This is a genomic window from Bordetella hinzii LMG 13501 (genome assembly GCF_001548475.1).
In the GTDB taxonomy this organism is placed as follows: domain Bacteria; phylum Pseudomonadota; class Gammaproteobacteria; order Burkholderiales; family Burkholderiaceae_B; genus Bordetella; species Bordetella hinzii.
Genome location: NZ_LRUJ01000011.1, coordinates 55878 through 112061, shown reverse-complemented (window position 1 = coordinate 112061; position 56184 = coordinate 55878). Strand labels below are relative to the sequence as shown.

The window sequence follows — 56184 nt, the reverse complement described above, 5'->3', positions numbered from 1 at the left end:
ACGGCTCATTGGTCCTGCAGATCCAGGGCGACGGCCCGATCGCCCTCCTGGTGGTCGAATGCCGCTCGGACCTCAGCCTGCGCGCCACCGTCAAGGTGCGCGAGGGCCACGAAGTCCCCGCGGACGGCACCATGCAGTCCCTGCTCAACGCGCAGGGCGGCGGCCGCTTCATCGTGGTGCTCGATCCCGAGCGCAAGGTGCCCGGCCAGCAGCCCTACCAGGGCATCGTCCCACTCGAAGGCGAGACCGTGGCCGAGGCCCTGCAGCACTATATGAAGGCTTCCGAGCAGCTCGATACCCGCCTGTGGCTGGCCGCCGACGGCCAGGTCGCGGCCGGCCTGCTGATTCAGCGCCTGCCCGACCAGGGCGGAAACGAGGCCGAGCAGCAAGCCCCGGGCGAAGCCTGGAACCGCGCGCTGCACCTGGCCGGCACGGTCAGCCAGCAAGAGCTGCTGGCCACCGATGTGGATACGCTGATCCACCGCCTGTTCTGGGAAGAAACGCTGATCGCCTTTGAGCCCGCGCCGGTGCGCTGGTTCTGCCCCTGCACGCGCGAGCGCGTGGCCGGCATGCTGCGCACCCTGGGCCAGGCCGAAGTCCAGGACATCCTGGCCGAGCAAGGCCAGGTCGAAGTGCATTGCGACTTCTGCGGCAAGCCCTATCTTTTCGACAGCGTCGATTGCGCGGGCCTGTTCGCCGCCGCGTCCCCCCACCGCGAGCAGGACCCGCCCACGGTCCACTGACGCGCGTAGCTTCCACAATCGACGGCCTGGCCCGGCGGACCCATACTGCGGTCCATGTCGCCAGGCCTTTCTTCCAGCCATAGCCGCTCGCGCGGCCAGGCCGCCATCGAGTTCATCGTGGCGCTGCTGGCCCTGCTGCTGGCCGCCAGCGCACTCTACGAGGCCATGCAATGGCATCGCCAGCGGCAGCTGCTCTACCTCGCCCTCATCGAGGCGGCACGGGCCGGCAGCGTCTCGCACCTGCGCCCCGAAGCCATGGCGCGCGCCTTCGAGGCCGCCCTGGCGCCGCTGTGGCATGCCTCCCATCATCGGGCGGCCCGGGCAGCCGGCCTGCCGCCCTGGCGCCTGGAGGTCCTGCAGCCGACCGAGGCACACTACCGCCGCCACGGCCAGCGCCTGCCCGGCCTGCCCGAGCCGGCCATCAACAACGACCACCAGGCCGAACAGGCCCGCGCCCGCCCGGGCCCGCCCACCATCCACGAGGCCAATACGCTGCGCCTGCGGCTGACCTATGCCAGCGCTCCGGCCACCAGCCTGCTGGCGGCCCTGCTGCCCGGCCTGGCGCCGCTGGCCGGCGATGCGTGCCGGCATGCCCTCCTGGCCGGCGGCTGGCTGGCCCTGAGGCTGGAGTTATCGATGGAAATGCACAGCCATCCTGTGCGCTGGCCCGAAACCACAGGCGTGCACACGCGCAGCCGCCCTTGCGGCTGAGGAGGCAAGGATCAGCGCCGCTGCGTTGTCGCCGCGCCGGCCACGCCCGGCTTGGGCGGCGGCTTGGGCGCCGTAGCCTGCGGGATGGCGTTGGCCGAAGGCAGCGGCGTGCCGGGGGGCAGCACGTGCACGAAGACCTCGCCCTCGCGCATCATGCCCAGGTCGCCGCGGGCGCGCTCCTCGAGCGCGCCCTGGCCGCTATCCAGGTCCCGCACTTCGGCCTCGAGGGCCGCATTGCGGGCGCGCAGGCCCTCGTTGACCTCACGCTGGGCCGCCACCTCGCGCTGGTAATCCCAAACCTTGAACCATCCGCCTTTGCCTAGCCAAAGCGGATACTGGATCAGACCGACCAGCACGAGGAGCACCAGGAACAACAGGCGCATAAAGCGGGCACCCAGGTTTAGCGGAGACGGACGCTAGATAACATGAACCGGGGCTTGCCGCCCCGGCACGGACATCAACGCAGGTTGTAGAACGCTTCGATGCCGGGATACGAGGCGACTTCGGCCAGTTCTTCCTCGATGCGCAGCAACTGGTTGTACTTGGCCATGCGATCCGAACGGGACAGCGAACCGGTCTTGATCTGCATGGCGTTGGTCGCCACGGCAATATCGGCGATGGTCGAATCCTCGGTCTCGCCCGAACGGTGCGACACGACGGCGGTGTAGCCGGCGCGCTTGGCCATTTCGATGGCGGCGAAGGTTTCGGTCAGGGTGCCGATCTGGTTGATCTTGATGAGGATGGAGTTGGCCACCCCTTTCTGGATGCCTTCGCGCAGGATGCGCGTGTTGGTGACGAACAGGTCGTCGCCCACCAGCTGGACCTTCTTGCCCAGCTGCTCGGTCAGCAGCTTCCAGCCATCCCAGTCGTTTTCGGCCATGCCGTCCTCGATCGAGATGATGGGGTACTTGTCGCACCAGGTCGCCAGGAGGTTGGCGAACTCCTGCGAGGACAGCGACACGCCGCCTTCACCGGCCAGGGTGTACTTGCCGTCGCGGAAGAATTCCGAGCTGGCGCAATCCAGGCCCAGGGCGATCTGCGTGCCCGGCTCGTAGCCGGCCTCGGTGATAGCCTTGAGGATCAGCTGGATGGCCGCTTCGTGGTTGGCGACGTTGGGAGCGAAACCGCCCTCGTCGCCCACGGCGGTCGACATGCCCTGGCCATGGATCAGCTTCTTGAGCATGTGGAAGACTTCGGCGCCCCAGCGCAGGGCTTCACGGAAGCTGGCCGCGCCCACCGGCAGGATCATGAACTCCTGCAGGTCGAGCGTGTTGTTGGCGTGCGCGCCGCCGTTGATGACGTTCATCATCGGCACGGGCATGCTCATGGGGCCGCTGCCGCCGAAATAGCGGTAGAGCGACAGGCCGGACTCGTCGGCGGCCGCGCGCGCCACGGCCATGCTGGCGGCCAGGATGGCGTTGGCGCCCAGGCGCTCTTTGCTGTCGGTGCCGTCCAGCTCGATCAGCGTGCGATCCACGAAGGTCTGTTCCTGGGCGTCCAGGCCCATCAGCGCCTCGGAGATTTCGGTATTCAGGTTCTCGACGGCGCGCAGCACGCCCTTGCCGAGGTAGCGGCCCTTGTCGCCGTCGCGCAGCTCGATGGCTTCGCGCGCGCCCGTGGAAGCGCCCGACGGCACGGCGGCGCGGCCCATGGCGCCGGACTCCAGCAGCACGTCACATTCGACGGTGGGGTTGCCGCGCGAATCCAGAATTTCGCGGCCGATGATATCGACGATTGCACTCATTATTTACATTCCCTGAACGATGAACATATTCATGACGGCCGCGCCTTCGCGGGCATTGCGGGCGCGGCGATACTGCCAGGAGTCATAGAAGGCCCGGGCGGCGGCCATGGTCGGAAATTCCAGGACCACGGTGCGGCCCGGCTTGCGGCCCTCAAGGTGCTCGGAATCGCCGCCGCGCACGAGGATCTTGGCGTCGTAGGCCCGGATGGCGAGCGTGGACAGACGCTTGTACTCCTCATACTGCGCTGGTTTGGTCACCGTGACCTCGGCGATCAGATAAGCACTCATGCACTTCCTTTCAGACAATTTTTGGGACGGAGCGGCGGGAAAGCATCCGCCCTGCTCCGCATGATAGCCAGGGAAACCGCCCGGGACACCTCTTGGTTGTATCCGAAAGATGCATCCCGGCGGTAACACGGCTGGCGGGGAGCCCGGAAGCCCCTTTTTTTCAGGCCTTCTGGCCGCGACGAGTCTTGTTCTCGAGCGCCGCGCGGATATAGCTCGAAAAGAGCGGATGGCCGTCGCGGGGCGTGGAGGTGAACTCGGGATGGAACTGCACCCCCACGAACCACGGGTGGTTGGGCAGCTCCATCATCTCGGGCAGGTTTTCCGTCGGCGTGCGGGCGCTGATCACCAGGCCGGCCTCTTCGAGACGAGGCACGTAGACGTTGTTGACCTCGTAGCGATGGCGGTGGCGCTCATTGACCTCATCGCCATAGATGGCCTGAGCCAGCGTGCCGGCCTTGATGGGGCAGCGCTGGGCACCCTTGCGCATGGTGCCGCCCAGGTCGGAGGTGTTGTCACGCTTCTCGACCTTGCCCTCACGGTCCATCCACTCGGTGATCAGCGCCACCACGGGGTGCGGGGCCGAGGGATCGAACTCGGTGCTGTTGGCCCCGCCCAGGCCGGCGACATGGCGCGCGAACTCGATCACAGCCAGTTGCATACCCAGGCAGATGCCCAGATAGGGCACGCCGTTTTCACGGGCGTAGCGGATGGCGGCGATCTTGCCTTCGGTGCCGCGCTTGCCAAAGCCGCCCGGCACCAGGATGGCGTCCAGGTGCTGCAGCTGCTCGGTGCCGCGGGTCTCGATGTCCTCGGAGTCGATGTACTCGATCTTGACCTTGGAGCGCGTATGGATGCCGGCGTGGACCAGGGCCTCGCTCAGCGATTTGTACGACTCGGTCAGATCGACATACTTGCCGACCATGCCGATGGTGACTTCGTGCTGCGGGTGCTCCAGCGCGTCGACCAGGTTGTCCCACATGGCCAGGTCGGCCGGCGGCGGCGTCAGGCCCAGCGCTTCGCAGACAATGTTGTCCACGCCCTGCTGGTGCAGCATGGCCGGAATCTTGTAGATCGAATCCACGTCCCACACCGAGATGACGGCATCCAGCGGCACGTTGGAGAACATGGAGATCTTGGCGCGCTCGTCGTCGGGGATGCGGCGATCGGCGCGGCACAGCAGCACATTGGGGTAGATGCCGATTTCACGCAGCTTCTGCACCGAGTGCTGGGTGGGTTTGGTCTTGAGCTCGCCAGCCGAGGCGATGTAGGGCACCAGCGTCAGGTGCACGAAGGCGGCATTGTTGCGGCCCAGGCGCAAGCTCATCTGGCGCGCGGCCTCCAGGAAGGGCAGCGATTCGATATCGCCCACGGTGCCGCCGATCTCGACGATGGCGACATCGGTGTGGCCCTGCCAGGCGGCGTCGGCGCCGCGTGCCACGAAATCCTGGATCTCATTGGTGATGTGCGGGATCACCTGGACGGTCTTGCCCAGATAATCGCCCCGCCGCTCCTTGCGCAGCACCGATTCATAGATCTGGCCGGTGGTGAAGTTGTTCACCTTGCGCATCTTGGCCGAGATGAAACGCTCGTAGTGGCCCAGATCCAGGTCGGTCTCGGCGCCGTCCTCGGTCACGAACACCTCTCCGTGCTGGAAGGGGCTCATGGTGCCGGGATCGACGTTGATGTAGGGGTCCAGCTTTAGCAGGGTGACTTGCAGACCGCGCGATTCGAGGATCGCGGCGAGAGACGCGGCGGCGATACCCTTGCCCAGGGAGGACACCACACCGCCGGTGACAAATACGTATTTGGTCATCGTTAGTGGCGCCCGGGATGAGCGGGCGCTAGCGGGAAATTTGGATTATACCTGTGTGGCGCCCGATGCTTGGGTTTTCCCTTACATCCGGGAACGGCGGCGGCCGGCGCGCGCCGGTAGCGGCGCGCCGCGCTTGCTCGACTTTACCGCGTAAAGACGACACTTTGTACGCCGCCTGCCTGCCGCCCGGCGCGCGCGGGGCGCTTCCGGGTGTGGCTTGCGGCCAACACCCGGCGTCTCACGCCGCCAGCGGCTCGGTGCGCGCCATGAGCCAGTCCAGGGCCGCGCCCTGCACCAACGGCGCCAGGCGCTCGCGAACCTGGCGGTGGTAGTCGTCCAGCCAGGCGATTTCGTCGGCCCGCATCAGCGACACCTCGATGCAGCGCGTATCGATGGGGCACAGCGTGAGGGTCTCGAAGCACAGGAATTCGCCCAGCTCGCCTTCCAGCCAGCTACGGTTGACCACGAGGTTCTCGATGCGCACGCCCCAGCGGCCGGGACGGTAGATGCCGGGCTCGTTGGAGGTGATCATGCCCGGCTCCATGGCCGTGTGCGCCCCCGGCGCGGCGCGATAGGAAATCACCTGGGGTCCCTCGTGCACATTGAGGAAATAGCCCACGCCGTGGCCGGTGCCATGGCCGTACTCCGCGCCGCCCGCCCAGATGGGCGCGCGCGCCAGCGCATCCAGCATGGGCGAGGCGATTCCGCGCGGGAAGGCGGCCCGCGACAGCGCGATCATGCCCTTGAGCACCAGGGTGAAGTCCGCTTTCTGGTCGGCCGAGGGCTTGCCCACCGCCACCACCCGGGTGATGTCGGTCGTGCCGCCCAGGTACTGGCCGCCCGAGTCGATCAGCAACAGGCCGTCGCCCTCGATCACGGCATGGGAATCCTCGGTGGCGCGGTAATGCGGCATGGCGCCGTTGGCGTTGTAGCCGGCGATGGTGGCAAAGCTCGGGCACACATAGCCAGGGCGGCGCGCACGCGCCTGGGTAATCTGCTCGTCGATGGTCAGCTCGGTGATGGTTTCGCGCCCCTGGGCTGCCTCGAACCAGGCAAAGAATTCGCACAGGGCGGCGCCATCCTGGGCCATGGCCTCGCGCACATTGGCCAGCTCGGCCTCGCTTTTGCGCGACTTCATGAGGGTGGACGGATTGATGGCCTCGACGCGGGCAATCCGCGGATCCATGGCATGGAAGACGCCGCAAGTGACGCGGGCCGGATCGATGAGCAGGGTCTGGTCGCGCTGCAGCGAGCCCAGGGCCTCGGCCACCTGGGCATAGGGGGCCACATCCACGCCGTCGGCGGCCAGCCTGGCGGCCAAGGCGGCGTCTATCTTGCCCTCGGCCACGAACAGCGTGGCGTAATCGGCGCCGATCAGCGCATGCGCCAGGAAAACGGGGTTGTAGCTGACATCGGCGCCGCGCAGATTGAAGATCCAGGCGATGTCGTCCAGGGTGCTGACCAGATGGGTGTCCGCGCCCTTGGCGGCCATGGCCTGGCGCACCAGGGCCAGGCGCTCGGCCCGAGACTGGCAGGCGTAGGGAGCCACATGCTCATAGACCGGCGCCGTGGGCAGGCCGGGACGGTCGGACCAGACCTCGTCGACCAGGTCCGGGCCGATGGCCAGCGAGACCCCGGCCGGCGCCAGCGCGCCCGACAAGGCGCGGAAGGCCGACAGGCCCAGCACATTGCCGTCCACGCCCACCCTGCCGCCGGCCGGCACATGGGCCGCCAGCCAGTCGACATGGCCCGGCGTGGTCGCCAGCGCGATCTTCATGAGCTGCACGCCGGTGCCGGCCAGTTGCGCCTCGGCCTGCACCCAATAGCGGCTGTCGACCCACAGGCCGGCGAAATCCCGGGTCACGACCAGGGTGCCCACCGATCCGGTAAAGCCGCTGAGCCAGCGCCGCGCCTGCCAGCGCTCGGGCAGGTATTCCGACAGATGCGGATCGGCGGACGGCACGACATAGGCATCCAGCTTATGGCGGCGCATGGCCTGGCGCAGCGCGCCAATACGTTGATCGGTGCTTGACATGGTTTCCTCGATACTTAGCGCAGCATGAATGACATCGCGGCCAGGCTGTTGAGCATACGGATGGCGGCCTGCATGGTGGGAGCGGTGAAACCCACGGTGACGCCGTCCACGCGCTCGAGCGCCGGCCACATGCAGAACAGGTCGGCCAACGCCGAGGACTGCGTCTGCAGACGGCATTCTATCGGCCCCGGGATGCGGAAAGGAACCGCCTGAGCCAGATTGCGCGCGGCGGCCTCGGCTCCCTGGGCGATGGCGCGCCGCGCCGCCGCCGGCGCGAGCGTCACGCCGCTGCCCTGCCCGTGGGCGACCTTGGTCTGCACCCATTGCGCCGCCGGAAACAGCGGGCGGGTTTCCTCGATAAAGGCGTCATCGCCCGACGCGAAGATGACGGGCACGCCCAGCTCGCCGGCCAGCGCGCCGTACAGCCCCGCCTCGCCCAGCTCCATGCCATTGATGACCACGCGCGCGAAGGCAAAGCTGTTGATGGTGTGGGCCAGCACGCCCCGGCCTTGCGAGCGGGTGTGGTAGCCCACCATCATGACGCCGTCGCAACCCTCTTCCAGGCCGCCCATCATGCCCAGGTAGCGGGGTTTGCCCAGCACCAGGCGCGCGCGCTCGTCGAGCTGGTCCGGCAGCAGGTTGCGGAAGCCGCCATGCGAATCGTTGACCAGCACCTCGGTCGCGCCGCCCGCGAAGGCGCCGGCCACGGCGGCGTTGGCCTCGCCCGTCATCCAGGCCCGGGCGCGCTCGTACTCGCCGTTGCCCGGACGCACCTGCTCGGCATGGAATACGCCCGCCACCCCTTCGATGTCGGTGGAAATCAGGATCTTCATACAGTTTTTCCTCAGAAATCCCGGTCGGCCAGCCACTGCCGCCAATCGGGAATCACTTCAACCAGGGCCCGGCGCACATGACCATCGCGGCCCTGCACGGTCTGGGCGCGCCACAGCGCGCTGACAATGGCCTGCTCGCAAGCCTCGGCGGCGGCCTCGAAAAGTCGATCGATCCGCGCTTCGTGCAGCATGGGCTGCGCCGGCATGGCGCGCTCGGCCTGGTGCGGCACGGTATAGGCCGTGGAAAAAGCCAGCGAGATATCCCCGCTGCCATGGCCGAACACCGAACCAGTGCGCGCCAGCCCGGCCCCCGCGCGCAAAGACAGCCGGCCCAGCTGGCGCGCGTCCAGCGGCGCATCGGTGGCCAGGATCAGGATGATGGAGCCCTTCTCCGGGCCATGGTCCTGTTGCCGCGCCAGCCTCCGGCCGAAGGGTCGGCCGGCAATGGTCATGAGCGGCAGCCGTCCGAAATTGGATAGCACCAGCGCGCCGACGGTATAGCGCAGTCCCGGCTGGATCTCGGCCAGGCGCGAGGCCGAGCCAATGCCGCCCTTGAGCGAAAAGCTGGACATCCCGCGGCCGGCGCCGACGGACCCCTGGGCGAAATCGGCCGCCGCCGCGTCATAAGCCCGGCGGTAATCGTCCTCGGTGATGGACAGGGCCTGGATATCGTTCAGATAACCATCGTTGCACTCGAAGACCAGCGGATTGACCGTGGCCCACTCGCGCCCGATGGCCGGGTTGGCCGCGATGGCCTGGCGGATCTGCGCGTTGGCGACCGTGCCCACGCCAAAGGTATTGGTCAGCGCGATAGGCGTCTCCAAGACACCCAGCTCCTGCACCTGGACCAGGCCCACGCTCTTGCCGAAGCCATTGATCACACTGGCCGCCGCCGGAACCTTGTCCAGATAGGGATCGCCGGCATGGGGCCGCAGCACGGTCACGCCGGTCTGGCAGGCGCCTTCGGCGCGGGTCGCGTGGCCCACGCTGACACCAGCCACATCGGTGATGGCGTCGCGCGGTCCCGCTTGCAGATGGCCGATGCGCGGCAACTCGGCCTGGGAATCGATCGTCGTCATGGTGTCGCCGCTGGCGCGGCCTCCTTCAAAGCCTTCAGGAAAAAGGGCACGGCTCGCGCCGCGCCCTCTTCGCGTTCAGTCGGCCGCGGGCTCAACGCCGGTCGATCTTGGGATCGAGCGCGTCGCGCAGGCCATCGCCCAGCAGGTTGAAAGCCAGCACCGTCAGGAAGATGGCCAGGGCCGGGAAAACCGCCACATGCGGCGCCAGCACCATATCGGCACGGGCTTCATTGAGCATGGCGCCCCACTCCGGGGTGGGCGGCTGCGCGCCCATGCCCAGAAAGGACAGGCTGGCCGCCGTGATGATGGAGGTGCCGATGCGCATCGTGCCATAGACGACGATGGGCGAGATCGTGCCCGGCAGGATGTGCCGCATGATGATGGTCCAGTCGGAGGCGCCGACGCTGCGCACCGCCTCGACATAGGTCATCTGCTTGATCGCCAGGGTATTGCCGCGCACCAGGCGCGCAAAGGCCGGGACGCTGAACACAGCCACGGCCACGATCACGTTGACCATGCTCGAACCCAGGATGGCCACCACGCCGATGGCCAGCAGCATGCCCGGGAAAGCCAGCAGCACATCCGAGATGCGCATGGTGATGCGTTCCCACCAGCCCTGGTAGTAGCCGGCCATCAGGCCCATGAAGGTGCCGGCGACGGCGCCCATGGCGACCGACAGGAAGCCGGCGGCCAGCGAAATCCGCGCTCCCATGAGGATGCGGCTGAAGATGTCGCGGCCCAGCGAGTCCACGCCCAGCCAATGGGTCAGCGACGGGCCGGCATTCAGGGCGTCATAGTCGAAGAAGTTCTCCGGATCGAAGGGCACGATCCAGGGCGCGAAGATCGCCAGGGCGACCAGGATGAGCACGAAGATGCCCGCGCCCACGGCCAGCTTCTGCTTCTTGAATTTGCGCCAGAACTCGGTGAGCGGGGTGCGCACTTCGTTTTGCTTGGACGCGGCAGCGGCGGTAGTCGTATTGCTCATGGCCGCCTCACTTGTAACGGATGCTGGGATTGATGACGCCATAGAGCACGTCGACAATCAAGTTGATCAAAATGAATTCCAGCGAGAACAGCAGCACCAGCCCTTGGATGACCGGGTAGTCGCGCTGCGTCACCGCATCGACCAGCAAGCGGCCCAGGCCGGGCCAGTTGAATACGGTCTCGACCACGATGGAGCCGCCCAGCAAGAAGCCGAACTGCAGGCCCATCATGGTGACCACCGGGATCAGCGCATTGCGCAGCGCATGCTTGATCACCACGCGGCGTTCGGCCAGGCCCTTGGCGCGGGCCGTGCGCACGAAGTCTTCCTGGATCACCTCGACGAAGGAGGCGCGCGTGAAGCGGGCCATCACCGCGGCCACGGCCGCGCCCAGGGTGATCGAGGGCAATATGTAGTGCTTCCAGCTGGTCGCGCCCACGGTGGGCAGCCAGCCCAGGCCAACCGAGAACACCTGCATCAGCATCATGCCCAGGGCGAAGGCCGGAAAGGAAATCCCCGAGACCGCCAGTGTCATGAACAGGCGGTCGGGCCAGCGGTTGCGCCAGACGGCCGACACGATGCCGAAAATCATCCCGAAGGTGACCGACCAGATCATGCTGGTGATCGTCAACCACAGCGTGGGCATGAAGCGCTCGGCGATCTCCGTGGACACGGGCCGCTTGGTGCGCAGCGAGATGCCGAGGTCGCCTTGCAGCATATGGCCGAAATAACGCACGAATTGCTGCGGCAAGGGCAGGTCCAGCCCGAGTTCTTTGCGCACCAGCTCGACGGTGGCCTGGTCCGCCTCCTGGCCGGCGGCCAAGCGCGCCGGGTCCCCGGGCAGCATGTGCACAAACAGGAACACGACCACCGAGACCAGCAACAGCGTCGGGATCATGCCCAAAAGTCGTTTGACGATATAGGTCAGCATTGAAATTCCTGAGACTCCGGCGGGAGCACCATGCTCCCGCCGAGCCGCGTTTACTGCTTGATTTACCGCTTGGCTTACTGCTTGAGATCGATGTCGCCGAACCAGAACGAGGTATCGGGCTCGACATAGACGCCGGAGAGGTTCTTCGACTTCACGTAGACGTTGTTCTGGGTCACCAGGAAGGCCCACGGCGCGTCATTCCAGATGGTTTCCTGGACCTTGTTGTAGATCTCCGTCTTCTTGGCGCGGTCGGTCGTGGCCAGGGCCTGCTGGATGCCGTCATCCACCGACTTGTTCGAGTAGTAGGAGATGTTGTTGAGCACCGGCGGGAAGGCCGCGGTCGACAACAGCGGACGCAGGCCCCAATCGGCCTCGCCCGTGGAGGACGACCAGCCCGCGTAGTAAAGGCGGACCTTGGCATCTTCGGGCTTCTGGACCTGTTGCACGCGCTGCACGCGCTGGCCCGATTCCAGCACTTCGACCGAGGTCTTGATGCCGACCTGGGCCAGCTGCTGCTGCAGGAACTGCACTACTTTGACCGAGGTGCCATCGTTATAGGCCGACCACAGCGTGGTCTCGAAGCCCTTTTCGTAGCCGGCCTCCTTCAGCAGCTGGCGCGCCTTGGCCGGATCATAGGGCCAGGGACCGGTCTTGTGCGCATAGTCCACGCCCTTGGGTACCACGCCGTCGACCAGGGTGGCGTAGCCATTGAAGGCCACCTTGGCCAGCGCTTCCTTGTTGATGGCGTAGTTGATGGCCTGGCGGACCTTGATGTTGTCAAAGGGCTTGACCTGGGTGTTCATGGACAGATAGCGGGCCATGATCGAGTTCTTGTGATCGACCACGTCCAGCTTGTCGTTCTTGGCCAGGATGGCGGCCTGCTCGAACGGCACCGGGAAGGCGAAGTGCGCCTCGCCGGTCTGCACCACAGCCGCGCGCGTGTTGTTGTCGGTCACGGTGCGGAAGGTGATGCTGTCGACCTTGGGCTTGCCCTGGTTCCAGTAACCGGCGAACTTCTTGACCTTGAGGTATTCGGCCGGTTTCCATTCGACGAACTCGAAAGGACCGGTGCCCACGGGATGGAAACCGATTTCCTTGCCGTACTTCGCCAGGGCGGCCGGCGAGATCATCATCGCGGCCGGGTGGGCCAGCGCATTCAGGAAGGCCGAGAAAGGTTTCTTCAGGGTGATCTTGACGGTCAGCGGGTCCACCACCTCGACCTTGTCGATCACGCTGAACTGGATGTAACGCGACAGGCGGTTGTCCGGATTGGCGGGCCGGTCGAAGTTGATCTTGACGGCTTCGGCATTGAAGTCGGTGCCGTCGTGGAATTTCACGCCGGGACGCAGCTTGAACGTGTAGACCAGGCCGTCTTCGCTGACGCTGTAGTCGGTCGCCAGCACCTTCTGGATCTTCAGGTCCTTGTCGAACTCCAGCAAGCCTTCGTAGTAGGCCTTGCCCACCGCCTGGTTCAGGGTGCTGTTGGTGTTGTACGGGTCGAGCGTTTCCAGGGCGATCGAAACCGCGAAGGTCACGTCCTTGCTGGCATGGGCCAGCGGCGAGGCGAGCACGCCGAAGGCCAGGGCCGCGGCGGCCATCAGTTTGGTGGGGCGCAGTACTTTGTTCATTGCAACTCCTGGGTCAGAAAGGAGATACGGTTTGGTGGACAAGACAGGCCGGCGGCAAGCCGCCGGCCGCGACATCAATAGGCGCCACCGACAGCATGGCGCGCGACAAAGTGCCCCGGGGCGACCTGCACCAGGGGCTGGACGACAGGTTCGTCACCCACCTTGCGGATCGGGCTCGGAATTTCATCGGACAGCAGCGCACGCTTGAGATGACGGCGTGCCGGGTCGGCGATCGGAACCGCCGACATGAGTTTCTTGGTGTAAGGGTGCTGCGGATTCTCGAAGATCGCGCGGCGCGGGCCGATCTCGACGATCTGGCCCAGGTACATCACGGCCACGCGGTGGCTGACGCGCTCGACCACGGCCATGTCGTGCGAGATGAAGAGGAAGGACACGCCCAGGTCACGCTGCAGGTCGATCAGCAGGTTGACGATCTGCGCCTGGATGGACACGTCCAGGGCCGAGACCGATTCATCGGCGATGACCACCTTGGGATTCAGGGCCAGGGCGCGCGCGATGCAGATGCGCTGGCGCTGGCCGCCCGAGAACTCATGCGGATAGCGCTGCGCCATCTCCGGCGCCAGGCCGACGCGCTCGAGCAGCTCGGCTACGCGCGCCTCGGCCGCGCGGCCCGAGGCCACGCCATGCACCAGCAGCGGTTCCATGATGGAAAAGCCCACCGTGACCCGGGGGTCCAGCGAGGCGAAGGGATCCTGGAACACGAACTGGATATCGCGGCGCAGCGACTGCAGCTCGGTATTCTTCAGCTTGACGATGTCGCGCCCGCCGAACAGGATCTGGCCGCTCTGGCTGTCGACCAGACGCAGCAAGGACCGGCCGGTGGTGGATTTTCCGCAACCGGATTCGCCGACCAGCGACAGCGTCTCGCCCGGGTAGAGGTCGAAGCTGACTTTCTCGACGGCATGGACCCGTCGCTGCACCCGGCTCAGGATGCCGCCACGCAGGTCAAAGCGGGTGACCAGGTCACGCACGCTGAGGATGGGCGCCTGCTCGGTGCGCGGCACTTCCTGGGTGCTGGCGCTGCCCGGTTCGGCCACCGGTTGCGCGCGGCCGTCGACCTGCAGCAAGGGGAAGCGCGCCGGCAGATCGGTGCCCTGCATGGCGCCCAGCCGCGGCACGGCCGACAGCAAGGCGCGGGTGTAATGATGTTCGGGCGCGGCGAAAATACGGTCCGACGGCCCCTCTTCGACTTTGTCGCCGCGATACATCACCAGGACGCGGTCAGCCACCTCGGCCACCACCCCCATGTCGTGGGTGATGAACACCACGCCCATATGCATCTCATCCTGGAGCTGGCGGATCAGTTGCAGGATCTGCGCCTGGATGGTGACATCCAGCGCCGTGGTCGGTTCGTCGGCGATCAGCAGCGCCGGCTTGCAGGCCAGGGCCATGGCGATCATCACGCGCTGGCGCATGCCGCCCGAGAGCTGATGGGGGTAGCGGTCCAGCACCGACTTGGCTTCGGGGATGCGCACCTGTTCCAGCATACGCAAGGCCTCGGCGCGCGCCGCCCCCGCGTCCTTGCCCTGGTGCAGGCGGATGGTCTCGGCAATCTGGTCGCCCGCCGTGAACACCGGGTTCAGCGAGGTCATGGGCTCCTGGAAGATCATCGCCATATCGGCGCCGCGCACGCTGCGCATGGTGCGCGAAGACGCGCTGGTCAGGTCGACCACCGAACCATTGCGCCGGCGCAGGACCATGCGGCCCTGGGCGATGCGTCCGCCGCCATGCTCGATCAGGCGCATCAGCGACAGCGAGGTCACGGATTTGCCGGACCCGGACTCTCCGACGATGGCCAGGGTTTCGCCGCGGTCGACGTGGAAAGACAGATTGCGTACCGCCTCCACCGTCCGTTCGGAGGTCGCGAAGCGCACCGTCAGGTCTTCGACCTGGACCACGCGGTTTTCCGGCAGCGCCAGCGTCTGAGCGCGATCAACCATATTGAATTCCGTTCCTAAATGCTCGATGACGCGGACATCATCGGTAAATGGCGACGACGGCGTCCTCGCCAACCCGGCCGTAGCCGCGATACATGCCTTCGGTATTGAAGGGCAGCGCCACATTGCCCTGCCCGTCCACGGCGATCAGACCGCCCTTGCCGCCGATGGTGGGCAGCTTTTGCTGGACCACGCGGTCGGCCGCCTCCTGCAGCGAAGCGCCGAGATACTCCATCTGCGCCGAGACGTCGTAGGCGGCCACCATGCGGATGAACATCTCGCCGGTGCCCGTCGTGGAGACGGCACAGCTGCGGTTGTTGGCGTAGCAGCCTGCCCCGATCAAGGGCGCATCGCCCACGCGGCCAACTTGTTTGTTGGTGATCCCGCCGGTCGAGGTGGCGGCGGCCAGGTTGCCCTGGGCGTCCACGGCCACCGCGCCCACGGTGCCGAACTTGCGATCGGAATCCAGGGGATCGGCCGGCGCGGGCTGGCCGCTTGCGACCATGGCCTGGCCGTCATGGTCCAGCACCGCCGCCCCGGGGGTTTCGCGCTGCACGCGCAGCAGCTGTTCGCGACGCGCCTCGGTCGAGAAATAGGAGGGATCGACCAACTCCAGTCCCTCGGCGCGGGCGAAATCGACCGCGCCCTGGCCGACGAAGAACACATGCTTGCTATGCTCCATGACGCGGCGCGCGGCCAGCACGGGATTGCGCACGCAATCGACATTGGCGATGGCGCCCGAACGCAGCGTGGCGCCGTCCATGATCGAGGCGTCCAGTTCATGCGTGCCGGCGCTGGTGAACACCGCGCCATGGCCGGCGTTGAACAAGGGGCAATCCTCCAGCAGCCGCACGGCCTCGGTGACCGCATCCAGCGCGCTGCCGCCAGCGGCCAGCACGGCCTGGCCGGCCTGAACGATGGCGCGCAGCGCCTGCAGGTATTCCTGTTCTTTCTCGGGCGACATGGCCGCGCGCGACATCGCGCCAGCACCGCCATGAATCGCGATAACGGGGGTAATCATCGTTTTCCAGTTCCAGCTACACCATGGATCAGCCAGGGCATGACGGACTGCGTCACGCCCACGGCGGCTTCGATCGAATCTTTGGCGCGATGCGCCACGGCGGCCGACAAGGCTTCGATCAGGCCCAGGGCCGCGGTTTCCGCGTTGGAGGAGAATTGCCGCGCGCTGGGCGCATACAGGGCCACGGTGGCACAGGGCGCCAGCGGCGAGGTCGGCCGGTCGGTGAGGACCAGCACGGGCACCCCGGCCTGCTTGGCCGCATTGGCCAGCGTCACCGTATCGGCCAGATAGCGCGGGAAGGCAATGGCAATGACCAGATCGCGCGGCGTCATGCGCGCCATCTGGCGCGCCGCGTGCGATACCCCGCCAGGCCCGGCCAGCGACTCCACGGAATGCAAGTGCATGCACAGGCCACGCTGCAGCAGGCCGGCCAGGTAGCCGCTGGCGCCAAAGCCGATGATGAAGACACGCTCGGCCTGCAGGACCGAGGCGACGGCACGCTCGCAGGCGCCCTCGTCCAGGCTTTGCAGTGTGCGCTGCGCATTCTGGATGTCTTCCTGCAGCGTGGCCGCGAAAATCTGCACGGCGCTGGCCGAATGAGCCAGTTCCACGCGCAGTTTCTCCACCGGTTCCAGCGCCGCCTCGAAGCCGCGCGCCAGTTCGGCGCGGAACTGCGGATAGCCGGGCAGTTCCAGCGCCCGCGCAAAACGGTTGGCCGTGGCCACCGACACGCCCACGGCGGCGGCGAACTCATCAATGGTCATGGTCGCCACCCGGAAAGGATGGGCCAACACATAATCGGCCATGCGGTGCTGGGTGCGGCTGAAACCGGGCTGGGCCCGGGCAATCCGGTCAGCAATGGAAGCGGCGGCCTTGGACATCGGCGGGAGGTCTTAAAGAGGAAATGCCGCGGGACCGCGGCATGTAAATTTGTTTACCCGCGCATTTTAGAAAAGAAAATAAATTTTCATATTTAGGGATTACCCTGGCGTCGGACGAGAAAAACCATTTCGATAGAGTGGTTTTCAAGGCAAATAAAAACCCTGCCCGCCTGCGCGGCGGGCAGGGTTCGCCGAGCCCGGCTTAGCGGACGGCGGAGACGTCCAGCTTGGCCTGCGTCTTGGCCTGGATTTCCTCGACCGTGACGCCCGGAGCCACTTCCAGCAGTTTGAGGCCCGACGGCGTGACTTCCATGACGCCCAGGTCGGTGATGATCAGGTTGACCACCCCGACACCGGTCAGCGGCAGCGTGCACTCGGGCAGCAGCTTGATGTCTTCGCTGCCGTCCTTCTTCTTGGCGACATGCTCCATCAGGACCACCACGCGGCCGACGCCGGCCACCAGGTCCATGGCGCCGCCCATGCCCTTGACCATCTTGCCGGGGATCATCCAGTTGGCCAGGTCGCCCTTTTCGGAGACCTGCATCGCGCCCAGGATGGCCAGGTTGATCTTGCCGCCGCGGATCATCGCGAAGGAGTCGGCGGAGGAAAAGATCGAGGAGCCGGGCAAGGTGGTGACGGTCTGCTTGCCGGCATTGATCAGGTCGGGATCGACCTCGTCTTCGGTCGGGAAGGGGCCGATGCCCAGCAGGCCATTCTCGGATTGCAGCCAGACTTCCACGCCCTTGGGCACGTGGTTGGCGACCAGGGTCGGCAAGCCGATACCCAGGTTCACGTAAAAACCATCTTGCAGCTCGCGCGCGGCGCGGGCGGCCATTTCATCGCGGGACCATGCCATGTCGTCGTCTCCTTAGGCCGGGCGGGTGGTGCGTTGTTCGATGCGCTTTTCGGGATTGGCGTTGAGCACGATCCGATGCACATAGATGCCGGGCAGATGGATCTGGTCGGGATCCAGGCTGCCGGTGTCGACGATCTTCTCGACCTCGACCACCGTGATCTTGCCGGCCATGGCCACATTGGGATTGAAATTGCGCGCCGTCTTGCGGAACACCAGGTTGCCGCTGCGATCGGCGATATGCGCCTTGACCAGGGAGACATCAGGGGTCAGCGAACGCTCCATCACGTATTGCTGGCCGTCGAATTCGCGGATTTCCTTGCCGTCGGCAACGATGGTGCCCACCCCGGTGCGCGTGAAAAAGGCCGGGATGCCCGCGCCGCCGGCGCGCAGCTTCTCGGCCAGCGTGCCCTGGGGCGTGAACTCGAGTTCCAGTTCGCCGGACAGGTACTGGCGCTCGAATTCCTTGTTCTCGCCCACATAGGAAGCGATCATCTTGCGCACCTGGCGGGTGTTCAGCAGCTGCCCCAGGCCAAAGCCGTCCACGCCCGCGTTGTTGCTCACGCAGGTCAGGTCCTTGACGCCTGAGTCACGCAGCGCAGCAATCAGCGCCTCGGGGATGCCGCAAAGGCCGAAGCCCCCCACCGCTATCATCTGCCCGTCCTTGACGATGCCTGCCAGCGCCTCGTTGGCGCTTGCATAAACCTTGTCCATCGCTCCAGCTCCTTGTTGAGATCCTGAGATCGGTTGTCCGCCGGGGAGACAGCTCCCCCCGCCATCGTTTTTGTGCTTTGCCGCAGATTTTAGCGGCACCGGGCCGTCTTGTTGCCAGGCGGGTTGAACTGGGCCCCCAGACGGGCCAGCACGTGGGCCGGCCAGGCCTTGGAGCAATTGGCCACATAATCCATCCAGACCAGCACATTGCGGCCCCGGGCATAGGGGCCGCTGTCATCGCCCACCATCTCCAGCGTCAGCTCCAGCTCCATGCTGGAGCGGCCCAGGCGCAGCAGGCGGTGCGTCACGCGCACGGTCGCCGGGTAGTTCAAGGGCTTGATGAAATCACAGGAGGCATGCGCCAGGATAGGACCCTCGTCATCTGGCAGCTTCATATTGGCCTGGCGCAGGATGCACACCCTCGCCTCTTCCATCAGACGGAAATAAATCGTGTTGTTCAGGTGGTTCAAGGCGTCCATATCGCCCCAGCGCAAAGGCAGGTCGATCTGGTGCCAGGCGCCTTCTTCAAGCGGCGCCGGTTCGGGTGTCACGCGGTCCAAACGGTACTCCTGGAATTCATTTTCCGTCACTGCCGGTTTGCGGCGGCGGCCTGGCGCCAGCTGCAATACAATCGACGGATCTTTGATGATACTTCCTGCGGGAGTGGGACTGGAATAAGGGGAGCTTTACAAATGTCCGAACGCGAGTCGATGGAGTATGACGTGGTCGTGGTGGGGGGTGGCCCCGCCGGCCTCGCCAGCGCCATCCGCCTGAAACAACTGGCAGCCGAGAAAAACCATGAAATCAGCGTCTGCGTGCTGGAGAAAGGTTCAGAGATCGGCGCCCACATCCTGTCCGGCGCGGTCATGGACCCGATCGCCCTGACCGAGCTGATTCCTGACTGGAAAGAAAAAGGCGCGCCGCTGACCGTGCCGGTGACCCAGGATAAATTCCTTTTCCTGTCCGACAAGGGCGCCCGCTCCACCCCGGAATGGCTGCTGCCGGCCTGTTTCCACAACAAGGGCAATTACATCGTCCGCCTGGGTGAAGTCGCCAAATGGCTGGGCGAGCAGGCCGAGGCCCTGGGCGTGGATATCTTCCCCGGCTTTGCCGCGGTCGAAGTGCTCTACGACGAAAACGGCGCCGTGCGCGGGGTGGCGACCGGCGACATGGGCGTGGCCCGCGACGGCTCGCACACTGACCACTACCAGCCCGGCATGGAGCTGCTGGCGCGCTACACCCTGTTCGCCGAGGGCGCCCGCGGCCAGCTGGGCCGTCAGCTGACCGAGCGCTTCAACCTGGCCGAAGGCCGCAATGCCCAGTCCTATGGGATCGGCATCAAGGAAATGTGGGAAGTCGATCCGGCCCAATCGCGCCCGGGCCTGGTCGTGCACACTGCCGGCTGGCCGCTGGACTCCGATACCTATGGCGGCTCGTTCCTCTACCACTTGGACAACAACCTCGTGGTGGTCGGCCTGATCGTGGGCCTGGACTACGCCAACCCCTGGCTGTCGCCCTTCGAGGAATTCCAGCGCTACAAGACCCACCCCGCCATCCGCGGCACCTTCGAGGGCGGCAAGCGCATCGCCTACGGCGCCCGCGCCATCACCGCCGGCGGCCTGCTGTCGCTGCCCAAGCTGGTCTTCCCGGGCGGCGCGCTCATCGGCTGTGACGCCGGCTTCCTGAACGCCTCGCGCATCAAGGGCAGCCATGCCGCGATCAAATCCGGCAAGCTGGCCGCCGAGGCCGCCTTCGACGCCATCGTGGCCGACCGCCGCGCCGATGAACTCGCCGCCTACCCGCAGGCCTTCGAGTCCTCCTGGCTGCACGAAGAGCTGAACAAGGCGCGCAACTTCAAGCAATGGTTCAAGAAGGGACGCAGCGTCGGCGTCGTCATGACCGGTATCGAACAATGGCTGCTCAAGGGCAAGATGCCCTGGACGCTGCGCAACAGCAAGCCCGACCACGCCAGCCTGCAGCCGGCGGCGCAATGTGCGCGTATCGACTACCCCAAACCCGACGGCAAGCTGACTTTCGACCGCCTCAGTTCGGTGTTCATCTCCAACACCAACCACGAAGAAAACCAGCCCATCCACCTGACGCTGAAGAATCCGGACATCCCCGTGGAGGTCAACCTGGCCACCTATGGCGGCCCCGAGGCGCGCTACTGTCCGGCCGGGGTGTATGAATTCGTCAAGGACGACCACGGCGCGGACCGCCTGCAGATCAACGCGCAGAACTGCGTGCACTGCAAGACCTGCGACATCAAGGACCCGAAGCAGAACATCGTCTGGGTCGCCCCGCAGGGCGGCGAAGGTCCGGTCTACAACGGGATGTAAAGCGGGGGGGCACGGCCCTCTCTAGGGAGCAGCCATGGCGCAAGCCGTATTGCTGGCCGGTTGCGGCGATCTGGGCCTGCGCGTGGCTGACCGCCTGCTGGCGCGCGGCCAGGAGGTCTGGGCCTTGCGCCGCCACCCTCCTGCGGCGACGGCGGCCGGGATCCGCTGGATCGCCGCCGACCTGGCGGACCCGGCCAGCTTGGCCGGCCTGCCCCGGCACGTCGACCGCGTGGCCTATCTGCCGGCCCCGGGCGGACGCGATCCCGAGCGCTACCGGGCGGTCTTCGTGGATGGCCAGCGCCATTTGCTCGCAGCGCTCGGCCCACGGCCGCGGCGCTGGGTCTTCGTATCGTCGTCAGCCGTCTATGGCGAGCACGGCGGCCAGTGGATAGACGAGGACACGCCGCCCGCCCCCCAGGGCTTTAACGGACGCCTGCTGCTGGAAGCCGAACAATGGCTGCAAGCGCAAGTGCCCGGCGCGGTGGTGCTGCGCCTGGCCGGTCTCTACGGACCGGGGCGCAGCCAGCTGCTGCAGCGCCTGCGCGAAGGCCAGGCACGCGCCGCGGCCGGCCACTGGGCCAATCGCATCCATATCGATGATGCCGCCGCCGCGGTCGACCATCTGCTGCATCTGCCAGCGCCCCTGCCCTGCTATCTTGGGGCCGACGACACGCCCATGCCGCTGGACCGCCTTTACAGCGCCCTGGCTTGCCTGTTGCAGGCCCCGTCTCCGGCCCCCGGCCCGGCGCCGGCCCATGTCGGCAGCAAACGCATGAGCAACCGGCGACTCAAGGACAGCGGGCTGGCCCTGCGCTGGCCGGACTCTCTGGCCGGCTATCGCGAGCTGATCGAGCGCGGCATGGTTTGAGCGCGATCGAAGCAAGCGCCGGGCAGGCGCGCCACACTGTGCCACGCATCTTGAGGAGCCCGCATGATCGCCGTCATTTTCGAAGTCATCCCGCGCGACCGCCAGGCCTACCTGGATATTGCCGCGCAGCTTAAACCGGCGCTGCAGACCATGGATGGTTTTATCTCGGTCGAGCGCTTCCAGAGCCTGTCGGATCCGGACAAGCTGCTGTCGCTGTCTTTCTGGCGCGATGAGGCCAGCGTGCGGGCCTGGCGCGAGCATGGCCCGCACCGCCAGGCCCAGGCGGCCGGCCGTGGCGGCGTCTTTGCCGACTACCGCCTGCGCGTGGCGGCCGTGGTACGCGACTACGGCCTGGAGGACCGTGAACAGGTGCCCTGAACTCAGGCGCCCAGCAAACGGGCAAACGCCCGCAAGGCCTGCTCGATGTCCTGGCGCGAGATATCCAGATGCGTCACCAGACGCACGGGGCCGTCATAGACGGCACTCATCAGGATGCCCTCTTCTTTCAGGCCTTGATTCAGTGCGGCCCGGTGTTCGGCCGCGAAGCTCACAAAGGCCATATTGGTGTCCTGGGCATGCACTTGCACGCCGGGCAGCGCCGCCAGCCCCTGGGCCAGCCGGCGCGCGTTTTCGTGATCCTCGGCCAGGCGTGCCACATTGTGCTCCAGCGCATAGTGCGCGGCCGCGGCGAGCACCCCGGCTTGCCGCATGCCGCCGCCCAGCACCTTGCGCCAGCGCCGGGCCTGGTCGATCAAGGCCTGGCTGCCCACCAGCACCGATCCCACCGGCGCGCCCAGCCCCTTGGAAAAGCAGATCGACACGGTATCGAAAGGCTGGCATAGCTCGGCCAGCGGCAGCCCGCTGGCCACGCTGGCGTTGAAGACGCGCGCGCCGTCCAGGTGCGTGCCCAGGCCCTTGCCCCGCGCAAAGGCGGTGGCCTCGAGCATATAGGCCTGCGGAATCACCTTGCCCTGGAAAGTGTTTTCCAGCGCCAGCAGGCGCGTGCGCGCATAGTGCGCATCGCCCAGGGGCTTGACGGCCGCCGCCAGCTTGGCCAGCGGCAGCGAGCCGTCCGCATCGTGCTCGATAGGCTGGGGCTGGATGCTGGCCAGCACAGCCGCACCGCCGCCCTCGTATTTATAGGTGTGGGCCAACTGCCCCACCAGATACTCATCGCCGCGACCGCAATGCGCCATCAGGGCGGCCAGATTGCTTTGCGTGCCCGTGGGGAAGAACAGGCCCGCCTCCTTGCCCGCGCGCTCGGCCACCGCGCGCTGCAGGCTGATCACGCTGGGATCGTCACCCATCACGTCATCGCCCAAGGGCGCCCGCGTCATGGCCTGCAACATGGCCGCCGAAGGGCGGGTTACGGTATCGCTGCGAAAATCTATCATCGTGGTTTCCATTTCGTATTCAGGCCTTGCGCGGCCGGGCCCGGCTGACGACCCAGATGCCGGCCATGATAAACAGCATGCTCGCCAGGTCCATCGGGGTCGGTCGTTCATGCAGGATCAACCAAGCCAGCAGGACGGCGACCACCGGCACGCCCAGGGCCGACAGGCCGGCGATCGAGGCCGGCACGCGCCTGACCACCAGCAGCCACATGACCCAGGCCAAGGCGGTGGCCACCAGGATGATATAGGTCATCCCCGTCCACAATTGCCAGCCCCAGACGGCATCGATCTGCGGCACCAGCAGCGCCACCGGTGTCATCGCCAGCGCGCCGACCAGCATCTGCCATGCGGTGAAGGTCAGGATATCGGGCGCGTGCCTGTCGAACATGAGCTTGGACAGCACCGTGCCCAGGGCCCAGCACAGGCCGCTGCCCACGCCCAGGGCCATGGGCAGGAAGTCGTCGCCCAGGCCGTCCCAGGGCCGGGCGAAACACAACAGGCCGCAGGCCGCCAGCGCGATGCCGGCCCAATGCATGCGGCTTGGCCGCTCCTTGAGGATCAGCCAGGCCAGCAGGATCACCCAGAAAGGCATGGTGTAGGCCATGAGCGACACCTTGCCTACGCCGCCAGTGACCAGCGCCGTCTGCACAAAGCCCTGGAAGCCGGCCGTCTGCGTCAAGCCCACCAGCACCGTCAGGCGCCAGGGCGGCATGGCCAGCGGCCGGCCGCTAAGCACCACGCCGGCAAACAGGACGAACGCGCCGCACAGATAGCGCACCACCACGAAATCATAGGGACCGATATAGGGAACAATCAGCTTCATCGCAATCCAGGCGCCCGACCAGACCAGGATGGTGGCCAGCATCAGGCCCAGACCCGAGCGGTCGAAACTACTGCGATTCACTGCAAACTCCCGAAAAGACAAGAACATCGGCCGAAAAAAAGGCCTGCGCACCCGCGCAGGCCCTCATTATGCTCTCTTGGTCTTGTCGGCCGGCTTACAGAGGCTTGGACAACTGCTCCAGGATGGCCGGGTTTTCAAGCGTGGAGACATCCTGGGTCACTTCTTCGCCCTTGGCGACCACACGCAGCAGGCGGCGCATGATCTTGCCGGAACGGGTCTTGGGCAGGTTGTCGCCGAAACGGATGTCCTTGGGTTTGGCGATGGGCCCGATCTCCTTGGCCACCCAGTCGCGCAGTTGCCTCGCGATGGCCTGGGCCTCCTCGCCTTCCGGGCGCACGCGCTTGAGGACCACGAAGGCCACCACGGCTTCGCCCGTGGTGTCGTCGGGGCGTCCCACCACGGCGGCTTCGGCCACCAGTTCATGCGCGACCAGCGCCGACTCGACCTCCATGGTGCCCAGGCGGTGGCCCGAGACGTTGAGCACGTCGTCGATGCGGCCCATGATCCAGAAATAACCGTCGGCGTCGCGCTGCGCCCCGTCGCCCGCCAGGTAATAGCCGCGCAGTTCGGGCGGGAAATAGCTCTTCTTGAAGCGCTCCGGATCGCCCCAGATGGTGCGGATCATGGCGGGCCAGGGCCGCTTGATGACCAGGAACCCCCCATTGCCCTGCTCGACGTCGGCGCCGGTCTCATCGACGATGGCCGCGGCGATGCCCGGCAAGGGCAAGGTGCAGGATCCGGGCTTGAGCGGCGTGGCGCCGGGCAGCGGTGTGATCATGTGGCCGCCGGTTTCGGTCTGCCACCACGTATCCACGATGGGGCAACGCTCCTGGCCCACATTCTTGTGATACCAGATCCAGGCCTCGGGATTGATGGGCTCGCCCACCGAGCCGATGATGCGCAGGCTGTTGAGATCGAAATTGCGCGGGTGGGTCTGCGGCGCGGCTTCCGACGCCTTGATCAGCGAACGGATGGCCGTGGGCGCCGTATAGAACACGCTGACCTTGTGGCGCGCGATCATGTCCCAGAAGCGGCCGGCATTGGGGAAAGTCGGCACGCCCTCGAAGACGATCTGCGTCAGGCCTGCGGCCAGCGGACCATAGGTGATATAGGTATGGCCGGTGACCCAGCCCACGTCGGCCGTGCACCAATAGACATCGTCGGCGCGGGCGTCGAAGGTCCACTTGACCGTCAACAGCGCCCACAGCAGGTAACCGGCCGACGAATGCTGCACGCCCTTGGGCTTGCCCGTCGAGCCGGAGGTGTACAGGATGAACAGCGGATGCTCGGCATTGACCGGCACCGGCTCGCAGGTGTCGGGCTGGCCGGCCTGCACCTCGTGCATCCAGAGGTCGCGGCCTTCGGTCCAGGCGACCTTGCCGCCGGTGCGACGATAGACGATGACCTTGGAGACGGCATCGCAGCCGCCCATGGCGAACGCCTCCTCGACCGCCGGCTTGAGCGGAATGACCTTGCCGCCGCGCACCTGCTCGTCGGCCGTGATGACCAGCGAGGCGCCGACGTCGACGATGCGCTCCTGCAGGCTCTTGGCCGAGAAGCCGCCAAAGACCACCGAGTGCGTCACGCCCAGGCGGGCGCAGGCCTGCATGGCCACCACCGCCTCGATGGACATCGGCATATAGATGATGGCGCGGTCGCCCTTTTTATAGCCCAGCGACTTCAGCCCATTGGCGAAGCGGCACACGCGGGCCAGCAGTTCGCGATAGCTGACCTTCTCGACCTTGCCATCGTCGGTCTCGAAGATGATGGCGGTCTTCTCGGCATTGCCGTTGGTCAGGTGCACGTCCAGGCAATTGGCCGAGACATTGAGCTCGCCGTCGCCGAACCAGCGATAGAACGGCGCCTGGCTTTCGTCCAGCACCTCGGTGAAGGGCTTGGTCCACTGCAGGTTTTCGCGCGCATGGCGCGCCCAGAAACCGTCGGGATCGCGCTCGGCCTCTTCGGCCAGCGCGCGGTAAGCGTCCATGCCCGAAATTGCCGCGCCCGTGACGGCGCGCTCGGGCGGGGGAAACACGCGGGTTTCCACCAAGACGGATTGGATGGCATTCGACATGGTTTTGTCTCCGATTCGTGATTTTGGTGCTGCCGTTCTGTCGACACGCAACCGTATCGCCATGCTCTTACGAGCACCTTACGCAGGCGGACTGTCCCGGCTCGCGCGGCGCCTTGCATGGTGGCCAGTTCATAAGAATAGCAGCCCGGCTCAGCCGGCCTCCCGGCGGGCGATGCCACGGGCCAGGTCCACGCGGGCCAGCAACAACAGGCCGCCCACGAAGAACAGCCCCGTCACCAGAATCGCCAGGCGGTGATTGCCGGCGGTGAGCCAGGTCACCAGGCCATAGGTCAGCGGCCCCACGACCGCCGCCAACTGGACGGCGAAGGTCCAGAGCGCGAAAAACTCCGCCAGGCGGCCTGCCGGCGCCAGCGCGCCCGTCATGGCGCGCCCGGCGCTCTGGCTGGTGCCCATGCACAGGCCGGCCAGCGTGGCGGCGACCCAGAAGACCGGCACGGTGGTGGCGGAATAAGCCACCAACACCATGACGATCCAGCCCAGCAGCGTCAGGCCCAGGGCGCGCTTGTGCCCGATACGGTCCTGGACATAGCCGAAGCTGAAGGCGCCCGCCGCCGCGGCGATATTGACGGTGAACACCAGCAGCATGATCTGCGGCATGGTGAATCCCATCACCTGCTCGGCATAGATGGCCGCCAGCGTGATCACCACCGCGATGCCGGCCTGATAGCAGGCGCCGCAGATCAACAGGCGGCGGAACTCCGGGAAGTGCTCGCCGGTCTCACGCCAGGCGCGCGCCAGGCGGCGCAGCATATCGGGCGCGGCCAGGTTCATGGCATGCGGCCGGGCGCGTTCGCGCAGCAGCAGGAATGACGGCAAGGCCGCCAGGCTGAACACCACGCAGGTCACGACGATGACCCAGGGCACATATTGCTCGGCGCCCTGGCCGGCGGCCTCGCCGCGGCTCACCACGGCCAGGCACAGGCCCAGCGTCAGCATGCCGCCGCAATAGCCGAAGCTCCAGCCCCAGCCCGAGACGCGGCCCAGCGCCTTGGGGCGCGCCAGTTCCGGCAGAAACGCCGCCACGACGGACTCGCCTATGCAATAGCAGTAATTGGAGACGGCGATGGCCGCCAGGGCCAGCCACACATCGCCCGGACCCGTGCGCGCCAGCAGCAGCGTGGCCAGCACACAGCCCACGGTGCTGGCATAGAGCAGGCGGCGCTTGCCCGCGCGCGCATCGGCACGCGCGCCCAGCGTGGGCATGGTGAGCATGATGGCCAGATAGGACAGCGAGAGCGCCGCCGTCCAGGCCAGCGTCGCCCAATGGGCGCGCTGGCCCACCACGGCGACGAAATAGGTGCTGAACACCGTGGTCAGGATGACCGTGGTGTAGCCGGAATTGGCGAAGTCATACATGGCCCAGGCCCAGACTTCGCGCCGGCGCACGCCGGGGTTGAGCAGGCGCCGGTCTTCACCGGCGCTGTCTTGCGCCGGCAGGTTCACAGGCCCAGCGCCGCAATGCCCGCACGGGCAATTTCCGCATCCTCGCTGGACTTCACGCCCGACACGCCCACGGCGCCCACCACCTGGCCGTCGGCCACGACGGGCACACCGCCTTCAAGCATGCCTTCGAGTTCGGGCGCCGACAGGAAAGAATAGCGGCCGTTGTTGATGATCTCTTCATAGAGGCGCGATTCACGGCGGCCCAGCGCGGCGGTGCGGGCCTTGGCCGGCGCGATGTGGGAGGAAATGGGCGCCGCGCCGTCGCCGCGCAGCAGGCCCAGCAGATGGCCGCCGTCATCCACGACGGCGATCGACACGGCCCACTGATGGGCCAGCGCATGCGCCTCGGCCGCGGCGAGGATCTTCTTGACGTCTTCCGCGGCCAGCACCGGTTTGGATTTCATTACAGCGATTCCTTGATCTGTTCGAGTGAGGTGGGATCTTCAATGGTGGTGAGATCACCGGGATCGCGGCCTTCGCAAACCGCCACGATGGCCCGGCGCAGCACCTTGCCGGAGCGCGTTTTGGGCAGCGCGCCGACAAAGCGGATGCGGGCAGGCCGCGCGATCGCGCCCAACTGATCCTCCACCACGCGCATGATATCCCCTTCCAGGCTCCGGGCCGCGCCTTCGGCCTCCAGCGTCTCCGGTCTCTTGAGCACCACGAAGGCGAGCGCGACCTGCCCCTTCAGGCTGTCGGCCACGCCCACGACGGCGCACTCGGCCACATCGGCATGGCTGTTGACCGACTCCTCGATCTCGCGCGTGCCCAGGCGGTGGCCCGCCACATTGATGACATCGTCGGTGCGCCCGAGGATGAACCAATAGCCGTCCTGATCGCGCAGGCCCCAATCGAAAGTCGAATAAAGCTGGCGGCCCGGGATGGACGAGAAATAGGTCTGCACAAAACGCTCGTCATCGCCCCATACGGTGGACAGCGCCCCCGGCGGCAGCGGCGGCACGATGGCCACCACCCCCTTCTGGTTGGGCCCCAGGTCCTGGCCGTCGGCTTCGCTCACCACGCGCACATCGAAACCATAGACCGGAAACGACGGGCTGCCGAAACGGGTCGGCACCCGCTCCACCCCTGGCTGGGCCGACAGGATGGGCCAGCCGGATTCGGTTTGCCAGTAGTTGTCGATGATGGGCTTGCCCAGCCCCTCTGAGATCCATTGCGCCGTGGGTTCGTCCAGGGGTTCGCCGGCCAGATAGAGCGCGCGCAGCGACGACAGGTCATGGCGCTTCAGGAGCGCGGGATCCTGGCGCTTGAGCACCCGCACCGCCGTGGGCGCCGAAAACAGGGTATTGACCCGGAAGCGCTCGACCAGGCTCCAGAGGATGGCGCCGTCCGGACGCACCGGCGTGCCCTCGTAGAGGATGGAGGCCTGTCCGCCGATCAGCGGCCCATAGACAATGTATGAATGGCCCACCACCCAGCCGATATCGCTGGTGCAGAAATACGTGTCGCCCGGCCGGCCATCGAACAGATACTCCATCGATGAGGCCAGGGCCACGGCATAGCCGCCGGTGTCGCGCTGCACGCCCTTGGGGCGACCGGTCGTGCCCGAGGTATAGAGGATGTAGCTCGGCTCGGAGGATTCCAGCCAGGCCACGGGCACTTGCGCGCCCTCGTGTCGGGCCCGCAACTCGGCATAATCCAGGTCGCGCCCGGGCTGGCGTTCACAGGCCGCCAGCCCCCGGTCCAGCATGATCACCGCTCCGGGCGGGTGCTGGGCCAGCGACAAAGCCTTGTCCAGCAAGGGCTTATAGGCCACCACCTTGCCGGCGCGCGAGCCGCCGTCGGTGCAGACCACCACCTTGGGCTGGGCGTCGTCGATGCGCTGGGCCAGGTTGACCGAGGCAAAACCGCCGAACACCACCGAATGGATGGCGCCCAGCCGCGCGCAGGCCAGCATGGTGAACACCGCCTCCGGCACCATGGGCATGTAGAGCAGCACGCGGTCGCCGCGCTCCACCCCCTGCTCGCGCAGCATGGCAGCCACCGCGTTGACCTCCTCGTAAAGGGCACGGCGGGTGTAGACGCGCTCCTGGTCCACCTCGGTGGACACCCAGATCAGGGCCGGCGCATCGGCCTGTTGGGGCAGCCAGCGGTCCACGGCGTTGTAGCAGAGGTTGGTGCGGCCGCCGACAAACCACTTGGCAAATGGGGGACGGGTGAAATCCAATACCTCCTCGAACGGCGTCTCCCAGTGAATGCGCTCGGCTTCTTTACGCCAGAAGGCATCCCGCTCATGGATGGACCGATAGTGGAAATCCCGGGTTTTTTCCATGCCTTGTCTCCTGTTATGGTTCGGTAGCGCTTCGGTAATTCGTCTTACCTTATTCTCGGTGGCCAACCTTGCACCAGGCTTGCCACCCAACCTGGGGATTCCCCCAGGCACTCCGGGCCGGAAACTGCGCTTTTCGTATGCGCTTACACCCGGATGTAATAATAGGTTTGGTAGAATCCCCCGATAAATTTTTTCTAACCATGATCCGCCCCCCAGTTTCTGGGCGCCGGACCGGTCTCGGTGAGCATGCATCGACACTCCTGCCTCGCGCTACCTGACACCTCCTCCCGCCTCTTTCGCCGGGGCCTGCGCCTGTGTGCGTCGGTCTTCTGCGTGGCGGTGATGGCGGGTTGCGCGACCAAGGGGACGCAAACCTCTGCCTACGACTCCGAAATCGACCCCTACGAAACCGAGTGGGTCGCCACCGCCGATGACCCCATCGGCCTGCTTGTCACCCACAAGCTCAAGCGCGAACGCCAGCGCCAGGCGCAGGCTCCCTTCGCCAGCGACAGCGCCCTGGTGGCCGAAGCCCTCAATCAGTTGGGCGTGCGCTACCGTTTCGGCGGCAATTCGCCCGATACCGGGTTTGATTGCAGCGGCCTGGTCGCCTATTCGGTCGAGCGTTCCCTGGGCCTGAAGCTGCCCCGCAATGCCGCCGACATCGCCCGCCAGGCCACGGTCATCGATCGCAAGGAATTGCGCCCCGGCGACCTGGTGTTCTTCAACACGCTGGGACGCCGCTATTCGCATGTAGGCATCTACATGGGCGAAAACCGCTTCGTGCACTCGCCCAGCGCGGGCGGCGTGGTCCGTGTCGAAGACATGACCATGGCCTATTGGTCCAAGCGCTACAACGGCGCCCGCCGCCTGGATGGCAGCCTGCTGGCTTCGGCCCGCGCTTCCAACGACTAGGCGACACACCGGCCCGAAGCCGGTGCCGGACCACCCCCAGGATAAAAAAAGCGCCCACAAGGGGCGCGGGCGGCTATGCAGCCGCTTCAAGCTCAAGACGTGCCGGGCAATCCCGGGCCGATGCCTGCCCGGGGCCGGGATGGCAAGAAGGCGATGGGGCAAACACTCAATGTCGCGTGGCTTTTTTGTCGCAGCCCTGGCTGCACAGACCGCATTGCTGCAGCGCCTGCTGCATGCTGCACACCGAGCGCCGACAAGCGACGACCTTGATGCCGCCACGCTGCGCGGCATTGCGGAAGGTCTTCATGACGTTATGCCCCAGGAAATCGGTCAGCAGGATGACCAGCTGCGTGCCCGAGGGCAGCTGCAAGGTCTTTTTTTGGTGCGAGGGATCGCGCCCGCTGATGTGGTGCGTGATTGAAATATTGTGCCCCTTCAAGAGGTCCGGGATATTGCCCAGCCGGTCCGCACCGACCACCACCGCACTCAAGCCTGCCACCATGATTCACCTCATCGGTTGTTGCGTGTGTGGTAATGATAATGATTCCCATTGTTTAGTCAAATCAAATGAGAGTGATTCTTATTTGATTATTTCAATGGGTTTGCCGGTGGGCATAGCTTCCCTGAGCATCGCCCTGCCTCTATCAAAAAAAAACCGCCCTGGGAGGGCGGCTCGGGCGGCGCTCAGCGCGGCAGGCCTTGCACGGCGTCGGTCACCACCTGGCGCGTCAGCGACGGCGCCAGCATCTCCAGGAAGGTGTAGACGTAGTCGCGCAGGAACACGCCCGACTTCACGCCGACACGGGTGGTGTGGGTGCCGAACAAATGCCCCACCGGCAGACCGACCAGATTGCCATCGCGCCTCGGGTCATAGGCCACGCCCGCGATGATGCCTATGCCCAGGCCCACGTCCACATAGGTCTTGATCACATCGGCGTCGATGGCTTCGAGCACGATGTCCGGATGGATGGCCTGGTTGGCGAAGACTTCGTCTATGGTGCTGCGGCCCGTAAAGGCGCGGTCGTAGGTCACGATAGGATATTCGGCCAACTGGGCCAGGCTCAGCCGCTTGGCCTCGGAGGACTTGAGCTCGGCCAACGGATGGTCCGGCCGCACCACCACCGTGTGCTCCCAGGCATAGACCGGCAGCGTCGCCAGTCCCGGCGTCAGCGCCAGGGATTCCGTGGCCAGGGCCAGGTCGGCCTGCTCGTGCAGCACCATCTCGGCCAATTGGGCGGGGCTGCCCTCGGCCAGCGACAGATGCACCTTGGGGAATTGCTTGCGGAACGCCGGGATAACACGGGGCAGCAGATAGCGCGCCTGCGTATGAGTGCAGGCGATGACCAGGCCGCCCTCGTCGCGGCGGGCGAACTCATCGCTGACCTTCTTCAGGTTATCGACTTCGCGCATGATGCGGTCGATCACCTGTGAGACGGCCAGGCCGGGCTTGGTCAGTCCCTTGATGCGCTTGCCATGGCGCTCGAAGATCTTGATGCCCAGCTCGTCCTCGAACTCGATGATGGCCTTGGACACGCCAGGCTGGGAGGTGTAGAGCATCCGCGCGGCTTCGGTGAGGTTGAAGTCCCGACGGATCGTTTCGCGCACAAATCGGAATTGCTGGAGGTTCATGGAGGCCCCTATTCGTGCAGCTGATTATAAGTAATATAAGAGCCATCCTATATTACTTATTTAAATAAGCTTGTGCGATTGCACAAATAGAAACCCCGGCCCTCTCTGGGCCGGGGTCCGGGGGCCGCGAGGGCCGCTCAGCGCATGGTGATGGTGGTGTTCACCGAGCGGCCATGGGCCGACCAGCGCGCCGTGACTGTCTTGGTCTGCGTCCAGAACTGCACCGCCTGCTTGCCATTGGGACCGAGGTCGCCGAGCTTGGAGCCGCGCGAGCCCGTGAAGCTGAACCAGGCCACCGGCACGGGGATGGGGATGTTGATGCCCACCTGGCCGACGTCGATGTTGTTCTGGAAGTAGCGCGCCGCGCCCCCGTCCTGGGTGAACAGCGCCACGCCGTTGCCATTCGGATTGCGGTTGACGAAGGCCACGGCCTGCTCCAGCGTTTCCACGCCCACCACGCAGAGCACCGGGCCAAAGATCTCGTCCTGGTAGATGGTCATGTCTTCGGTCACGCCATCGAAAATCGTCGGCCCGACAAAATTACCGTCGCCATAGCCCTCGACCTTGATGCCGCGGCCGTCGAGCAGCAGCTTGGCGCCCTCTTCCACGCCCTTCTGGATCAGGCCCTCGACGCGCTTGCGCGCATTGACCGACACCAGCGGCCCCAGGTCGGCCTGGCGGTCGGTGCCGGCGTTGACCTTGAGCTTTTTGGCGCGCTCGACGAAATCGGGCAGCCAGTTGCGCGCCTCGCCCACCAGCACCGCCACCGAGGTGGCCATGCAGCGCTGGCCGGCCGCGCCAAAAGCCGCGCCCACCAGTTGGTTGAGCGCCACCTCAGGATCCGCATCCGGCAGGATGACGCAGTGGTTCTTCGCCCCCATCATGGACTGGCAGCGCTTGCCCGCCTTGGATGCGCGGTCATAGATCTCGGTGCCCACCCGGGTCGATCCGATGAAGGACACGGCCTTGATGTCAGGATGCTCGCACAAGCCGTTGGCGATGTCCGGACCGCCGTGCACCACATTCAGCACGCCCGGCGGCAGGCCCGCCTCCAGCGCCAGCTGCGCCAGGTAGAGCGAGGCGGAGGGATCCTGCTCGGAAGGCTTGAGCACAAAGGTATTGCCGCAGGACACGGCAATCGGAAACATGAAGCAGGGCAGCATCACCGGGAAATTGAAAGCGGTGATGCCGGCGCAGACGCCCAGCGGCTGGATCAAGGTGTAGACGTCGATGCCGGAGGCCGCGTTCTCGGCGTACTCGCCCAGCTGCAGGCTGGCGATCGAGCAGGCGTGCTCCACCACCTCCAGCCCGCGCCCGACCTCGCCCTCGGCGTCGGGCAGCGTCTTGCCATGCTCGCGCGTGATCATCTCGGCCAGCTTGGCCGTATTATCGCGCAGCAGTTGCTGGAACTTGAGCATGACGCGCATGCGTTGGCCCTGTCCCGCATTGCGCCAGGTTTGAAACGCTTCCTTGGCGTTGGAGACCGCCAGGTCCAGCTCCTCGCGGGTGGCGAAAGGCACTTGGGCCACGACTTCCTGCGTGGCCGGATTGATGACATCACGCCATTGCGTGGTCTTGGACTGCACCAGTTTGCCGCCGATCAGTAGCGGCACGCGGGGGACTTCGCTCATTGCTTGCTCCTCAGACTGCTTGGATGGGAGGCCGGCCGGCCCCCTTGGGTATGAATCGGCGCTAGGGCTTGACCAGCGGGCAGGTGGAATCGGCCAAGGGCTGGAATGCCTCGGCCGCGGGAATCGTCGCCACCAGCTTGGAATAATCCCAGCCGCCCTTGGACTCCGAAGGCTTTTTCACTTCATACAGATACATATCGTGGATCACGCGCCCATCCGGACGGATGGAGGCATTGCGCATGATGGGATCCTTGATCGGCAATTCGCGCATTTTGTCGGCCACGACCTTGCCATCGGTGCTGCCGCTGGCGGCCACCGCGCGCAGGTAGTGCAGCACGCTGGAATACACGCCGGCCTGCGTCATGGTGGGCTTCAGGCCGCGGAAAGCCTTCTCGAAGCGCGCCGACCATTGCCGCGTGGCATCGTCGTAATCCCAGTAAAAGCCGTCGACATAGGAGAGGCCCTGGGCGTTGTCCAGGCCCAGCGCCCGCAGGTCCGACAGGAAGATCAGCAGCGAGACCAGGCGCTGCCCTCCGTCGACGATGCCGAACTCGCGCGCCTGCTTGACCGCGTTGACCGTGTCCTGCCCGCCATTGGCCAGCGCCACCACCTGGGCCTTGGAACTCTGCGCCTGCAAGAGATAAGACGCGAAATCCGGCGCGTTCAAGGGATGGCGCACGCTGCCGGCGACCGTGCCGCCGAGCGCCTTGACCGCCTTGGCCGTATCCGCCTCCAGCGAATGGCCGAAGGCGTAGTCCACCGTCACGAAAAACCATGACTTGCCGCCCGCCTTGACCGTCGCCTTGGCGCCGCCGGCGGATTGCGAATACGTGTCGAACATCCAGTGAAAGCCCAGCGGCGAGCATTCCTTGTTGGTCAGCGCCGTGGTGGCCGGGCCGGAGAACATCACCACCTTGTTCTTCTCGCGGGCAATGCCCTGCACCGCCAGGGCGACCGCGGAATTGGTCAAGTCGGCGATAGCCGTCACGCCGTCGCGATCGAACCACTCGCGCGCGCGCGCCGCCCCGACGTCGGCCTTGTTTTGGTTGTCCGCGGAAACCAGCTCGATCTTCATGCCCTTGCACTCGGCGGCCAGGCAATCGTCGATGGCCAGCTGGGCGGCGGCCACCGAACCGGCTCCCCCCATGCCCGCATACGTGCCCGACATGTCCGTCAACACGCCGATCTTGACCGGCGGCTTGTCGGCCGCCATGGCTTGCCCCACCAGCAAGGCGCCCAGGCACAGGCCTGCGGCGATACCGCGCGCATGCATCTTCATGAACTTGTCTCCTGTGGATTTTTTTCTTGGCCCGCCGCCGTGCGCGGCAGTGGCTCAAACTAGTGTAGATGTGTGAAAATCCACAAGCAACGCCATGAATGCACATGTATTGTGCATTCATGCACAACGAAAAAATCACCACAGGACAGGGGACGCCGCCATGCTCGACTGGGACAGCCTGCGCTACTTTCTGGAGGTGGCCCGCAGCCAGCGCGTAAGCGCGGCGGCCCGTACCCTGGGCGTCGAGCACACCACGGTGGCGCGCCGTATCCGGGCCCTGGAGGCCGAGCTGGGCAGCCTGCTGTTCGAGAAATCGCGCAGCGCCGGCTTCGTGCTGACCGAGGACGGCCAGCGCCTCTTCGTCTATGCCGAGCAGATGGAAAGCACGGTGCATACCGCCCGGGAAAGCCTCTCGGGCATCGGGCAGGCGTTGTCCGGGCATATCCGCATCGGCGCCACCGAAGGGTTCGGCAGCTATGTCGTCACCCCGCTGGCGGCCGATTTCCAGCGCCGCTACCCGCACATCACGCTGGATATCCTGCCGGTGCCGCGCTTTGTCAGCCTGTCCAAGCGCGAGGCCGACCTGGCCATCACCATCGAACGCCCCCAGCGCGGTCCCTATGTATGCAGCCGGCTGTGCGACTACACCCTCATGCTCTACGGCACCCCTCAATACCTGGCGCGCCACCCGCCCATCCGCTCGCGCGCCGACCTTGCCGGCCATAGTTTCATCGGCTATGTGGACGAGCTGCTGTTCAGCGAGCGGCTGCGCTACCTGGAGGATCTCCTGCCCAACAGCCGGGTCGTGCTGCGCAGCACCAGTGTGGTGGCGCAATACCATGCGGCCCTGCAAGGCCAGTCGCTGGCCATCCTGCCCTGCTTCATCGCCGCCCAGGATCCCAGGCTCTCACCGGTGCTGGGCGGCGAGGTCGCGATCACGCGCAGCTTCTGGATGTATTGCCACGAGGACCTCTACCGCCTCAAGCGCGTCAGCCTGCTGTGGGACTTCATGCGCGAGGCGGCCGAGCGCAACCGGGATCTGCTCGCCGGCCGCGCCGGCGAGCTGGTGACGGGCAAAGACTGAAACCGCGCCTAGGCCGCGGCCTTCGGCGGCTTGGGCGCCTTCACGCGCAGGCGCTTATAGAGCAGGAAGACCGTGAAAGCCAGCACGATGGCGTGGATGACCCACACCCCCACGCCGAAAGGCAGCTTGCCGCTGCTGATCCAGGCGCGCGACAAATTGATGAGATTCATATAGAGCAGACCGACCAGGCCGGCGATCAGCAAGTCGCCCGAACGCCCCAGGCGCGGATTGACCGCGCCCAGCGGAATGGCCAGCAACGCGAGGTTCAGGGCCGCCAGCGGCATGGACACACGCCACATGACCTGCGACCAGGCGCTGTCCGTGTTGTCCTGCATCAATTGCGCCGTCGAACGCGCCTTGCTCGAACGTTCAGCCGCCGCCCGCGCCTCGGCGATGGGATCATCGCCCGCCTTGCTCTCCAGGCGGATGCCGTACTCTTCGAAATTGGTCAGCCGCACTTCAGGCGTGCCGGGCTTGAGGTCATAGCGATGGCCGCCCGACAGCACCAGGAAGCGGTCGCCGTTGGGCAGGGTTTCTCCCCGCGCACTCTTGGCCGTGAGCACGCTGAACCATTCGGGATCGATGGCGCGTGCGAACACCGCGCCCAGCTCGTCGCGCGGATCGGCGGGATCTTCGGCGAAAAATACCCGGTCGCCACGGCCCGATTCCGCGAACTGGCCGGCCGCCACCTTGGACAGGTCGGAGCGCTGTTCAAAGCGCTCCCGGTATTCGCCGATCTGGCGATAGGCCCAAGGCGAGGCTACCAGCGTCAGTCCCGCCACCACGGCCGCCACCGGAATGGCCACGCGCAGCACGGGCCGCAGCCAGTCGGCCAGGGACAGGCCGCTGGCGAACCACACCACCATTTCGGATTCGCGATAGTTGCGCGTGACCGTGGTCAACACCGCGATGAAGAGGGAGACCGCGAGAATCGTGGGCAAGGCGGTGATGGTGGAAAACGCGGCCAGGCCGAGCACCACGTCGGCGCCGATGGAACCACCCGCGGCCTCGCCCAGCAGGCGCACCAGCAGGACACTCAGCCATACCACCACGAGAGTGGAAAACACCACGCCCGCGTGACTGGTAATCTCGCTGACGACAGACCGTTTAAATAGAGACATGTGAGAATATGCGGGATAATCGTCCGCAACGTTCGACGCACTCGGGAAATCTTCATGGAATTTAGCACACAGACCACTGCTTCCCTGCATCAGATCAAGACCTCGGCCCTGGCCGTGGGCGTGTACGCCGACGGCGTGCTCGGCCCCGCCGCCGACACGATCGATCGCGCGAGCAATGGCGCCATCCGCGCCGTCACCAAAGCCGAGTTCCGCGGCCGCGCCGGCGCCACCCTGGTGCTGCGCAATCTGGCCGGTGTGTCGGCCCAGCGCGTCGTGCTGGTCGGCCTGGGCAAGCAAGAGGAATACAACGCCCGCGCCCATGCCAGCGCCGAGCAGGCTTTCGCCGCCTATTGCGTGTCTGCGCAGCTGGCCGAGGGCGTATCCACCCTGGTCTCCTTGCCGGTCGAGAACGCCGGCGTGCGCGATCGTGCCCGCGCCGCGGCCATCGCCGCCGGCCAGGCCACCTATCATTACGACGCCACCTTCGGCAAGCCCGACCGTGACGCCCGCCCCAAGCTCAAGAAAATCACCCAGGTCGTCGAGCGCGCCGACACCGCGCAGACCCAGCTGGGCCTGCGCGAGGGCGCGGCTATCGCCAACGGCATGGAGCTGGCCCGCACGCTGGGCAATCTGCCGGGCAATGTCTGCACGCCTTCCTATCTGGGCGACACGGCCCGCAAGCTGGCCCGCGACTTCAAGAGCCTGATCAAGGTCGAGGTGCTGGACCGCAAGCAGGTCGAGGCCCTGGGCATGGGCTCCTTCCTGTCGGTGGCGCGCGGCTCCGAGGAGCCGCTGCGCTTCATCGTGCTGCGCTATAACGGCAAATCGGCCGCGGCCAAGAAGGCCAAGGCCGCCGCCGGTCCCGTGGTGCTGGTGGGCAAGGGCATTACCTTCGATGCCGGCGGCATCTCGCTCAAGCCCGCCGCCACGATGGACGAAATGAAGTACGACATGTGCGGCGCGGCCAGCGTACTGGGCACCTTCCGTGCCTTGGGCGAACTGGTCCCGGCCATGGAGGTCGTCGGCCTGGTCGCCGCCTGCGAAAACCTGCCCAGCGGCAAGGCCAACAAGCCGGGGGACGTGGTCACCAGCATGTCGGGGCAGACCATCGAAATCCTCAATACCGATGCCGAAGGCCGCCTGATCCTGTGCGACGCCCTCACCTATGCCGAGCGCTTCAAGCCCTCGGCCGTGATCGACATCGCCACGCTGACCGGCGCCTGCGTCGTCGCCCTGGGCAGCGTCAACACCGGCCTGTTTTCCAAGGACGATGCCCTGGCCGAGGCCTTGCTGGCCGCCGGCCGCCAGGCCCAGGACACCGCCTGGCGCATGCCGCTGGACGATGCCTACCAGGAGCAGCTGAAGTCCAACTTCGCCGACATCGCCAACATCGGCGGCCCCCAGGCGGGCGCCGTCACGGCCGCCTGCTTCCTGTCGCGCTTCACCAAGGCCTATCCCTGGGCCCACCTGGACATCGCCGGCACGGCCTGGCGCGGCGGCAAGGACAAGGGCGCCACCGGCCGCCCCGTGCCGCTGCTGATGCAATACCTGCTCAACCGCAACGCCTGAGGCAAGGCAGGCCCGCATGACCCGGATCGATTTCGCCTTTGGCGCCCCGGACCGCTTGCGGGCGGCCTGCCAGACCGCCCGCAAGCGCTATCTGGCAGGCCAGCGGCTCATCGTCTATTGCGCCGACGGCAATCGCCTGTCGGCTTTTGACCGCATGCTCTGGGCCTTTGACGACACCGCCTTCGTGCCCCACGTGCTGGCGCGCGACGCCCTGGCCGCCGACACGCCCATCGTGCTCACCGCCACCGATCCCCAGCAGGCCGCCGCGCTGGCGCCCGATGCCTGGCTGCTCAACCTGGACGACGCCTGCCCGCCCCATTACGATGGTTTTGCGCGGGTCCTGGAGATCGTCTCCGACGACCCGGCCGACAAGGCTGCCGCGCGCGCGCGCTGGCGCGACTATGTCGCCGCCGGGCATACGCCGCAAAGCCATGACCTGAGCCGCAGCGCCTGACGGTTTCTTCCGCATATCATGTCTGCCCCTTTTTCGGATCCCGGTATCCCCGTCCTCACCGAGCGTCACGACGAGCCTGGCCAGGCCGCCGTCGCCGACATCGCCTCGGACACCGTACTGCGCGCCTTGCTGCAGGCAGAACTCGAACAGGCCATCGAGCAGGCCGCCGCCCAGGCCGCGGCGGACATGCGCGCGCGCCTGGAAGCCGAGCTGCCGGGCATCGTCGACCGCGCCCTGCAGCGCCTGCGCCCGGGCTGAACCCTGCGGTTTCCCGGACTGGATTTTTCAGGGAACTGTCAGGTATGCTTTTACTCTAAGTGTTATCCGGCGAAATCCGCCAAACAGGAGTCCACATGAACGAATACCGTCCGTCCCCTTTCAATCGTTCCGGCCAGCTCGCCGGCGCGCCGGGCGAGGTCGTCCGCAACCAGGTCCTGCGCAACACCTACTGGTTGCTCGCCCTGTCCCTGATTCCTACCGTGCTGGGCGCCGCCGTCGGCCTCTATACCGGCATCAACCGCGTCATGGGCGCCAGCCCCGGCATGTCGGCCATCATTTTCCTGGTCGGCGCCTTCGGCCTGATGTTCGCCATCGAGAAAAACAAGAACAGCTCGCTGGGCGTGGCGCTGCTGCTGGCCTTCACCTTCTTCATGGGCATCATGCTGTCGCGCCTGCTCGGCTTCGTGCTGGGCATGAGCAACGGCTCGCAGCTCGTCATGACGGCCTTTGGCGGCACGGCTGTCGTCTTCGGCACCATGGCGACGCTGGCCACCACCATCAAGCGCGACCTCTCCAGCATGCAGAAGTGGCTGTTCACGGGCGCCGTGGTCATCCTGGTGGCCGCGCTGGCCAATATCTTCCTGCAGATGCCGGCCCTGATGCTGACCATCTCCGTGCTGGCCATCGTCATCTTCTCGGCCTTCATGCTGGTGGACCTGCAGCGCGTGGTCAACGGCGGCGAGACCAATTACGTGTCCGCCACCCTGGCCATCTACCTGGACGTCTACAACGTCTTCTCCAACCTGCTGATGTTGCTGGGCATCTTCGGCGGCAACCGCGAATAAAGTCGACGCGCAAGCCCGCCATGCGGGCATGCTTGACCACCCGCCCTCGTTGGCGGGTTTTTTTTGAAAAACGGATATCAGAGACGCTGCAGATCCATCAGCACGCGGCGCGTCGCAAGCGGGCGCCCGACCAGATGCGTCTCCAGGCGCTCGCGCAAATCGCGCCGCAGTTCGGGCTCGATGCGCGGATCATTGAAGTCGGGCTCTCTTTCGTCGACCCCATAGCCCGTTTCACGCAGCAGTATCCATTCGAAGCGCCGGAGGGCGCCGGCCGCGCGCGAGCCGCCGGCCAGTTGCTGCAACGCGGTTTCATAGGCATCGAACAGCAGCGGATGGGCGTCTTCGCGCGGCAGGAGCCGCAGCAGCAGCTCATTCATATACCAGGCGGACATCAGGGACGCGCCGCCCAGCGGATGCACGCCCGCCACCTCGGCGCGGGTCAGGGTCTTGACCTCGCCGCCGCCGGTCCAGGACATCAACAGGGGCTGGAAGGCGGACAGCACGGGCCGCAATACCGAATATGGGCGCTTGGCGCCCTTGGCGACCATGGCCACACAGCCGTGGTCGCGCGAAAACGCCTGGACAATGAGGGAAGTCTCGCGCCACGCCGTGGCGTGGAGCATATAGGCACGATTATCGTGAACGCGCTGAGCGCGCTTACTCATAACCCAGATCGCGCAAAGCGCCTTCGCGATCCGACCAGCCCTTGCGCACCTTGATATACACCTCCAGGTGCACCGGCTTGTCCAGCAGCTTGGCGATATCCTGGCGGGCCTCGGTGGCGATGCGCTTCATGTGCTGCCCGCCCGCCCCCAGGAGGATGGGGCGATGGCTATCGCGCTCGACCACCACGCAGGCGGCGATGCGCGCATGGGCGTCGGTCTCCTCCCATTGCTCGATGACCACCGTACAGCCATAGGGCAGCTCATCGCCCACCAGACGGAAGATCTTCTCGCGCACCAGTTCGGCGGCGATAAAGCGCATGGAGCGATCGGTCAGCGTGTCCTCTTCGAACATGGGCTCGCCTTCCGGCAGGCGCTGCGCGATTTCGTCGAGCAGCTGGTCGAGCTGCTGGTTCTTGGTGGCGCTCACGGGCACGACCGCGCCATAGGCGTGCTGGGCCATGATCTTCGCCACGAAGGGAAAGAGTTCGTCGCGGCTTTTGAGGGCGTCGATCTTGCTGATGGCCAGGATGGTCCGCTCGGGCTTGGGCAGCAAGGGCAGCAGCTTGGCGTCGCCTTCCGACCATTTGCCGGCCTCCACCACATGCACCACCACGTCGACGTCGGCCAGGGCCTGCGTCACGACGCGGTTCATCATGCGGTTCATCGCGCCGCCATGGCGGGTCTGGAAACCTGGCGTATCGACAAAGACGAATTGCTCATGCTCGCGCGTAAGCACGCCGTGAATGCGATGCCGGGTGGTCTGCGCCTTGCGCGAGACGATGGAAATCTTCGAGCCGATCAAGGCATTGGTCAGCGTGGACTTGCCCACATTGGGGCGGCCGACGATGGCGACGAAACCGGTACGGAAAGCTTGGGAACTCATTTAACCTCTTGAGCCACTGCCACCGGCAGCGACAGTTGGGCGGTCTTGCGCGCGCGGCCGCTCTTGCGCGCCGCACGCGGACTGACCGCCTGCGCGGCCTCCAGGGCCAGCTTGGCGGCCGATTGTTCGGCGGCGCGGCGGCTCGCGCCAGCGGCCGTCACCTTGATTTCCAGGGCCGGGATGGCGCACTCCACCTCGAACTGCTGGCTGTGGGCCGCCCCATGGGTGGCCACGACGGTGTAGACCGGCAGCGCCATCTTGCGGCCCTGCAGGAATTCCTGCAGCAAGGTCTTGGCGTCCTTGCCCAGGGTTTGCGGATCCACGCTGGCCAGCACGGGCTGGTATTGGCGCTCGATCACCTTGCGCGCGGCATCGAAACCGGCATCCAGGAAGACAGCGCCGAACAAGGCCTCGACCGCATCGGCCAGGATGGACGGGCGGCGAAAGCCGCCGCTCTTGAGCTCGCCCTCGCCCAGGCGCAGATAGGGCGACAGGTCCAGGCGCTGCGCGATATCGGCCAGCGATGCCTGCTTGACCAGATTGGCGCGCACCCGCGACAGATCGCCTTCGTCGAGCTTGGCATAGCGCTCGAACAGCATGGCCGCGACGACGAAGTTCAGCACGGAGTCGCCGAGAAACTCCAGCCGCTCGTTGTGGCGCGCACCGTGGCTGCGGTGTGTGAGCGCCTGCTCAAGCAAGGCCTGGTCACCGAAGTGGTGGCCAAGGCGGGTTTCCAGCGTGGCTAGGGACATGACTATCAGTGAAAACGGCCTATGCGGCTCAAGTCGCCAAAATTCATCCAGACAAAGAATGCCTTACCCACGATATTACTGTCAGGCACGAAACCCCAGTAGCGGCTGTCGGCACTATTGTCCCGGTTGTCACCCATGGCGAAATACTGGCCCTGGGGTACTTTGCAGCGTACTCCATTGCGCAGGTACTGGCAGTTGTCCAGGTAGGGAAATTTCCAGATTGGGCCGTAATCCTGGAACTTGTTTTCATCCAGCAGGATCTTGTGCTCAACGTCGCCCAATTTCTCTTTATATTGAGCAATATACGAAACCCGGTCCGGCTCGAAATAGTCGCCGTCGCGCACATGCGTCACCAATTGACCGTTGACGTAGAGCTTTTTGTCCAGATACGCGACCTCATCGCCGGGCAATCCCACGATGCGCTTGATGTAGTCCACATCGGGGTCCACGGGATAGCGGAACACCACCACATCCCCTCGCTGCGGCGAGCCGAGCTCGATCACCTTCTTGTCGATGACAGGCAGGCGGATGCCATAGCCGAACTTGTTCACCAGGATGAGGTCGCCCGATTGCAGCGTGGGCAGCATGGAGCCCGACGGGATCCGGAAAGGCTCGACCACAAAGGAACGCAGCACGAACACAAAGAGGATGACCGGGAAAAAACTCACGGCATACTCGACCCACCACGGCATCTTGTTGGCCTGGTCGACCGCCTCCTGGCGGCGCCGCTCGGCCTCGGCCGGATCCTCGATGCCAGCGGCCCTGACCTGCTCGGCGGCGGCGTGCGCGCGCCGCTGGCGCGCCTTGCGCCAGACCAGCAGGTCCAGCGCCCAGATGACGCCGGTCAGGATCAACAGCACGAAAAGGATGAGGGCGAAATTCCAGCTCATTGTTTGTACCGCCTATACGGTTGCTACTTGTCTTCGACCTGCAGAATGGCCAGAAAGGCTTCCTGGGGAATTTCCACCGTGCCGACTTGCTTCATGCGCTTCTTGCCGGCCTTCTGCTTCTCCAGCAGCTTTTTCTTGCGGGTGATATCGCCGCCGTAGCACTTGGCCAGCACGTTCTTGCGCAGCGCCTTGACGTTTTCGCGCGCGATCACTTCGGCGCCGATAGCCGCCTGGATGGCCACGTCATACATCTGGCGCGGGATGAGTTCACGCATGCGCGAAACCACTTCGCGGGCGCGATAGCGCGCATTGGAGCGGTGCACGATCATGGCCAGGGCATCGACCCGGTCGCCGTTGATCAGCAGGTCCACCTTGACCACGTCGGCCGAGCGGTACTCCAGGAATTCATAATCCATGGAGGCGTAGCCGCGCGAAACCGATTTCAGGCGGTCAAAGAAGTCCAGCACGATCTCGGCCAGCGGGATCTCATAGGTGAGATGCACCTGCCGGCCGTGGTAGGTCATGTTGATCTGCGTGCCGCGCTTGTTATTGCACAACGTCATGACGGGCCCGACATACTCCTGCGGCATGAACAGGGTGACCTTGACGATGGGCTCGCGGATATCGGCGATCTTGCCGACTTCCGGCATGCGCGAAGGGCTTTCGATGGTCAACACCGTGCCATCGCGCTCCTGGACCTCATAGACCACCGAAGGCGCGGTGGTGATGATGTCCATGTCGAACTCGCGCTCCAGGCGCTCTTGCACGATCTCCATGTGCAACAGCCCCAGGAAGCCGCAACGGAAGCCGAAGCCCAGCGCCTGGGAGACTTCAGGCTCGAACATCAGCGCCGCGTCATTGAGCTTGAGCTTCTCGAGCGAGTCCCGCAGTTGATCGTACTCGGAGCTTTCGACCGGATACAGCCCGGCAAACACCTGCGGCTTGACTTCCTTGAAGCCCGGCAGCGGTTCGTCGGCGGGCTTGCCGGCCAGGGTGATGGTGTCGCCCACCTTGGCATGCGCCAGCTCCTTGATGCCGGCGATGACGAAGCCCACCTCGCCGGCCGAGAGCTGCGGGCGGGATTGCGACTTGGGCGTGAACACCCCCGTCTGTTCGCACAGATGGGTGGCGCCCGAAGCCATGAGCAGGATCTTGTCCTTGGGACGCAGCACGCCGTTGACGATGCGCACCAGCATCACGACGCCCACGTAGTTGTCGAACCAGGAATCGATGATGAGCGCCTGCAGGGGCGCGGCCGGATCCCCCTTGGGCGGCGGCACCCGGGCGACGACCATCTCGAGGATTTCGTCGATGCCCATGCCCGTCTTGGCGCTGGCCAGCACGGCGTCGGTCGCGTCGATGCCGATGACGTCTTCGACTTCCTGGCGCGCGCCATCCGGATCGGCCTGCGGCAGGTCCATCTTGTTCAGGACCGGCAGCACCTCTACGCCGAGATCGATGGCGGTATAGCAGTTGGCCACGGTCTGCGCCTCGACGCCCTGCGAGGCATCCACCACCAGCAGCGCGCCCTCGCAGGCCGACAACGAACGGCTGACCTCATACGAGAAGTCCACGTGTCCCGGGGTGTCGATGAGGTTGAGGTTGTAGACCTTGCCGTCCTGGCTCTGGTACTGCAAGGCCGCCGTCTGTGCCTTGATCGTAATGCCGCGCTCGCGCTCGATATCCATCGAGTCCAACACCTGGGCCGACATTTCACGAGCCGCCAGGCCGCCGCAGCGCTGGATCAGGCGGTCGGCCAACGTCGATTTGCCATGGTCGATGTGGGCAATGATGGAAAAGTTACGGATATGCTGCATAGAGGAAATTATAAAAGGGACGTAGCACAGACCGGGAGCCGCATCGTGCGGCGGCGCGGGCCCGCCAAGCGGGGCGGCCAAAATGAGAGGGGGCGCCATGCGCCCCCTCTTGCGGCAACCAGGCATTTTAGCCGGTCTTGGCCTTTATTTGCTGGAAGGCTGCACCGCCACCCATTGGGTCTGGTCGCCACGGCGAACCAGCAGGCCCACAGTCTTGCCCTTGTCCAGCTTGCCCACCACCTTGGCGAACTGGCCGGCATTGATCACATCGGCGTCGTTGACCGCCAGCACGATGTCGCCCTCTTGCAGGCCGGCCGAGGCCGCGGCGCCTTCGGCGGCCCGCACCAGGACCCCGCCCTTGATGCGCAGCTTGCGCTGCATATCGGCAGGCACATCGGTCACGCTCAGGCCAAGGTGGTTGTCCACCGCGGGCGCGGCTTCCTTGCCGCCCCGGCCGGCCGCGGCGGTCTGCTCGGATTTCAGCTCGCCGACCTTGACCTCCAGCGTGACGGTCTTGCCCTTGCGCCAGACTTCCAGCTTGCCGGCGGTCTCCGGCTTGGTGTCGCCCACGATGCGCGGCAGGTCCGACCAGCGCTTGATGGTCTGGCCATTGAACTTGAGGATCACATCGCCCGGCTGCACGCCCGCCTTGTCGGCCGGGCCGTCCGGCTCGACGCTGCTCACCAGCGCGCCCTCGGCGCGCGGCAGGCCGATGGCGTCGGCAACGTCCTTGCCGACCTCGCCGATCTGCACGCCGATGCGGCCGCGCGTGACCTTGCCCGTGGCGCGCAGCTGATCCACCACACGCATGGCCTCGTCGATGGGAATGGCCAGCGAGATGCCCATGAAGCCGCCGCTGCGCGAAATGATCTGCGAGTTGATGCCCACCACCTCGCCCTGCATGTTCAGCAGCGGACCGCCCGAGTTACCGGGGTTGACCGCCACATCCGTCTGGATGAAGGGCAGGTATTCGCCGGTATCGCGGCCGATGGCGCTGACGATGCCCGAGGTCACGGTGGAATCCAGGCCGAAGGGCGAGCCAATGGCCAGCACCCATTGGCCTTTCTTGAGCTTCTTGGTATCGCCGATCGGCAAAGCGGTCATGCCCTTGGCGTCGATCTTGATGAGGGCGACATCGGTGCGCTCATCCGAACCGATGACCTTGGCCTTGAACTCGCGTCCGTCGGTCAGCGTGACAATGATGTCGGCCGCATCGCTGATGACGTGGTTGTTCGTCATGATGTAGCCGTCATCGGAGATGAAGAAGCCCGAGCCCACGCCACGCGGCACGGTGCGCTCTTCAGGTTGGGGCTGGGGCTGCTGCCGGCGCTGACCGGGAGCCGGTCCCGGCGGCTGGAAATCCGGGCCGAAGAACCAGCGGAACAATTCGTAGGGATCGCCGCCGCCGCCGGGGCCGCCGCGCACCGGCACGGTCGCCGTGGTGCGGATATTGACCACAGCGGGCTCGGCCTTCTCGACGATGGAGGTGAAATCAGGCAATACGCCGCCCGCCACCGGTGTCTGCGCGTGGGCCACGATCGGGGCCTGCGCCAGCGTCAATGCCGAACCCACCATCAAGGCGGCAAACAGGCGTCGGATATAAAGCGTCGACGATTCAGTTTTTTTCATGTAAGAGCTCCGGATAGACCCCTGACCTTTTTCAGGTTTCTTATTTGGACGACGATACGGGCACGTACTCCGTGGCCTGAGCCAAACTCTCCAACGTCGCCGCGGGGACTTCGCCCAACACCGTCATCCAATAGTCCGCAATGCGGGTTCCATAGATGTTGATGGCGCCACGCTGGACCAGCCCAGCAGGCGGATGTTGGTGGCGAGCCCCGTCATAAGGTTCGATGAACACGGAGATCGCCGCCAAACCATCTGACAACACAATCTGGCTAACCGTTCCCTTGCCTATCTGCCGCGCGACCTGCATCACTGCCACGAAGCCTTCCGGCGCGGGGATGCGCCAGCCTTGGGCAGCCAGGTCGACCGGCTTCATGTCCGACTCTATCACCCGCCAATCGCGGGTGTTCCAGCGTGAATTGAGCAGGCGCGCATCGACCTCGCCGCCCACGCGCAAAGACGTGAAAGAAACCTGTTCGACCACGCCGCGCCGGCCGTCTATGGTCTGCGCCTTGAGCAGCAGATTGGTATCGACATCGGCGCACAACTTGTAGCCATAGCGCAGGCCGTCGCGCGGCTCGATGGTGATCAGGCGGCACTGGCGGTCCGCGACCCGGTGCAACTTGGCCTCGGCGCGCACGACGTAATGATTGGCCAGGTCCTTGGGGTCACCCAGCAGCAGGCCGGGAAAGCGGTCGCCGCGGCGCCGCTCCAGCAGGACGGTCTTGTGCTCCGGGATGAGGCATTGCACATCCTCGTTGTGCCGCAGGTACTCGCGCGGCTGGCCATCGAGGATCTCCAGGCGCTCGCGCTCGCCGGTGCCATCGATGATGTGCACCAGGCGCGAAGACTGGATGGTGTCACCCTGCTGATACATGAAAACGCCGGCGTAATCCTGCGAGCGCGCAGCCTGCTGGATATTGGCCAGCAACTGGACCGGATCCGCCTCGGGCGCGGCGCGCGCCGCGCCATGCCATGCCAGCATGCTGCACAGCGCCATGGCGGCCATGCCGGCCCACTGTCTTTGGCGCCACGCCATGCGCTTGTCCGCGCGCATGTCCTGCCACTGTGCCATCAGCGCGCTCCGGTCTCAAAGGAGACCTGTCGCACGGCGCTGGGGCCGGCCATCTGCCGGTGGGCTTCGAGATAATCGCGCAGGCCCGGGTCGTCGCGGCTGGCATCGGCCAGCACCGGCGCCGACGGGCTGGGGCCGGACGACACATAGGGCTGCGCCACCCAGACCACGGTCGCCACGGCGGCGGCCACGGCCAGGCCGGACAGGCCCAGGCGCAGGTGCGAGCGGCGGCGGGGCGCGGCCACGATGGGCAATTCGGCGTCCAGCGCCCGCGACAGGCGGGCCTGGAAGTCCTTGCTCGGATTGATCACCAGATCGGCGCTGCGCAGCGCGTCGCCGATCAGGTGATAGCTGTCCCAGGTCTTGCGGCCTTGGGGGGACACCAGTTGATTCAAAAAGTCCTCTGACCCTTCGCCGTCCATCCAGGCGGAAACCGATTCCTCGAATGAGGCTTCGGCGATCACGGACTTGGCTGCTGTTTGCATGACTGCCACTCCTTACCAGCGACGCTCGGCATCGGTGTCAAGCAGGGGACGCAACCGATTGGCGATCGCTTCCCGCGCGCGAAAAATGCGGGAGCGAACCGTGCCGATGGGGCAGTCCATGCTCTGGGCGATGTCTTCGTAACTCATACCTTCGATCTCACGCAGGACGATAGCCGTCCGCAGCTCCTCGGGCAATTCCTCGATGGCCGCATTGACCGTCTCGGCAATTTCGCGGCTGGCGAACATGGCTTCCGGCGTGCTTATATCGGTTAGGTTGTCGGTTTCGTTAAAAGTTTCACCGTCTTCCGTCTCAATTGCGTTGGGCGCGCTGGGGCGGCGCCCCGACGAGGCCAGCCAATTGCGGGCGGTATTGATGGCGATACGGTAAAGCCAGGTGTAGAAGGCGCTTTCGCCCCGGAACTGCGGCAACGCCCGATACGCCTTGATGAAAGCCTCTTGCGCCACGTCCTCAATCTCGGCCGGGTCGCGGATCATCCGCGCCAGCAGGCGCAGGATCTTGCGCTGGTACTTCAGGACCAGCAGGTCGAATGCTTTCTTGTCACCGCGTTGCACACGCGCGACAAGTTCGGCGTCGACGTCGCGTTCGCTCATGACGCCCCTTTGCGAAATGCCGCCCTGCACCCGGCAACCCCAGCCACTACGCCCAGGCGCCGCCACTGATCCGGCGCCATATTTTGCGGCCAGACGGTGCAGCTGATCTTGCTGTTTGTAACACAGTTGCGGCCATGCGGCTCAAGCGTCAGGACCATATGGCTCCGATGGCGAACCGCCCGCCGCAGGCGGACGGGCTGCCAGGTCCCGGCGCGGCGCGCTTGCCAATACCGGGGGTCGGGATGGACACGCAAAGCCTGCACGGGCCGGCCGGGCCGGCGCAAGGCCAGCGGCAGGGCCGGCAGCAGCCAGGGCTGGGCCATGCCTGCCAGGGCCGCAAGAAACGCCGGCCCGGCCACGGGCCAGCGAGCGCCCGCCGGCAAGCCGGCGGGCACCTCGAAATGCCACGCTTGGCCCAGGCCCAACGTCAAACCCGGCGAACGGCCATCGAACCGTTGGTCCCGCCAAAGCCAAAGGAGTTGGACAGCGCAACATTGATCTTCATCTGGCGAGCTTCATTGGCGCAATAGTCCAGATCGCACTCGGGGTCCTGATTGAAGATATTGATGGTGGGCGGCGAGACTTGGTGGTAGAGCGCCAGTGTCGTGAACACGGCCTCGATCCCCCCCGCCGCGCCCAGCAGATGGCCGGTCATGGACTTGGTGGAGTTCACGACCAGCTTGCGCGCATGATCGCCGAAGGCCAGCTTGAGGGCGTCGCTTTCGTTCTTGTCGCCCAGGGGCGTGGAAGTGCCGTGCGCATTGACGTAGTCGACGTCTTCCAGGTTGATCGCCCCGTTGCGCAAGGCATTGACGATGCCGCGGCGCGGGCCGTCCTTGTCAGGCGCGGTGATGTGGTGCGCATCCGAACTCATGCCATAGCCGACGAACTCGCCATAAATGCGCGCGCCGCGCTTCTTGGCATGCTCGTACTCTTCGAGCACCAGCACGCCGGCACCCTCGCCCAGCACGAAACCGTCGCGATCGCGATCCCAGGGGCGCGAGGCCGTGGTCGGATCGTCGTTGCGCGTGGACAGCGCCCGCATGGCCGCGAAGCCGCCGATCCCCAGGGGGGAGACGGTCGACTCGGCGCCGCCGGCGATCATCACGTCGGCATCGCCGTATTCGATCAGGCGGGCGGCGTCGCCGATGCTATGCAGACCCGTCGTGCACGCGGAGACGACCGCGTAGCTGGGGCCTTTCAGGCCAAACATGATGGACAGATGGCCGGAGATCAGGTTGATCAACGAACCCGGCACGAAGAAGGGCGAGATACGGCGCGGGCCTTTGGCCAGCAGATCCGTCTGCGTTTCTTCGATGCGCGGCAGACCGCCGATGCCCGATCCGACAATGACGCCGATGCGATCAGCGTTCTCTTCGGTGGCCTCGAGACCTGAATCGCGCCAGGCCTGCACGCCGGCAGCCAGGCCATAATGGATAAAGGTATCCATCTGGCGCGCTTCCTTGGGCGGGACATACTGCGTGACGTCAAAGCCTTTGACCTCGCCCGCGATATGGGTGGTCAGGGCCGACGGATCGAATCGCGTGATACGGCCAATGCCAGAACGTCCGTTGACGATATTGTCCCAAGCGGTGGCCACATCGTTGCCCACGGGGGAAACGATGCCCAAGCCGGTGATGACGACACGTCGCTTCACGGATGACTCCTCAAACAGACAAAGTAAAGGCGGTTTTTGGCTGGCCCCGCAAACCACGCGGGATCACCGGGCCAACCCGGCCGGATGCCTCCCCGCGCGGATTGCACGGCAATACCCAAAACCGCCCTGACTCCCTGCGCCCGAAGACGCGGGATAGATAGGCTTGCGCTGATTACTGCTTGCCGTGCGAATTGATGTAGTCAATCGCTTGTTGCACGGTCGTGATCTTTTCGGCCTCTTCGTCGGGGATCTCGGTCTCGAATTCGTCTTCGAGGGCCATGACCAGCTCGACCATGTCGAGCGAATCGGCACCGAGGTCGTCAAGGAAGGAGGACTCGTTCTTGATCTCGGCTTCGTTCACGCCAAGTTGTTCAGCGACGATCTTCTTGACGCGCTGTTCGATGCTTTCCATGCAGATCTCCAATTGGGAAAAATCCCGCGAATTATAGCCAAGCGTTGAGGAATGCAAACGCCGGGCCGTGAGAAAAATAACACCGCGTCTCTTCGGCCCCTGCCGCCGAGAGGCGGTGGAACCGGGCCGCAGCTTCCGGAACAACCGGAAGGCATGGGCCTGCGGGTGTCGGAACGGCAGGCTGGCCGGCCCTGGAGCCGGGCCAGGATGCCGCGTTTATTGCATGTACATCCCGCCGTTGACGTGCAGGGTCGTACCTGTAATGTAACCCGCCAACGGACTGGCCAGGAAGCCGACCGCATTGGCGATGTCAGCCGGGGCGCCCAGGCGGCCCAGCGGAATCTGTTGCAAAAGGGCCGCGGTCTGTTCTTCGCCCAGCACCCGCGTCATATCGGTATCGATGAAGCCGGGAGCCACGCAGTTTACCGTGACGTTGCGGCTGCCCAATTCGCGGGCCAGCGCGCGCGTCATGCCGGCCACGCCTGCCTTGGCGGCGGCGTAGTTCGCCTGGCCGGGATTACCGGCCGAACCCACCACGGACGTGATATTGATGATCCGACCCCAGCGGGCTTTCATCATGTTGCGCAGCACGGCGCGCGACAGGCGGAAAACGGCGCTCAGATTGGTATCGATCACCGAGCCCCAGTCGTCGTCCTTCATGCGCATGGCCAGCGTATCGCGCGTGATGCCGGCATTGTTGACCAGGATATGGGGGCCACCGCCCTCCTTGCCAAGCTCATCGATGAGGGCGTCCACCGCGGCGGCATCCGTCACGTTCAGCACGACGCCGCGACCGCCGCTGGCGGCCAGGGCTTCGGTGATGGCCGCGGCACCGGTTTCGGACGTGGCCGTACCGACGACCTTGGCACCGCGGGCGGCCAGCTCCAGGGCGATGGCGCGGCCGATGCCGCGGGTGGCGCCGGTCACCAGCGCGATCTTGCCTTCCAGGTCTTTCGTGGTGTGTTCCATACTCAATTTCCCTTGACGAGCGCCAGCGCGGCTTGCAGCGAGGCGGGATCCGTCACGGCCAGGCCGGTCAGGTCGCCGTCGATGCGTTTGGTCAGGCCGGTCAGGACCTTGCCCGGGCCGAATTCAATCACATGGGTCACGCCCTGGGCCTTCATGGCCTGCAGGGTCTCGACCCAGCGTACCGCATGCCACGCTTGGCGAACCAGCGCATCGCGGATGGCGGCCGGATCGGATTGCACGGCCACGTCCACGTTGTTGATGACCGGGACCTCGGGCGATTGCACCGGCGCCTCGGCCAGCGCGCGCGCCAGCACCTCGGCAGCCGGCTTGAGCAGGCTGGAGTGGAACGGCGCCGACACCGGCAGCAACAGCGCGCGCTTGGCGCCCGCCGCCTTGGCGGCCTCGCAGGCGCGCTCGACGGCGGCCTTGTGGCCGGCAATCACGACCTGGGCCGGCGCATTGAAATTGACGGCCTCGACCACTTCGCCCTGGCCGGACTGCGCACACACGGCGCGCACGGTGTCATCGTCCAGGCCCAGGATGGCGGCCATCGCGCCGGTACCGACCGGCACGGCGGCCTGCATGGCATCGGCGCGGACGCGCACCAGCCGCAAGGCGTCTTCCAGGGCCAGGGAACCGGCGGCCGTCAGCGCGGCGTATTCGCCCAGGCTGTGACCGGCCATGACCGCGGGCAGCGGGCCGCCGGCGTCGCGCCAGGCAGCGAAACAGGCCACGCCGGCAGCCAGCATGGCCGGCTGGGTGTTGGTGGTGAGATTGAGCTGTTCGGCGGGTCCCTGCGCGATCAGGGCGGCCAGATCCTGGCCCAGCGCCTGCCCGGCGCGGGCCAGCACATCGGCCACGGCGGCGTTGCCTGCCCATGCATCCATCATGCCGACGGATTGGGAACCTTGGCCGGGGAACACAAATGCGAGTTTCATGGTGGTCCGTGATCTCTCTTCGTTATCGAACCGCGCGGCGGGCTGGCGCCCGGCCGCGCTACATGCGGGCCAGCACCGAGCCCCAGGTGAAGCCGCCGCCCACGCCCTGCATCAGGACATGCTGGCCGGGCTTGATGCGGCCGTCGCGGCGCGCCACATCCAGGGCAAGCGGCACGCTGGCCGCCGAAGTATTGGCGTGCTGGTCAACGGTCACGACGACATGGTCGGCCGACACGTTGAGCTTGCGGGCGAGGAAATTGAGAATGCGGACGTTGGCCTGGTGCGGCACCAGCCAATCGACCTGGTCGATGGTCATGCCCGCTTCGGCGCACACGTCGCGCGCCGAGCGGTCCAGCACCGTGACGGCCTGCTTGAACACCGCCTGCCCGTCCATGCGCAGGAAGGGATCGCCGGTCACCTCGCCATAAGCGACATTGCCCGCGGCACAGAGGATCTTGGTCTGGCCGCCATCGGCATGCAGCTGCGCGGCCAGGATGCCGGGCTCGTCGGCGGCCTTGAGCACGACGGCGCCGGCGCCGTCGCCAAACAGCACGCAGGTGCTGCGGTCATTCCAGTCCAGGATGCTGGAGAACACTTCGGCGCCGATCACCAGCGCGCAGCGGGCGCGGCCGGCGCGCACGAAGCTGTCCGCCGTGGTCAGCGCATAGACGAAGCCGCTGCACACGGCCTGCACGTCGAATGCCGCGCCGCCCTTGGCCCCGAGATTGGCCTGCACCAGGCAGGCCGTGCTCGGGAAGACGAAATCCGGCGTGGAAGTCGCCACGATGATCAGGTCCAGGTCGGCGGGGCCGACGCCGGCATCCGCCATGGCGCGCCGCGCGGCTTCCGTGGCCAGCACGCTGGTGGTCACGCCACGCTCGGCCAGGTGACGCTGGCGGATACCCGTGCGCTCCACGATCCAGGCATCCGATGTCTGGATATCGCGCTTGGCCAGTTCGGCGGCCAGGTCGTCGTTGGACACGACACGCTCGGGCAGATAGCCCCCCGAGCCTGCGATGACCGAATATTTCATTGCCTTGCTCATCAAACGGTGCCCCCCGCAGCCGCGGCATTGTTCGCGGCAGCCTCGTTCAGTTGGACGCGCTCCGTGATCTGGGCCACGGTCTGGGCCGTACGTTCCAGCAGCCTGCTGGCGACGGCCTCACGCGCGCGCTGCAGCGCAAAGCCGTAGGCATAGGCATCGGCCGAGCCATGGCTTTTGATCACCACGCCACGCAGACCCAACAAGGCCGCGCCGTTATAGCGGCGGTTGTCGACGCGGCGGCGCAGCCGGTTCAGGACCGGCGTGGCAACAGCGCCGGCCAACAGCGTGATGAAGTTGCGCTTGAATTCTTCGCGAATGACGCTGGACAGCATCTTCGCCAACCCTTCGACGGATTTGAGCACGACATTGCCGACAAAGCCGTCGCAGACGACCACGTCCACCGTGCCCTTGAAAATATCATCGCCTTCCACGTTGCCACGGAAGTTGAGGGGACTGGCGCGCAGCAGTTCGGCGGCTTCCTTGACCACCTCATTGCCCTTGATGACTTCCTCGCCGATGTTCAACAGGCCCACGGTCGGACTATCGAGATGATCGACGGCTTGCGCAAGCGCGGCGCCCATGATGGCGAACTGCAGCAGATGCTCTGCCGTGCAGTCGACATTGGCCCCCAGATCGAGCACCGTGGTGGCGCCACCGGTCTGGTTGGGGATGGAGGTCGCGATCGCCGGCCGGTCTATGCCGTCCAGCGTCTTGAGCACATAACGGGAAATCGCCATCCAGGCGCCGGTATTGCCGGCCGACACGCAGGCGTCGGCCCGACCGTCCTTGACGGCCTGGGCGGCCAGTCGCATGGACGAGTCTTTTTTGCGGCGCAAAGCCACCTCCACGGGGTCGTCCATGGTGACGACCTCGGAGGCAGCAACGATTTCGAGACGGTCACGCGGGGCCGAACGATGTTCGGCCAACGCGGCTTCGATCGCGTCGGGTTGCCCGACCAGCAACAGCCGGGTATCCGGATATTGCCGGACGAACTCGAGCGCGGCCGGTATGGTAACGGGCAGACCGTAGTCCCCGCCCATGCAGTCTATAGCGATGCGTATCACGGGTGCCAGGTCAGCAATCAGCCGAAACGGTCCGGGTTACGAGTTCGGCCGACAGGCCTTATTCGTCAGCCTTGGTCTTCAGGATCTTGCGACCGCGGTAGAAGCCGTTGGGGCTGATGTGGTGACGCAGATGCGTTTCGCCCGTGTTGGGCTCGATGGCCGTCGGCGGGTTCACCAGAAAATCGTGCGAGCGGTGCATGCCGCGCTTGGACGGGGACTTCTTGTTTTGTTGAACAGCCATGATGACTCCTAGAAACGGGCCGCATTGTACGCGAATGCAGCCCGAGTTGATTTCAATTCTTGCGCTTCAGTTGTTCCAGCACCGCGAACGGCGATGGACGCTTGACTTCGGATGCCTGCGATGCATCATCCGAACCGGCCTTTTTCCCCGCTGCCTGTCCGGAGGGTTCCGGGCAGACGTCATGGCGAGGCACATACGGAATGCTCAAGATGAGCTCATCCTCGATCTGGGCCAATAGATCGAAACGATGCGAACCCACGACCTTTTCAGGCACGTCGGCCGCAAAATCCAAACCTGCTTCCTGGGCGTCCTGCAGATCGGCCAGTTCGTCGTCCAGATCGTCTTCCGACTCAACCAGCTGCAGCACCACGGTGGCATCCACCGGATGGACGAAAGGCGCGTTGCAACGCTGGCAGATCAAGACCGGATCGGCCTTGATGTGCAAGCGCAGCAGGGGCTGGCCGGCGATGACGCCGCCCGTCTTGCCCGTGCCCTTGCCGATCTCGCCGGCTGCGGCCCACCGGGCCAGGCCCGCCTCACCGGCGGCCTGCTCGGGCAGGCCTTCCATGAAGCGCGCAAGACGCACCAGCGCGACCTCGCCGGATACCTGCTGGCCCTGCCGGGCCATGGCATACGCATCCACGATGACGGCATTGCCAGCCGACGTCTTCACTACCGCCTTGTCTACAGGATCGACCATAATTTCTCAGCGACTTCAGGTACGGTGATGCTTGCCCCCGCCATGGCCACAAAGACCACGAAC

The 56184-nt window shown here is 65.7% G+C and carries 55 protein-coding genes (1 of these 55 cut by a window edge); 11 read left to right on the top strand and 44 right to left on the bottom strand.

Going from position 1 to position 56184, the window contains the following annotated elements:
- On the top strand, positions 1-743 hold the 3' portion of the coding sequence (gene hslO, locus AXA74_RS10000; RefSeq protein ID WP_032957198.1) for an Hsp33 family molecular chaperone HslO. The gene continues 178 nt to the left of window position 1, outside the view; the window shows 743 of its 921 coding nt (coding positions 179-921); its start codon lies beyond the left edge, outside the window; its stop codon occupies positions 741-743.
- Positions 744-797: 54 nt separating this feature from the next.
- Positions 798-1454 (top strand): hypothetical protein, encoded by a 657-nt coding sequence (locus AXA74_RS09995; RefSeq protein WP_051593918.1) that lies wholly within the window; start codon positions 798-800, stop codon positions 1452-1454.
- A gap of 11 nt (positions 1455-1465) precedes the next feature.
- Here the strand turns inward: AXA74_RS09995 and ftsB are convergent, their stop codons facing one another.
- From ftsB to AXA74_RS09915, 16 genes are all read right to left on the bottom strand, one after another.
- Positions 1466-1837 carry a cell division protein FtsB gene (gene ftsB / locus AXA74_RS09990; RefSeq protein ID WP_029578660.1) on the bottom strand — a complete coding sequence of 124 codons (372 nt, stop codon included), beginning with the start codon at positions 1835-1837 and terminating at the stop codon, positions 1466-1468.
- Positions 1838-1911: 74 nt separating this feature from the next.
- Positions 1912-3198, bottom strand: coding sequence for a phosphopyruvate hydratase (gene eno, locus AXA74_RS09985; protein WP_029578661.1), 1287 nt, complete (start codon positions 3196-3198; stop codon positions 1912-1914).
- Between the two features lie 3 nt (positions 3199-3201).
- The gene (locus tag AXA74_RS09980; protein ID WP_029578662.1) at positions 3202-3486 is read right to left on the bottom strand and encodes a DUF1330 domain-containing protein; all 285 of its coding nucleotides are present in this window, start codon (positions 3484-3486) and stop codon (positions 3202-3204) included.
- Between the two features lie 160 nt (positions 3487-3646).
- Positions 3647-5299 carry a CTP synthase gene (locus tag AXA74_RS09975; RefSeq protein WP_029578663.1) on the bottom strand — a complete coding sequence of 551 codons (1653 nt, stop codon included), beginning with the start codon at positions 5297-5299 and terminating at the stop codon, positions 3647-3649.
- 238 nt (positions 5300-5537) lie between these two features.
- A complete protein-coding gene (locus AXA74_RS09970) occupies positions 5538-7334 on the bottom strand; it encodes an aminopeptidase P family protein (RefSeq protein ID WP_029578664.1) in 1797 nt (598 codons plus the stop codon).
- Positions 7335-7348: 14 nt separating this feature from the next.
- A complete protein-coding gene (locus AXA74_RS09965; protein WP_029578665.1) occupies positions 7349-8167 on the bottom strand; it encodes a M55 family metallopeptidase in 819 nt (272 codons plus the stop codon).
- A gap of 11 nt (positions 8168-8178) precedes the next feature.
- Positions 8179-9246, bottom strand: a complete 1068-nt coding sequence (locus AXA74_RS09960; protein ID WP_032957204.1) for a DmpA family aminopeptidase — start codon at positions 9244-9246, stop codon at positions 8179-8181.
- Positions 9247-9337: 91 nt separating this feature from the next.
- A complete protein-coding gene (gsiD, locus tag AXA74_RS09955) occupies positions 9338-10231 on the bottom strand; it encodes a glutathione ABC transporter permease GsiD (RefSeq protein WP_029578667.1) in 894 nt (297 codons plus the stop codon).
- Between the two features lie 7 nt (positions 10232-10238).
- Entirely contained in the window at positions 10239-11159 is a 921-nt protein-coding gene (gene gsiC, locus AXA74_RS09950; RefSeq protein WP_032961931.1) for a glutathione ABC transporter permease GsiC, read from the bottom strand.
- Positions 11160-11233: 74 nt separating this feature from the next.
- Positions 11234-12787 carry a glutathione ABC transporter substrate-binding protein GsiB gene (gene gsiB, locus AXA74_RS09945; protein ID WP_029578669.1) on the bottom strand — a complete coding sequence of 518 codons (1554 nt, stop codon included), beginning with the start codon at positions 12785-12787 and terminating at the stop codon, positions 11234-11236.
- A 74-nt stretch (positions 12788-12861) separates the two neighbouring features.
- Positions 12862-14748, bottom strand: coding sequence for a dipeptide ABC transporter ATP-binding protein (locus tag AXA74_RS09940; RefSeq protein WP_029578670.1), 1887 nt, complete (start codon positions 14746-14748; stop codon positions 12862-12864).
- A gap of 37 nt (positions 14749-14785) precedes the next feature.
- A complete protein-coding gene (locus AXA74_RS09935) occupies positions 14786-15766 on the bottom strand; it encodes an isoaspartyl peptidase/L-asparaginase family protein (protein ID WP_029578671.1) in 981 nt (326 codons plus the stop codon).
- Positions 15763-16647: a MurR/RpiR family transcriptional regulator gene (locus AXA74_RS09930; protein WP_029578672.1), complete on the bottom strand. Its 885-nt coding sequence runs from the start codon at positions 16645-16647 to the stop codon at positions 15763-15765. The genes AXA74_RS09935 and AXA74_RS09930 overlap by 4 nt, the downstream gene beginning before the upstream one ends.
- A gap of 202 nt (positions 16648-16849) precedes the next feature.
- Positions 16850-17503, bottom strand: coding sequence for a CoA transferase subunit B (locus AXA74_RS09925; RefSeq protein ID WP_029578673.1), 654 nt, complete (start codon positions 17501-17503; stop codon positions 16850-16852).
- Positions 17504-17515: 12 nt separating this feature from the next.
- On the bottom strand, positions 17516-18214 hold the full coding sequence (locus AXA74_RS09920) for a CoA transferase subunit A (RefSeq protein WP_029578674.1): 699 nt from the start codon (positions 18212-18214) through the stop codon (positions 17516-17518).
- An 89-nt stretch (positions 18215-18303) separates the two neighbouring features.
- Positions 18304-18774 carry an acyl-CoA thioesterase gene (locus AXA74_RS09915; protein ID WP_029578675.1) on the bottom strand — a complete coding sequence of 157 codons (471 nt, stop codon included), beginning with the start codon at positions 18772-18774 and terminating at the stop codon, positions 18304-18306.
- Between the two features lie 132 nt (positions 18775-18906).
- Here AXA74_RS09915 and AXA74_RS09910 point away from each other — a divergent pair, with 132 nt between their 5' ends.
- The 3 genes from AXA74_RS09910 (at position 18907) to AXA74_RS09900 (ending at position 21799) form a co-directional block, all read left to right on the top strand.
- On the top strand, positions 18907-20553 hold the full coding sequence (locus tag AXA74_RS09910) for an electron transfer flavoprotein-ubiquinone oxidoreductase (RefSeq protein WP_032957210.1): 1647 nt from the start codon (positions 18907-18909) through the stop codon (positions 20551-20553).
- Positions 20554-20587: 34 nt separating this feature from the next.
- A complete protein-coding gene (locus AXA74_RS09905; RefSeq protein WP_029578677.1) occupies positions 20588-21421 on the top strand; it encodes an NAD-dependent epimerase/dehydratase family protein in 834 nt (277 codons plus the stop codon).
- A gap of 63 nt (positions 21422-21484) precedes the next feature.
- Positions 21485-21799 (top strand): antibiotic biosynthesis monooxygenase family protein, encoded by a 315-nt coding sequence (locus AXA74_RS09900; RefSeq protein WP_032957213.1) that lies wholly within the window; start codon positions 21485-21487, stop codon positions 21797-21799.
- A gap of 2 nt (positions 21800-21801) precedes the next feature.
- Here AXA74_RS09900 and ltaE read toward each other — a convergent pair whose 3' ends face one another.
- From ltaE to AXA74_RS09870, 6 genes are all read right to left on the bottom strand, one after another.
- Positions 21802-22815, bottom strand: a complete 1014-nt coding sequence (ltaE, locus tag AXA74_RS09895; RefSeq protein ID WP_032963959.1) for a low-specificity L-threonine aldolase — start codon at positions 22813-22815, stop codon at positions 21802-21804.
- 19 nt (positions 22816-22834) lie between these two features.
- Positions 22835-23719 carry a DMT family transporter gene (locus AXA74_RS09890; protein ID WP_032957217.1) on the bottom strand — a complete coding sequence of 295 codons (885 nt, stop codon included), beginning with the start codon at positions 23717-23719 and terminating at the stop codon, positions 22835-22837.
- Between the two features lie 94 nt (positions 23720-23813).
- Positions 23814-25793: an acetate--CoA ligase gene (gene acs / locus AXA74_RS09885; RefSeq protein ID WP_029578680.1), complete on the bottom strand. Its 1980-nt coding sequence runs from the start codon at positions 25791-25793 to the stop codon at positions 23814-23816.
- 150 nt (positions 25794-25943) lie between these two features.
- Entirely contained in the window at positions 25944-27170 is a 1227-nt protein-coding gene (locus AXA74_RS09880; RefSeq protein WP_032957228.1) for an MFS transporter, read from the bottom strand.
- An 83-nt stretch (positions 27171-27253) separates the two neighbouring features.
- Complete coding sequence (locus AXA74_RS09875; protein ID WP_029578682.1) at positions 27254-27661, bottom strand: heme-binding protein; 408 nt, start codon at positions 27659-27661, stop codon at positions 27254-27256.
- Positions 27661-29799 (bottom strand): propionate--CoA ligase, encoded by a 2139-nt coding sequence (locus tag AXA74_RS09870; protein ID WP_267461123.1) that lies wholly within the window; start codon positions 29797-29799, stop codon positions 27661-27663. Before AXA74_RS09870 ends, AXA74_RS09875 begins: the two co-directional genes overlap by 1 nt.
- Between AXA74_RS09870 and AXA74_RS09865 the strand changes: the two genes are divergently transcribed.
- Positions 29794-30459, top strand: coding sequence for a C40 family peptidase (locus AXA74_RS09865; protein WP_029578684.1), 666 nt, complete (start codon positions 29794-29796; stop codon positions 30457-30459). The two genes, AXA74_RS09870 and AXA74_RS09865, sit on opposite strands and share 6 nt — an antisense overlap.
- Positions 30460-30625: 166 nt before the next feature.
- Here AXA74_RS09865 and AXA74_RS09860 read toward each other — a convergent pair whose 3' ends face one another.
- The 4 genes from AXA74_RS09860 to AXA74_RS09845 form a co-directional block, all read right to left on the bottom strand.
- Positions 30626-30961, bottom strand: coding sequence for a DUF2325 domain-containing protein (locus AXA74_RS09860; RefSeq protein WP_029578685.1), 336 nt, complete (start codon positions 30959-30961; stop codon positions 30626-30628).
- Positions 30962-31143: 182 nt separating this feature from the next.
- Positions 31144-32088 carry a CysB family HTH-type transcriptional regulator gene (locus AXA74_RS09855; RefSeq protein WP_029578686.1) on the bottom strand — a complete coding sequence of 315 codons (945 nt, stop codon included), beginning with the start codon at positions 32086-32088 and terminating at the stop codon, positions 31144-31146.
- 137 nt (positions 32089-32225) lie between these two features.
- On the bottom strand, positions 32226-33719 hold the full coding sequence (locus tag AXA74_RS09850; RefSeq protein WP_029578687.1) for a CoA-acylating methylmalonate-semialdehyde dehydrogenase: 1494 nt from the start codon (positions 33717-33719) through the stop codon (positions 32226-32228).
- A 61-nt stretch (positions 33720-33780) separates the two neighbouring features.
- Positions 33781-34998 carry an ABC transporter substrate-binding protein gene (locus tag AXA74_RS09845; RefSeq protein WP_029578688.1) on the bottom strand — a complete coding sequence of 406 codons (1218 nt, stop codon included), beginning with the start codon at positions 34996-34998 and terminating at the stop codon, positions 33781-33783.
- A gap of 160 nt (positions 34999-35158) precedes the next feature.
- On the opposite strand from AXA74_RS09845, the gene AXA74_RS09840 reads away from it, so the two are divergent.
- On the top strand, positions 35159-36082 hold the full coding sequence (locus tag AXA74_RS09840; RefSeq protein WP_029578689.1) for a LysR family transcriptional regulator: 924 nt from the start codon (positions 35159-35161) through the stop codon (positions 36080-36082).
- A gap of 8 nt (positions 36083-36090) precedes the next feature.
- Here the strand turns inward: AXA74_RS09840 and lptF are convergent, their stop codons facing one another.
- Positions 36091-37203, bottom strand: a complete 1113-nt coding sequence (gene lptF / locus AXA74_RS09835) for an LPS export ABC transporter permease LptF (RefSeq protein ID WP_029578690.1) — start codon at positions 37201-37203, stop codon at positions 36091-36093.
- A gap of 54 nt (positions 37204-37257) precedes the next feature.
- On the opposite strand from lptF, the gene AXA74_RS09830 reads away from it, so the two are divergent.
- From AXA74_RS09830 to AXA74_RS09815, 4 genes are all read left to right on the top strand, one after another.
- Positions 37258-38772, top strand: coding sequence for a leucyl aminopeptidase (locus AXA74_RS09830; RefSeq protein ID WP_032978296.1), 1515 nt, complete (start codon positions 37258-37260; stop codon positions 38770-38772).
- 16 nt (positions 38773-38788) lie between these two features.
- Positions 38789-39226, top strand: coding sequence for a DNA polymerase III subunit chi (locus AXA74_RS09825; protein ID WP_029578692.1), 438 nt, complete (start codon positions 38789-38791; stop codon positions 39224-39226).
- An 18-nt stretch (positions 39227-39244) separates the two neighbouring features.
- Positions 39245-39484 carry a hypothetical protein gene (locus AXA74_RS09820; RefSeq protein WP_029578693.1) on the top strand — a complete coding sequence of 80 codons (240 nt, stop codon included), beginning with the start codon at positions 39245-39247 and terminating at the stop codon, positions 39482-39484.
- 95 nt (positions 39485-39579) lie between these two features.
- On the top strand, positions 39580-40290 hold the full coding sequence (locus tag AXA74_RS09815) for a Bax inhibitor-1/YccA family protein (RefSeq protein ID WP_032957224.1): 711 nt from the start codon (positions 39580-39582) through the stop codon (positions 40288-40290).
- 77 nt (positions 40291-40367) lie between these two features.
- Here AXA74_RS09815 and recO read toward each other — a convergent pair whose 3' ends face one another.
- From recO to AXA74_RS09730, 17 genes are all read right to left on the bottom strand, one after another.
- Positions 40368-40955, bottom strand: coding sequence for a DNA repair protein RecO (recO, locus tag AXA74_RS09810; RefSeq protein WP_029578695.1), 588 nt, complete (start codon positions 40953-40955; stop codon positions 40368-40370).
- Positions 40948-41838 carry a GTPase Era gene (gene era, locus AXA74_RS09805; protein WP_029578696.1) on the bottom strand — a complete coding sequence of 297 codons (891 nt, stop codon included), beginning with the start codon at positions 41836-41838 and terminating at the stop codon, positions 40948-40950. The genes recO and era overlap by 8 nt, the downstream gene beginning before the upstream one ends.
- Positions 41835-42590 (bottom strand): ribonuclease III, encoded by a 756-nt coding sequence (gene rnc / locus AXA74_RS09800; RefSeq protein ID WP_029578697.1) that lies wholly within the window; start codon positions 42588-42590, stop codon positions 41835-41837. The genes era and rnc overlap by 4 nt, the downstream gene beginning before the upstream one ends.
- Before the next feature lie 5 nt (positions 42591-42595).
- Positions 42596-43480 (bottom strand): signal peptidase I, encoded by an 885-nt coding sequence (gene lepB, locus AXA74_RS09795; RefSeq protein ID WP_029578698.1) that lies wholly within the window; start codon positions 43478-43480, stop codon positions 42596-42598.
- A 23-nt stretch (positions 43481-43503) separates the two neighbouring features.
- Positions 43504-45297: a translation elongation factor 4 gene (lepA, locus tag AXA74_RS09790; protein ID WP_029578699.1), complete on the bottom strand. Its 1794-nt coding sequence runs from the start codon at positions 45295-45297 to the stop codon at positions 43504-43506.
- 144 nt (positions 45298-45441) lie between these two features.
- Positions 45442-46926, bottom strand: a complete 1485-nt coding sequence (locus AXA74_RS09785; RefSeq protein WP_032963963.1) for a DegQ family serine endoprotease — start codon at positions 46924-46926, stop codon at positions 45442-45444.
- A 40-nt stretch (positions 46927-46966) separates the two neighbouring features.
- Positions 46967-47998, bottom strand: a complete 1032-nt coding sequence (locus tag AXA74_RS09780; protein ID WP_029578701.1) for a MucB/RseB C-terminal domain-containing protein — start codon at positions 47996-47998, stop codon at positions 46967-46969.
- Positions 47998-48483: a sigma-E factor negative regulatory protein gene (locus tag AXA74_RS09775; RefSeq protein ID WP_029578702.1), complete on the bottom strand. Its 486-nt coding sequence runs from the start codon at positions 48481-48483 to the stop codon at positions 47998-48000. Before AXA74_RS09775 ends, AXA74_RS09780 begins: the two co-directional genes overlap by 1 nt.
- Positions 48484-48495: 12 nt before the next feature.
- The gene (gene rpoE / locus AXA74_RS09770) at positions 48496-49095 is read right to left on the bottom strand and encodes an RNA polymerase sigma factor RpoE (protein ID WP_005012194.1); all 600 of its coding nucleotides are present in this window, start codon (positions 49093-49095) and stop codon (positions 48496-48498) included.
- 427 nt (positions 49096-49522) lie between these two features.
- Positions 49523-50752 carry a beta-ketoacyl-ACP synthase II gene (fabF, locus tag AXA74_RS09765; protein ID WP_032978299.1) on the bottom strand — a complete coding sequence of 410 codons (1230 nt, stop codon included), beginning with the start codon at positions 50750-50752 and terminating at the stop codon, positions 49523-49525.
- A gap of 172 nt (positions 50753-50924) precedes the next feature.
- Positions 50925-51164, bottom strand: a complete 240-nt coding sequence (gene acpP, locus AXA74_RS09760; RefSeq protein WP_003813816.1) for an acyl carrier protein — start codon at positions 51162-51164, stop codon at positions 50925-50927.
- A gap of 216 nt (positions 51165-51380) precedes the next feature.
- A complete protein-coding gene (fabG, locus tag AXA74_RS09755) occupies positions 51381-52133 on the bottom strand; it encodes a 3-oxoacyl-ACP reductase FabG (RefSeq protein ID WP_029578704.1) in 753 nt (250 codons plus the stop codon).
- Positions 52134-52135: 2 nt separating this feature from the next.
- Entirely contained in the window at positions 52136-53071 is a 936-nt protein-coding gene (gene fabD / locus AXA74_RS09750) for an ACP S-malonyltransferase (protein ID WP_029578705.1), read from the bottom strand.
- 58 nt (positions 53072-53129) lie between these two features.
- Positions 53130-54116 carry a beta-ketoacyl-ACP synthase III gene (locus tag AXA74_RS09745; RefSeq protein WP_029578706.1) on the bottom strand — a complete coding sequence of 329 codons (987 nt, stop codon included), beginning with the start codon at positions 54114-54116 and terminating at the stop codon, positions 53130-53132.
- Positions 54116-55180, bottom strand: coding sequence for a phosphate acyltransferase PlsX (gene plsX, locus AXA74_RS09740; protein WP_029578707.1), 1065 nt, complete (start codon positions 55178-55180; stop codon positions 54116-54118). Before plsX ends, AXA74_RS09745 begins: the two co-directional genes overlap by 1 nt.
- A 58-nt stretch (positions 55181-55238) precedes the next feature.
- Positions 55239-55421 (bottom strand): 50S ribosomal protein L32, encoded by a 183-nt coding sequence (rpmF, locus tag AXA74_RS09735; protein ID WP_029578708.1) that lies wholly within the window; start codon positions 55419-55421, stop codon positions 55239-55241.
- 52 nt (positions 55422-55473) lie between these two features.
- Positions 55474-56121, bottom strand: a complete 648-nt coding sequence (locus AXA74_RS09730) for a YceD family protein (protein ID WP_029578709.1) — start codon at positions 56119-56121, stop codon at positions 55474-55476.
- Positions 56122-56184 lie beyond the last annotated feature (63 nt).

What these genes read in the sequence shown, in the direction of transcription:
- AXA74_RS09995 (WP_051593918.1), top strand. Translation starts at nt 798, where the DNA reads ATGTCGCCAGGCCTTTCTTCCAGCCATAGCCGCTCGCGCGGCCAGGCC.
- ftsB (WP_029578660.1), bottom strand. Translation starts at nt 1,837, where the DNA reads ATGCGCCTGTTGTTCCTGGTGCTCCTCGTGCTGGTCGGTCTGATCCAG.
- eno (WP_029578661.1), bottom strand. Translation starts at nt 3,198, where the DNA reads ATGAGTGCAATCGTCGATATCATCGGCCGCGAAATTCTGGATTCGCGC.
- AXA74_RS09980 (WP_029578662.1), bottom strand. Translation starts at nt 3,486, where the DNA reads ATGAGTGCTTATCTGATCGCCGAGGTCACGGTGACCAAACCAGCGCAG.
- AXA74_RS09975 (WP_029578663.1), bottom strand. Translation starts at nt 5,299, where the DNA reads ATGACCAAATACGTATTTGTCACCGGCGGTGTGGTGTCCTCCCTGGGC.
- AXA74_RS09970 (WP_029578664.1), bottom strand. Translation starts at nt 7,334, where the DNA reads ATGTCAAGCACCGATCAACGTATTGGCGCGCTGCGCCAGGCCATGCGC.
- AXA74_RS09965 (WP_029578665.1), bottom strand. Translation starts at nt 8,167, where the DNA reads ATGAAGATCCTGATTTCCACCGACATCGAAGGGGTGGCGGGCGTATTC.
- AXA74_RS09960 (WP_032957204.1), bottom strand. Translation starts at nt 9,246, where the DNA reads ATGACGACGATCGATTCCCAGGCCGAGTTGCCGCGCATCGGCCATCTG.
- gsiD (WP_029578667.1), bottom strand. Translation starts at nt 10,231, where the DNA reads ATGAGCAATACGACTACCGCCGCTGCCGCGTCCAAGCAAAACGAAGTG.
- gsiC (WP_032961931.1), bottom strand. Translation starts at nt 11,159, where the DNA reads ATGCTGACCTATATCGTCAAACGACTTTTGGGCATGATCCCGACGCTG.
- gsiB (WP_029578669.1), bottom strand. Translation starts at nt 12,787, where the DNA reads ATGAACAAAGTACTGCGCCCCACCAAACTGATGGCCGCCGCGGCCCTG.
- AXA74_RS09940 (WP_029578670.1), bottom strand. Translation starts at nt 14,748, where the DNA reads ATGGTTGATCGCGCTCAGACGCTGGCGCTGCCGGAAAACCGCGTGGTC.
- AXA74_RS09935 (WP_029578671.1), bottom strand. Translation starts at nt 15,766, where the DNA reads ATGATTACCCCCGTTATCGCGATTCATGGCGGTGCTGGCGCGATGTCG.
- AXA74_RS09930 (WP_029578672.1), bottom strand. Translation starts at nt 16,647, where the DNA reads ATGTCCAAGGCCGCCGCTTCCATTGCTGACCGGATTGCCCGGGCCCAG.
- AXA74_RS09925 (WP_029578673.1), bottom strand. Translation starts at nt 17,503, where the DNA reads ATGGCATGGTCCCGCGATGAAATGGCCGCCCGCGCCGCGCGCGAGCTG.
- AXA74_RS09920 (WP_029578674.1), bottom strand. Translation starts at nt 18,214, where the DNA reads ATGGACAAGGTTTATGCAAGCGCCAACGAGGCGCTGGCAGGCATCGTC.
- AXA74_RS09910 (WP_032957210.1), top strand. Translation starts at nt 18,907, where the DNA reads ATGTCCGAACGCGAGTCGATGGAGTATGACGTGGTCGTGGTGGGGGGT.
- AXA74_RS09905 (WP_029578677.1), top strand. Translation starts at nt 20,588, where the DNA reads ATGGCGCAAGCCGTATTGCTGGCCGGTTGCGGCGATCTGGGCCTGCGC.
- AXA74_RS09900 (WP_032957213.1), top strand. Translation starts at nt 21,485, where the DNA reads ATGATCGCCGTCATTTTCGAAGTCATCCCGCGCGACCGCCAGGCCTAC.
- ltaE (WP_032963959.1), bottom strand. Translation starts at nt 22,815, where the DNA reads ATGATAGATTTTCGCAGCGATACCGTAACCCGCCCTTCGGCGGCCATG.
- acs (WP_029578680.1), bottom strand. Translation starts at nt 25,793, where the DNA reads ATGTCGAATGCCATCCAATCCGTCTTGGTGGAAACCCGCGTGTTTCCC.
- AXA74_RS09880 (WP_032957228.1), bottom strand. Translation starts at nt 27,170, where the DNA reads ATGTATGACTTCGCCAATTCCGGCTACACCACGGTCATCCTGACCACG.
- AXA74_RS09875 (WP_029578682.1), bottom strand. Translation starts at nt 27,661, where the DNA reads ATGAAATCCAAACCGGTGCTGGCCGCGGAAGACGTCAAGAAGATCCTC.
- AXA74_RS09865 (WP_029578684.1), top strand. Translation starts at nt 29,794, where the DNA reads ATGCATCGACACTCCTGCCTCGCGCTACCTGACACCTCCTCCCGCCTC.
- AXA74_RS09870 (WP_267461123.1), bottom strand. Translation starts at nt 29,799, where the DNA reads ATGCATGCTCACCGAGACCGGTCCGGCGCCCAGAAACTGGGGGGCGGA.
- AXA74_RS09860 (WP_029578685.1), bottom strand. Translation starts at nt 30,961, where the DNA reads ATGGTGGCAGGCTTGAGTGCGGTGGTGGTCGGTGCGGACCGGCTGGGC.
- AXA74_RS09855 (WP_029578686.1), bottom strand. Translation starts at nt 32,088, where the DNA reads ATGAACCTCCAGCAATTCCGATTTGTGCGCGAAACGATCCGTCGGGAC.
- AXA74_RS09850 (WP_029578687.1), bottom strand. Translation starts at nt 33,719, where the DNA reads ATGAGCGAAGTCCCCCGCGTGCCGCTACTGATCGGCGGCAAACTGGTG.
- AXA74_RS09845 (WP_029578688.1), bottom strand. Translation starts at nt 34,998, where the DNA reads ATGAAGATGCATGCGCGCGGTATCGCCGCAGGCCTGTGCCTGGGCGCC.
- AXA74_RS09840 (WP_029578689.1), top strand. Translation starts at nt 35,159, where the DNA reads ATGCTCGACTGGGACAGCCTGCGCTACTTTCTGGAGGTGGCCCGCAGC.
- lptF (WP_029578690.1), bottom strand. Translation starts at nt 37,203, where the DNA reads ATGTCTCTATTTAAACGGTCTGTCGTCAGCGAGATTACCAGTCACGCG.
- AXA74_RS09830 (WP_032978296.1), top strand. Translation starts at nt 37,258, where the DNA reads ATGGAATTTAGCACACAGACCACTGCTTCCCTGCATCAGATCAAGACC.
- AXA74_RS09825 (WP_029578692.1), top strand. Translation starts at nt 38,789, where the DNA reads ATGACCCGGATCGATTTCGCCTTTGGCGCCCCGGACCGCTTGCGGGCG.
- AXA74_RS09820 (WP_029578693.1), top strand. Translation starts at nt 39,245, where the DNA reads ATGTCTGCCCCTTTTTCGGATCCCGGTATCCCCGTCCTCACCGAGCGT.
- AXA74_RS09815 (WP_032957224.1), top strand. Translation starts at nt 39,580, where the DNA reads ATGAACGAATACCGTCCGTCCCCTTTCAATCGTTCCGGCCAGCTCGCC.
- recO (WP_029578695.1), bottom strand. Translation starts at nt 40,955, where the DNA reads ATGAGTAAGCGCGCTCAGCGCGTTCACGATAATCGTGCCTATATGCTC.
- era (WP_029578696.1), bottom strand. Translation starts at nt 41,838, where the DNA reads ATGAGTTCCCAAGCTTTCCGTACCGGTTTCGTCGCCATCGTCGGCCGC.
- rnc (WP_029578697.1), bottom strand. Translation starts at nt 42,590, where the DNA reads ATGTCCCTAGCCACGCTGGAAACCCGCCTTGGCCACCACTTCGGTGAC.
- lepB (WP_029578698.1), bottom strand. Translation starts at nt 43,480, where the DNA reads ATGAGCTGGAATTTCGCCCTCATCCTTTTCGTGCTGTTGATCCTGACC.
- lepA (WP_029578699.1), bottom strand. Translation starts at nt 45,297, where the DNA reads ATGCAGCATATCCGTAACTTTTCCATCATTGCCCACATCGACCATGGC.
- AXA74_RS09785 (WP_032963963.1), bottom strand. Translation starts at nt 46,926, where the DNA reads ATGAAAAAAACTGAATCGTCGACGCTTTATATCCGACGCCTGTTTGCC.
- AXA74_RS09780 (WP_029578701.1), bottom strand. Translation starts at nt 47,998, where the DNA reads ATGGCACAGTGGCAGGACATGCGCGCGGACAAGCGCATGGCGTGGCGC.
- AXA74_RS09775 (WP_029578702.1), bottom strand. Translation starts at nt 48,483, where the DNA reads ATGCAAACAGCAGCCAAGTCCGTGATCGCCGAAGCCTCATTCGAGGAA.
- rpoE (WP_005012194.1), bottom strand. Translation starts at nt 49,095, where the DNA reads ATGAGCGAACGCGACGTCGACGCCGAACTTGTCGCGCGTGTGCAACGC.
- acpP (WP_003813816.1), bottom strand. Translation starts at nt 51,164, where the DNA reads ATGGAAAGCATCGAACAGCGCGTCAAGAAGATCGTCGCTGAACAACTT.
- fabG (WP_029578704.1), bottom strand. Translation starts at nt 52,133, where the DNA reads ATGGAACACACCACGAAAGACCTGGAAGGCAAGATCGCGCTGGTGACC.
- fabD (WP_029578705.1), bottom strand. Translation starts at nt 53,071, where the DNA reads ATGAAACTCGCATTTGTGTTCCCCGGCCAAGGTTCCCAATCCGTCGGC.
- AXA74_RS09745 (WP_029578706.1), bottom strand. Translation starts at nt 54,116, where the DNA reads ATGAGCAAGGCAATGAAATATTCGGTCATCGCAGGCTCGGGGGGCTAT.
- rpmF (WP_029578708.1), bottom strand. Translation starts at nt 55,421, where the DNA reads ATGGCTGTTCAACAAAACAAGAAGTCCCCGTCCAAGCGCGGCATGCAC.
- AXA74_RS09730 (WP_029578709.1), bottom strand. Translation starts at nt 56,121, where the DNA reads ATGGTCGATCCTGTAGACAAGGCGGTAGTGAAGACGTCGGCTGGCAAT.